At 63.1% G+C, this 56807-nt stretch carries 55 protein-coding genes (2 of these 55 running past the window's edge); 28 read left to right on the top strand and 27 right to left on the bottom strand.

All coding sequences use genetic code 11. The features are described 5' to 3' along the window. The 6 genes from GR138_RS08385 to GR138_RS08410 form a co-directional block, all read left to right on the top strand. On the top strand, positions 1-114 hold the final stretch of the coding sequence (locus GR138_RS08385; RefSeq protein ID WP_420853626.1) for an ABC transporter substrate-binding protein. The gene continues 966 nt to the left of window position 1, outside the view; only the last 114 of its 1080 coding nucleotides appear in the window; its start codon lies beyond the left edge, outside the window; its stop codon occupies positions 112-114. A 191-nt stretch (positions 115-305) separates the two neighbouring features. Continuing rightward, on the top strand, positions 306-1169 hold the full coding sequence (locus GR138_RS08390; RefSeq protein ID WP_160858311.1) for an ABC transporter permease: 864 nt from the start codon (positions 306-308) through the stop codon (positions 1167-1169). Positions 1170-1172: 3 nt separating this feature from the next. Continuing rightward, positions 1173-1961, top strand: a complete 789-nt coding sequence (locus tag GR138_RS08395) for an ABC transporter permease (protein WP_160858313.1) — start codon at positions 1173-1175, stop codon at positions 1959-1961. Next, the gene (locus GR138_RS30945; RefSeq protein ID WP_160858315.1) at positions 1958-3049 is read left to right on the top strand and encodes an ABC transporter ATP-binding protein; all 1092 of its coding nucleotides are present in this window, start codon (positions 1958-1960) and stop codon (positions 3047-3049) included. The genes GR138_RS08395 and GR138_RS30945 overlap by 4 nt, the downstream gene beginning before the upstream one ends. After that, positions 3050-3781 carry an MBL fold metallo-hydrolase gene (locus tag GR138_RS08405; RefSeq protein ID WP_160858316.1) on the top strand — a complete coding sequence of 244 codons (732 nt, stop codon included), beginning with the start codon at positions 3050-3052 and terminating at the stop codon, positions 3779-3781. Positions 3782-3793: 12 nt separating this feature from the next. Further along, the gene (locus GR138_RS08410; RefSeq protein WP_160858317.1) at positions 3794-5227 is read left to right on the top strand and encodes an aldehyde dehydrogenase family protein; all 1434 of its coding nucleotides are present in this window, start codon (positions 3794-3796) and stop codon (positions 5225-5227) included. Between the two features lie 87 nt (positions 5228-5314). On the opposite strand, the gene GR138_RS30215 is transcribed toward GR138_RS08410, so the two are convergent. Next, complete coding sequence (locus GR138_RS30215; RefSeq protein ID WP_202402571.1) at positions 5315-5818, bottom strand: hypothetical protein; 504 nt, start codon at positions 5816-5818, stop codon at positions 5315-5317. 508 nt (positions 5819-6326) lie between these two features. On the opposite strand from GR138_RS30215, the gene GR138_RS08415 reads away from it, so the two are divergent. Both GR138_RS08415 and GR138_RS30880 read left to right on the top strand, forming a co-directional pair. Then, positions 6327-6527, top strand: coding sequence for a cold-shock protein (locus GR138_RS08415; RefSeq protein WP_069063067.1), 201 nt, complete (start codon positions 6327-6329; stop codon positions 6525-6527). A 337-nt stretch (positions 6528-6864) separates the two neighbouring features. After that, positions 6865-7635, top strand: coding sequence for a LuxR C-terminal-related transcriptional regulator (locus GR138_RS30880; protein ID WP_160858318.1), 771 nt, complete (start codon positions 6865-6867; stop codon positions 7633-7635). A gap of 21 nt (positions 7636-7656) precedes the next feature. On the opposite strand, the gene GR138_RS08425 is transcribed toward GR138_RS30880, so the two are convergent. Then, positions 7657-8988: an APC family permease gene (locus GR138_RS08425; RefSeq protein WP_160858320.1), complete on the bottom strand. Its 1332-nt coding sequence runs from the start codon at positions 8986-8988 to the stop codon at positions 7657-7659. 218 nt (positions 8989-9206) lie between these two features. Here GR138_RS08425 and GR138_RS08430 point away from each other — a divergent pair, with 218 nt between their 5' ends. Genes GR138_RS08430 through GR138_RS08440 form a run of 3 tightly spaced genes read left to right on the top strand, consistent with a single transcriptional unit; the run spans position 9207 to position 12478 of the window. Then, a complete protein-coding gene (locus tag GR138_RS08430) occupies positions 9207-9665 on the top strand; it encodes a (2Fe-2S)-binding protein (protein WP_160859206.1) in 459 nt (152 codons plus the stop codon). Between the two features lie 3 nt (positions 9666-9668). Next, on the top strand, positions 9669-11822 hold the full coding sequence (locus tag GR138_RS08435; RefSeq protein WP_160858322.1) for a xanthine dehydrogenase family protein molybdopterin-binding subunit: 2154 nt from the start codon (positions 9669-9671) through the stop codon (positions 11820-11822). Positions 11823-11836: 14 nt separating this feature from the next. Beyond that, positions 11837-12478, top strand: a complete 642-nt coding sequence (locus GR138_RS08440) for an Isoquinoline 1-oxidoreductase subunit (RefSeq protein WP_160858324.1) — start codon at positions 11837-11839, stop codon at positions 12476-12478. A gap of 26 nt (positions 12479-12504) precedes the next feature. On the opposite strand, the gene GR138_RS08445 is transcribed toward GR138_RS08440, so the two are convergent. Together GR138_RS08445 and GR138_RS08450 are read right to left on the bottom strand one after the other, a co-directional pair. Further along, positions 12505-13452 carry an MYG1 family protein gene (locus GR138_RS08445; protein WP_160858326.1) on the bottom strand — a complete coding sequence of 316 codons (948 nt, stop codon included), beginning with the start codon at positions 13450-13452 and terminating at the stop codon, positions 12505-12507. A 122-nt stretch (positions 13453-13574) separates the two neighbouring features. Beyond that, complete coding sequence (locus tag GR138_RS08450; RefSeq protein WP_160858328.1) at positions 13575-15047, bottom strand: sensor domain-containing diguanylate cyclase; 1473 nt, start codon at positions 15045-15047, stop codon at positions 13575-13577. A gap of 271 nt (positions 15048-15318) precedes the next feature. Here GR138_RS08450 and GR138_RS08455 point away from each other — a divergent pair, with 271 nt between their 5' ends. The 8 genes from GR138_RS08455 to GR138_RS08485 all read left to right on the top strand — a co-directional run bounded on the left by GR138_RS08455 (position 15319) and on the right by GR138_RS08485 (position 20581). Beyond that, complete coding sequence (locus GR138_RS08455) at positions 15319-16587, top strand: SfnB family sulfur acquisition oxidoreductase (RefSeq protein ID WP_160858330.1); 1269 nt, start codon at positions 15319-15321, stop codon at positions 16585-16587. A 58-nt stretch (positions 16588-16645) separates the two neighbouring features. Then, positions 16646-17050, top strand: a complete 405-nt coding sequence (locus tag GR138_RS08460) for a RidA family protein (protein WP_160858332.1) — start codon at positions 16646-16648, stop codon at positions 17048-17050. A gap of 216 nt (positions 17051-17266) precedes the next feature. Continuing rightward, positions 17267-17599 carry a hypothetical protein gene (locus GR138_RS08465; protein WP_160858334.1) on the top strand — a complete coding sequence of 111 codons (333 nt, stop codon included), beginning with the start codon at positions 17267-17269 and terminating at the stop codon, positions 17597-17599. Next, positions 17589-17972: a hypothetical protein gene (locus tag GR138_RS08470; RefSeq protein WP_160858336.1), complete on the top strand. Its 384-nt coding sequence runs from the start codon at positions 17589-17591 to the stop codon at positions 17970-17972. Before GR138_RS08465 ends, GR138_RS08470 begins: the two co-directional genes overlap by 11 nt. An 8-nt stretch (positions 17973-17980) precedes the next feature. Then, positions 17981-18148, top strand: coding sequence for a hypothetical protein (locus GR138_RS30220; protein WP_202402572.1), 168 nt, complete (start codon positions 17981-17983; stop codon positions 18146-18148). Positions 18149-18161: 13 nt separating this feature from the next. Next, positions 18162-19559: an APC family permease gene (locus tag GR138_RS08475; RefSeq protein WP_160858338.1), complete on the top strand. Its 1398-nt coding sequence runs from the start codon at positions 18162-18164 to the stop codon at positions 19557-19559. 58 nt (positions 19560-19617) lie between these two features. Then, positions 19618-20316, top strand: coding sequence for a hypothetical protein (locus GR138_RS08480; protein ID WP_160858340.1), 699 nt, complete (start codon positions 19618-19620; stop codon positions 20314-20316). Positions 20317-20326: 10 nt separating this feature from the next. Beyond that, complete coding sequence (locus tag GR138_RS08485; protein ID WP_160858342.1) at positions 20327-20581, top strand: hypothetical protein; 255 nt, start codon at positions 20327-20329, stop codon at positions 20579-20581. Between the two features lie 141 nt (positions 20582-20722). Here GR138_RS08485 and GR138_RS08490 read toward each other — a convergent pair whose 3' ends face one another. The 7 genes from GR138_RS08490 to GR138_RS08520 all read right to left on the bottom strand — a co-directional run bounded on the left by GR138_RS08490 (position 20723) and on the right by GR138_RS08520 (position 30015). Beyond that, a complete protein-coding gene (locus GR138_RS08490) occupies positions 20723-22966 on the bottom strand; it encodes a methyl-accepting chemotaxis protein (protein WP_160858344.1) in 2244 nt (747 codons plus the stop codon). 189 nt (positions 22967-23155) lie between these two features. Continuing rightward, entirely contained in the window at positions 23156-24037 is an 882-nt protein-coding gene (locus tag GR138_RS08495) for a dihydrodipicolinate synthase family protein (RefSeq protein ID WP_160858346.1), read from the bottom strand. A 29-nt stretch (positions 24038-24066) separates the two neighbouring features. Beyond that, positions 24067-25686: an ABC transporter ATP-binding protein gene (locus GR138_RS08500; protein ID WP_160858348.1), complete on the bottom strand. Its 1620-nt coding sequence runs from the start codon at positions 25684-25686 to the stop codon at positions 24067-24069. Further along, positions 25679-26602, bottom strand: coding sequence for an ABC transporter permease (locus GR138_RS08505; RefSeq protein WP_160858350.1), 924 nt, complete (start codon positions 26600-26602; stop codon positions 25679-25681). The genes GR138_RS08500 and GR138_RS08505 overlap by 8 nt, the downstream gene beginning before the upstream one ends. 11 nt (positions 26603-26613) lie before the next feature. Beyond that, positions 26614-27528, bottom strand: a complete 915-nt coding sequence (locus GR138_RS08510; RefSeq protein WP_160858352.1) for an ABC transporter permease — start codon at positions 27526-27528, stop codon at positions 26614-26616. A gap of 87 nt (positions 27529-27615) precedes the next feature. Continuing rightward, positions 27616-29106 (bottom strand): ABC transporter substrate-binding protein, encoded by a 1491-nt coding sequence (locus GR138_RS08515; protein WP_202402595.1) that lies wholly within the window; start codon positions 29104-29106, stop codon positions 27616-27618. 36 nt (positions 29107-29142) lie between these two features. Beyond that, on the bottom strand, positions 29143-30015 hold the full coding sequence (locus GR138_RS08520) for a DMT family transporter (protein ID WP_160858356.1): 873 nt from the start codon (positions 30013-30015) through the stop codon (positions 29143-29145). Positions 30016-30248: 233 nt separating this feature from the next. Here GR138_RS08520 and GR138_RS08525 point away from each other — a divergent pair, with 233 nt between their 5' ends. Genes GR138_RS08525 through GR138_RS08535 form a run of 3 tightly spaced genes read left to right on the top strand, consistent with a single transcriptional unit; the run spans position 30249 to position 33521 of the window. Further along, positions 30249-31445 (top strand): sialidase family protein, encoded by a 1197-nt coding sequence (locus tag GR138_RS08525; protein ID WP_160858358.1) that lies wholly within the window; start codon positions 30249-30251, stop codon positions 31443-31445. Continuing rightward, a complete protein-coding gene (gene pdxA / locus GR138_RS08530) occupies positions 31442-32398 on the top strand; it encodes a 4-hydroxythreonine-4-phosphate dehydrogenase PdxA (protein WP_160858360.1) in 957 nt (318 codons plus the stop codon). The genes GR138_RS08525 and pdxA overlap by 4 nt, the downstream gene beginning before the upstream one ends. Before the next feature lie 4 nt (positions 32399-32402). Next, positions 32403-33521, top strand: a complete 1119-nt coding sequence (locus GR138_RS08535; protein ID WP_160858362.1) for an iron-containing alcohol dehydrogenase — start codon at positions 32403-32405, stop codon at positions 33519-33521. 50 nt (positions 33522-33571) lie between these two features. Here the strand turns inward: GR138_RS08535 and GR138_RS08540 are convergent, their stop codons facing one another. The 3 genes from GR138_RS08540 to GR138_RS08550 all read right to left on the bottom strand — a co-directional run bounded on the left by GR138_RS08540 (position 33572) and on the right by GR138_RS08550 (position 36202). After that, a complete protein-coding gene (locus GR138_RS08540) occupies positions 33572-34273 on the bottom strand; it encodes a FadR/GntR family transcriptional regulator (protein ID WP_160858364.1) in 702 nt (233 codons plus the stop codon). A 3-nt stretch (positions 34274-34276) separates the two neighbouring features. Next, complete coding sequence (locus GR138_RS08545) at positions 34277-35305, bottom strand: four-carbon acid sugar kinase family protein (RefSeq protein ID WP_160858366.1); 1029 nt, start codon at positions 35303-35305, stop codon at positions 34277-34279. Positions 35306-35524: 219 nt separating this feature from the next. After that, positions 35525-36202 (bottom strand): CerR family C-terminal domain-containing protein, encoded by a 678-nt coding sequence (locus tag GR138_RS08550; protein WP_160858368.1) that lies wholly within the window; start codon positions 36200-36202, stop codon positions 35525-35527. 112 nt (positions 36203-36314) lie between these two features. On the opposite strand from GR138_RS08550, the gene GR138_RS08555 reads away from it, so the two are divergent. The 4 genes from GR138_RS08555 to GR138_RS08570 are packed head-to-tail and all read left to right on the top strand — an operon-like array spanning position 36315 to position 41348. Further along, on the top strand, positions 36315-37316 hold the full coding sequence (locus tag GR138_RS08555) for an HlyD family secretion protein (protein WP_160858370.1): 1002 nt from the start codon (positions 36315-36317) through the stop codon (positions 37314-37316). Then, positions 37288-39084 carry an ATP-binding cassette domain-containing protein gene (locus tag GR138_RS08560; protein WP_246200336.1) on the top strand — a complete coding sequence of 599 codons (1797 nt, stop codon included), beginning with the start codon at positions 37288-37290 and terminating at the stop codon, positions 39082-39084. The genes GR138_RS08555 and GR138_RS08560 overlap by 29 nt, the downstream gene beginning before the upstream one ends. Next, positions 39081-40229, top strand: a complete 1149-nt coding sequence (locus tag GR138_RS08565) for an ABC transporter permease (protein WP_160858372.1) — start codon at positions 39081-39083, stop codon at positions 40227-40229. The genes GR138_RS08560 and GR138_RS08565 overlap by 4 nt, the downstream gene beginning before the upstream one ends. Further along, complete coding sequence (locus GR138_RS08570) at positions 40230-41348, top strand: ABC transporter permease (RefSeq protein ID WP_160858374.1); 1119 nt, start codon at positions 40230-40232, stop codon at positions 41346-41348. A 77-nt stretch (positions 41349-41425) separates the two neighbouring features. Here GR138_RS08570 and GR138_RS08575 read toward each other — a convergent pair whose 3' ends face one another. Continuing rightward, positions 41426-41872 (bottom strand): VOC family protein, encoded by a 447-nt coding sequence (locus tag GR138_RS08575; protein ID WP_160858376.1) that lies wholly within the window; start codon positions 41870-41872, stop codon positions 41426-41428. A gap of 255 nt (positions 41873-42127) precedes the next feature. Between GR138_RS08575 and GR138_RS08580 the strand changes: the two genes are divergently transcribed. Beyond that, the gene (locus tag GR138_RS08580) at positions 42128-44023 is read left to right on the top strand and encodes a potassium transporter Kup (protein WP_160858378.1); all 1896 of its coding nucleotides are present in this window, start codon (positions 42128-42130) and stop codon (positions 44021-44023) included. Positions 44024-44044: 21 nt separating this feature from the next. On the opposite strand, the gene GR138_RS30225 is transcribed toward GR138_RS08580, so the two are convergent. From GR138_RS30225 to GR138_RS08635, 12 genes are all read right to left on the bottom strand, one after another. After that, positions 44045-44290: a hypothetical protein gene (locus GR138_RS30225; protein WP_202402573.1), complete on the bottom strand. Its 246-nt coding sequence runs from the start codon at positions 44288-44290 to the stop codon at positions 44045-44047. Between the two features lie 36 nt (positions 44291-44326). Beyond that, positions 44327-44479 (bottom strand): hypothetical protein, encoded by a 153-nt coding sequence (locus tag GR138_RS08585; RefSeq protein ID WP_160858380.1) that lies wholly within the window; start codon positions 44477-44479, stop codon positions 44327-44329. 11 nt (positions 44480-44490) lie between these two features. Next, complete coding sequence (locus GR138_RS08590; protein WP_160858382.1) at positions 44491-45411, bottom strand: dihydrodipicolinate synthase family protein; 921 nt, start codon at positions 45409-45411, stop codon at positions 44491-44493. Between the two features lie 14 nt (positions 45412-45425). Next, positions 45426-45845, bottom strand: a complete 420-nt coding sequence (locus GR138_RS08595; protein ID WP_160858384.1) for a hypothetical protein — start codon at positions 45843-45845, stop codon at positions 45426-45428. A gap of 339 nt (positions 45846-46184) precedes the next feature. After that, positions 46185-46625 carry a PTS sugar transporter subunit IIA gene (locus tag GR138_RS08600; RefSeq protein ID WP_160858386.1) on the bottom strand — a complete coding sequence of 147 codons (441 nt, stop codon included), beginning with the start codon at positions 46623-46625 and terminating at the stop codon, positions 46185-46187. A gap of 23 nt (positions 46626-46648) precedes the next feature. Beyond that, positions 46649-47341: a response regulator transcription factor gene (locus GR138_RS08605; protein WP_160858388.1), complete on the bottom strand. Its 693-nt coding sequence runs from the start codon at positions 47339-47341 to the stop codon at positions 46649-46651. Next, complete coding sequence (locus GR138_RS08610; RefSeq protein WP_160859210.1) at positions 47338-50043, bottom strand: sensor histidine kinase; 2706 nt, start codon at positions 50041-50043, stop codon at positions 47338-47340. Before GR138_RS08610 ends, GR138_RS08605 begins: the two co-directional genes overlap by 4 nt. A 59-nt stretch (positions 50044-50102) precedes the next feature. Next, positions 50103-50669: a potassium-transporting ATPase subunit KdpC gene (kdpC, locus tag GR138_RS08615; protein WP_160858390.1), complete on the bottom strand. Its 567-nt coding sequence runs from the start codon at positions 50667-50669 to the stop codon at positions 50103-50105. An 11-nt stretch (positions 50670-50680) separates the two neighbouring features. After that, complete coding sequence (kdpB, locus tag GR138_RS08620) at positions 50681-52729, bottom strand: potassium-transporting ATPase subunit KdpB (protein ID WP_160858392.1); 2049 nt, start codon at positions 52727-52729, stop codon at positions 50681-50683. A 199-nt stretch (positions 52730-52928) separates the two neighbouring features. Further along, the gene (gene kdpA / locus GR138_RS08625) at positions 52929-54632 is read right to left on the bottom strand and encodes a potassium-transporting ATPase subunit KdpA (RefSeq protein ID WP_160858394.1); all 1704 of its coding nucleotides are present in this window, start codon (positions 54630-54632) and stop codon (positions 52929-52931) included. Positions 54633-54663: 31 nt separating this feature from the next. Further along, a complete protein-coding gene (gene kdpF, locus GR138_RS08630) occupies positions 54664-54753 on the bottom strand; it encodes a K(+)-transporting ATPase subunit F (RefSeq protein WP_069062776.1) in 90 nt (29 codons plus the stop codon). 321 nt (positions 54754-55074) lie between these two features. Continuing rightward, positions 55075-55974 carry a LysR family transcriptional regulator gene (locus tag GR138_RS08635; protein WP_160858396.1) on the bottom strand — a complete coding sequence of 300 codons (900 nt, stop codon included), beginning with the start codon at positions 55972-55974 and terminating at the stop codon, positions 55075-55077. Between the two features lie 164 nt (positions 55975-56138). Between GR138_RS08635 and GR138_RS08640 the strand changes: the two genes are divergently transcribed. Further along, a protein-coding gene (locus GR138_RS08640) for a hydrolase (RefSeq protein WP_160858398.1) crosses the window boundary here: on the top strand, positions 56139-56807 show its 5' portion. 24 nt of this gene lie beyond the right edge of the window; 669 of the gene's 693 nt are visible here — the first part of the coding sequence; its start codon is at positions 56139-56141; its stop codon lies off the right edge, out of view.

A 56807-nucleotide genomic window follows, 5' to 3' on the forward strand; every position in this document is an offset into this window, starting at 1 on the left:
TTGCGCTGGGATAAGCAGCCGGAATACCTGAAGAACTCGCAGCTCTATCCGGTGGCGGACTCCGACATGGACGCGGCGATGCAGGATGTCTGGACGGAGATGCTGCAGCAGTAGGAGGCTGAGGGGATGTGTGGATCCTCGGGTCAAGCCCGAGGATGACGAAAGAGGGGAAGATGCCGGGTTCCGGCTCTCCCCCGCATGCCGCACCGTCTTGTGGTCTCGCCACGCCTCCTCCCCTCCGTCATCCTCGGGCTTGACCCGAGGATCCACACTCCGAGCACTTACGAGCAGGGAACCTCACACCCATGACCGCCACAGCCCTGGAACGCGCGGAACGCCGCAAGGCCTGGGCCTTTGCCCTGCCAGCGTTGCTCTGGACGGGGTTCTTCTTCCTCGTGCCCTTCGCCTACATGGCGGCGATCAGCCTCTGGACGCGGCAGGGACGAGAGATCGTCGCGACCTGGACGCTCGACAACTACATCGCCTTCTTCGAGAAGGCACATCTCTTCAAGGGTCTCGTCGTCTCACTCGAGATCACCGCGATCGTCACCGTGATCTCCATCGTCCTTGCCTACCCGCTTGCCTGGATCATCGCGGAACGCGTGCCAAAGACCTGGCAGCGCTTCGCCCTCATCATGGCGATCCTGCCGTTCTGGACCTCCTATGTGGTGCGCTCCTATTCATGGCTGCTGGTGCTGTCCAAAGGCGGTGTCGTCAACCAGGCGCTGCTCTGGCTCGGGGTGATCGCCGAGCCGCTCGAGCTTTCGGCCAACCGTACCGGCACGGTCATCGGCTTCGTGCACTTCTTCGTCATGCTTTTGACGCTGACGATCTATGCCAATCTCATCCAGCTTTCGCCGAATTACCGCCGCGCCGCCGCCGACCTTGGCGCCAACGCCTTCCAGACCTTTTGGCATGTCGTGCTGCCGCTGACGCTGCCGGGCGTCATGGTCGGCGCGTTCCTCACCTTCGTTTTGTGCATCGGCGACTACATCACGCCGCAGATCCTTGGCGGCAACAATGAGCTGGTATTGCCGCAGGTCATCATGTTGCAACTCGGCCGACGGGCGGATTTCCCGATGGCGGCCGCGATGTCACTGGTGCTGATGGCCATCGTCACACTTGCCTACATCGCCTGCGCACGCTGGCTGAAGATGGAGAGGACCTGAACGATGCGGCACCTCACCACGGCGCTCGCCGCGACCTATGCGGGCCTGCTCTATCTCTTCATCTTCCTGCCCGTCATCGTGCTGGTGTTGTTCTCCTTCCAGGACGGCACGCTGCCGGTGCCGCCGCTGAACGGCCTGACGCTGCGCTGGTATGAGGCGATCTTTGCCGATGGCAAGCTGATGGCGGCCCTCGGTAACTCGCTGATCGTGGCGATCCTTTCATCGGCCGTCGCCTGCATCCTCGGTTTTCTCGCCGCCTATGCCTTTGCCCGCTACACGCTGCCGGCCTCCGGCCTGCTGCGCGGCCTCATCGTCGCACCGATGACAGTCAGCACGCTCATCATCGGCCTCGGCCTGCTTTCAGTGCTCAACCTCACCGGCATGCGGCTCTCGCTCCTCACGGTCGGCATCGGCCATGTGGTGATCAACCTGCCGCTCTGCTTTGCCATCATCTATGCCTCAATGGGCGGACATCAGGTGAATATCGAGCGGGCGGCGCGTGACCTTGGCGCGAAGGACTGGCAGGTCACGCTGCTCGTCACGGCACCCATGCTCGCTCCATCGATCCTCGCCGCCTTCTTCCTTTCCGTCACGTTCAGTTGGGACGAGTTCATCGTCGCCTTCCTGCTGTCGCGCTTCGACGTGACGCTGCCCGTTGAAATCTGGAGCATGCTGCGCTCCGGCCTCGACCCTCGGACCAACGCCATCGGCAGCGTCGTCTTCCTCGTCTCGGTCGCGTTCCTGATCATCATGGAACTCGCCGTCTTCCGCAAAACCGGGAAATCCTCATGACCGCAGACGTTTCCATTCGTAACGCCACCAAGGTCTTCGGCGCGTTCCGGGCGCTCGACGACGTCTCGCTCGACATCGCCGCCGGCGAGTTCATCGTGCTGCTCGGCCCCTCCGGCTGCGGCAAGACGACCTTGCTCTCCATCCTTGGCGGTTTCATCGAGCCAACCTCCGGCACGATCGCAATCGGCGGACGCGACATGACCCATGTCTCGCCCGCCAAGCGCCCGACGACCACCATGTTCCAGGACTATGCGCTGTTCCCGCATATGTGCCTGCGCGACAATGTCGGCTTCGGCCTGCGCATGCGCGGCATGGGCAAGGCGGAGCGGTATGAAAAGGCGTTCTCCTATCTCGATCTCGTCGGCCTGAAGGCCTCATCCGCCAAGAAACCGCACGAGCTTTCCGGCGGCCAGCGGCAGCGTGTGGCGCTGGCGCGCGCGCTTGCCGTCGATCCGGACGTGCTGCTGCTCGACGAGCCGCTCGGCGCGCTCGACCTGAAGCTTCGCCGGCAGATGCAGGATGAACTGAAGGCGATCCAGAAGCGCGTCGGCACGACGTTCGTGCATGTGACCCACGACCAGGAGGAGGCGATGGCGATCGCCGACCGCATCGTTGTGATGAACAAGGGCCGAATCGAGGATGTCGGCACGCCGGCTTCGATCTATATGCGTCCGCGCTCCCTGTTTTCCGCAGGCTTCATGGGCGAAGTGAACCTGCTGCCGGCAAAGGTACGTGGTACGGCAGCAAACGAAACAGAGGTAGAAACCGCACTCGGCCGCGTTGCCCTGCCCGCCTCCGCGTTCGTCTCTGGCATGCCGGCAACGGGCCACGACGTCACGCTCTGCATCCGCCCGGAACATTTTCGCAGCGCCAATACGGCCACCCCGACCATCTCGCTCGGCCGCGGCCGCATCACCGACAGCGCCTTCTTTGGCACGCATCATCGCTGCCATGTCGCGGCAGACGGTTTGGCGCTGACGGCGCACCTGCCGCAGACAGAGGCGCCGGAAGTCGGCGCGGAGCTTGACCTTCGGCTGAAGGCGGATAGCATCGTGGTGCTTCAGGCCGGAGCGGGAGTAGGACCGTAAATGCAGCGTATCCGCCCGGAAGATTGGTACAGCGTGCGTCGCCTCCACGACGACGTCACGGCTATTTCCGAGCCCTATATCCAGGAATTCTATCGCTGCAATGTCTGGCATATCCGCGGGCGCGACCGCGACATGCTGGTGGATAGCGGCATGGGCGTCGTGTCGCTGCGCGAATGGGTGCCGCTTGTCACGGAGCGCGAGCTGATCGCGGTGGCAAGCCATACCCATTTCGACCATATCGGCTGCCACCACGAATTCGAATGCCGCGCCGTGCATTCGGCCGAAGCCGATCTTCTCGCCAACCCGACACGGGAAAACACGCTCGCCGATCCCTACGTCACCGACGACATCTTCGACGCGCTGCCGCCGGAACCCTATTGTTCGAAATGTTATGCGGTGAAACGGGCGCCGGCGACGCGCATCCTTGAAGACGGCGACATCATCGACCTCGGCGACCGCCAGTTCGAGGTCATCCACACGCCGGGCCACTCCCCGGGGGGTATTGCGCTCTACGAAAGGGCGACGGAAATTCTCTTCTCGGGCGACATCGTCTACGATGGACCGCTGATCGAGGACACCTATCACTCCAACCTGGCGGATTACATCGCCTCGATGGAGCGGCTCATGACCCTGCCGGTACGGCTGGTCCATGGCGGCCATTTCCCAAGCTTCGGCGGGGAACGATACCGCCAGCTCATCCAGGGCTGGCTCGATGAAAAACAGAAGAACTGACGGGAGACCAGAATGCTCGACAAGCGCAAATTCTACATCGACGGCCAGTGGGTCGATCCGCTGAAGCCCAATGACCTTCCGGTGATCAACCCGGCGACGGAAAAGCCGATCGCGGTCATCTCCATGGGCACCGCCGCCGATATCGACCGCGCCGTCGCCGCGGCCAAGAAGGCGTTTGTGACCTATAGCCAGACCAGCGTCGAGGAGCGCCTCGCGCTGCTCGAAAAGCTGCTCGCCATCTACAAGCGCCGTTACGAGGAGATGGCGCGCACCATCACGCTGGAACTCGGCGCGCCGATCTCCATGAGCACCGAACAGCAGGCGGATGTCGGCGTCGGCCACCTCCAGGGCTTCATCGACGGCCTGAAGCGGCTGAAGGCCCGCGAAGTGCTGCCGAACGGCGACGTCGTGCGCCGCGAGCCGATCGGCGTGTGCGGTCTCATCACGCCGTGGAACTGGCCGATCAACCAGATCGCATTGAAGGTCGTGCCGGCGCTGGCGACGGGCAGCACCTGCGTGCTGAAGCCCTCGGAATTCACCCCGCTCAATGCGCTGCTCTATGCGGAAATGGTCCACGAGGCCGGTTTCCCGGCGGGCGCGTTCAACCTCGTCAACGGCGACGGCCTGGAATGCGGCGCGGCCCTTTCCAAGCACAAGGACGTCGACATGATGTCCTTTACCGGCTCCACCCGCGCCGGCATCGCCGTCAGCAAGGATGCGGCCGAGACGGTCAAGCGCGTGACACTGGAACTCGGCGGCAAGTCGCCGAACCTCGTCTTCGCCGATGCCGATCTCGAAGACCGCGTCGCCGGCAGCGTGCGTGAGTGCTTCAACAATTCCGGCCAGTCCTGCGATGCGCCGACCCGCATGCTCGTCGAGCGCTCGGTCTATGACAAGGTCGTCGAAATCGCCGAACGCACCGGCAAGGAAGCCAGGGTCGGCAATCCGGAGGAGGCCGGCGAACATATCGGCCCACTCGTCTCCCACGTCCAGTTCGGCCGTGTTCAGGCGCTGATCGAGGCGGGTGTGGCGGAAGGCGCACGCGTCCTGGTCGGCGGTCCCGGCAAGCCGGAAGGTTTCGAGACCGGCTACTTCGTCAAGCCGACGATCTTCGCCGACGTCAACAACGACATGCGCATCGCCCGTGAAGAGGTGTTCGGCCCGGTTCTCGCGATCATCCCCTTCGACACGGAAGAGGAAGCGATCGCGATCGCCAACGACACCGCCTACGGCCTTGCCGCCTATCTCCAGACCGGCAATCCGGACCGCGCCGAACGCGTCGCCGCAAAGCTGCGCGCCGGCATGGTGCATATCAACGGCGGGCCGCACCGCTATGGCAGCCCGTTCGGCGGCTACAAGCAGTCCGGCAACGGCCGTGAAGGCGGCCTCTTCGGGCTGGAAGACTTCCTTGAGGTGAAGACCGTTCACCGTCCCGACGCGGCTTGACGGTCGTCTCGTCAACAAATCCGGAGCGGCGCCCGAAGGGGCGCCGCTCCAAGAGTAGTCAGTCTGCCAGAGTGCGCCGGCGTTCCCTCACGTCCACTCGTAAGCCCGCTCCCCGCGGTGCGGCCGCTCGGCAACGAAGATAGATGCATCTTCGCTCGCCGCCACATAGGCCAGTGCATCCGCCTCATCGTTGAGCCCGATAAACACCATGAGCATGGACCTGGCTTTGGGCTGTCCCTTCTTGCGGTAGGAAAAGTTGACAGCACAATGCGGATATTGCCCATCCAGCGGGCGCGTCTGCGTCCCGGTCCCGGTCAGGGCGATGAATTGGCCAAGAGCGAAAAAACGGTCGATCGCTGCGAAGGACGCGGCCTGTGAAATCTGCTGGTTGGCGCCTGTCGCCGCGGAGCGGCCGTAATAGAGGCTGTCTGTCTGACCTTTGCGCCGTTTCGTCTCGTAGACGACAAGGCCGCCGGCGGCCGCCAGTTCGAGGCGCGCGTCAAAGCTCTGGAAGAGGTCCGGATGCCGATCCAGCTCCGAGAACAGGGCCCTCAAGTCCGTGACATAGTCAGCATACAATCCAACGCTCATGAAACCTCGCCCGCAGCCCTTCGATCAAAGCGCGACTGCCTAGCACGCGCGCGCCGCGCGGCAAACTGCTTTCCGGACCCAGGAGCGAAGACAGGTGGGAAGCCCATCGCAACCTCTCAGCGGATATTCATCTTGTCGACAGTAGTACATGAAAGGGAACGCGCCGGTGCTGCGGTCGAGACCACTGAGGCGTGGGGCGCGAAATGAGCCTTCGCCACAGGACTTGGGGCCGGTAGCGTTATACAATCCATTTTCTCGCAAAACTGCCGTAAGTACTGGTCACGCAGAGATAAAATACGAGAACATCGCTGTGCGGCCGCGGCAATCATGCCCAACAGTTGAGCATCCAAAATCCAGCAGGCTGCTGGGGAGATACGCGGCACAACTGGCCCGATTTGAAGGCCGCATGCACAAGAAATTTTATCATCTACGAACGTCTTGCGAATAATGTGCAACAGCTATAGGTTTTCTCCGCGGCAATCAGCTGTAGAATCGTCGAGGATAAGTTATGGCCACTGGCACAGTTAAGTTTTTCAATGGAGAAAAGGGTTTCGGGTTCATCACGCCTGAAAACGGAGGAACGGACGTGTTCGTACACGTATCCGCGCTTCAGGGTGGCTCGCTGAGCGAAGGCCAACGCGTAAGCTACGACGTTGGCCAGGATCGCAAGACCGGCAAGTCGAAAGCCGAAAACGTTCGCGTTCTCTGATTTACCGTCGGGTTTGGATCGACCGCACCGCGAAACTCGATCCACCTGAGCCAGCTGGCAAGCAAGTACTGTGTGGACGCGGGGCCGAGACCGCGCGTCCACACCACCAATATCCAACGAGACGACACGCCCGAAACGCACTGGCTTCAAGCCCCGGGATTCAACTGCTGAATCACTGCAAGCTGCGTTCGTAGCCCCCTCGATAGACCATAGCCAGAACCACCCTCACTCCGCACAAGACGTCCTTCAATGGCGACGTCCCTGCGCAGAACGGATCGGTCCTGTCGGGATCACCGACTCCGTGCTAGGTCTTCTGAAAAAGACAAGGGGAAGGAACGTGGCGGCACGATCCGGCGCGGCGGGCGCCTATATCGACCTGTGGCACGCCGGCCTCGCCGAGGCCGTGGCGGCGCTCGGGGAACCGGCATTTCCCGAGGCGCTGGAGCGTTCCCTTCGTCATCTCGTCTCCTTCGAAATGATGAACGGCTTTGCCTATGCCCCGGGCGGCAGGGCGTTTGACCTCGATAATGAACGCCTTGCCGGCGACCGCACCACCATCGTCGAGCACTATCTCGCCGGCGCCTATATTCTCGATCCCTTCTACGATGCGGTGCGCTTAGGGCGCGAGGGCATGCTGGTCATGCGGCGCCTGGCACCCGATCGTTTTACTGAAACGGAATATTACCGCCGCCACTACCGGGCGACGGGCATCATCGACGAGATCGGCTTCATCCTGAAACTGCGCCATGCCGATGCGGTGCTCTCGCTGTCACGCATGGGCGATGCGAAGCCTTTTTCCAACCGGGACATCACCCGGCTGGAAAGTGCAGCCCCGCTCCTCACGGCGTTGGCGGAACGGCATTGGCGCGAGCGCTTCACCCTGCCAGGAGAAGACGGACGAGCGGCGGCGGCGATCAGCCATCCCCTGCTTTCCAAGCGGGAACTGGAGATCGTGACCCTCATTCTGAAGGGGCATTCGACCTATTCCATCGCCGCCAGGCTCGGGCTTTCGCCGAACACCGTCAAGGTGCATCGCCGCCAGACCTATGCCAAGCTCACCATTTCCAGCCAGGCGGAGCTGTTTCATCTCTTCCTCAGCCGGCGCTAGGCAATTCCGGCAAGGCGGAGATCATTCCTGAAATTCCACTTCCGGCGGCGCCATCTGGAAGAAGCGCGTCAGGTAGGCAAGATAACCGACGCCGATCACCAGCCAGATCACGCCGAGAAGCTTGGCGTGGCCATCGAGGTTCCACAGCAGGAACAGGTCGCAGAGCGCGCCGGCGGCCGGAACCACGAGCCCGAGTATCGGGCCGAGCGGTCGGACGATGGCGTTGCCCTTGAGATAGAGCGTGATGACCGAGACGTTGACCGCGGTGAAGGCGAGAAACGCGCCGAAATTGATGAAGGACGTGGAGGTCGTCACGTCGAGCGTCAGGGCCAGCAAGCCGACGATGCCGACGAAAACGAGGTTGAGCACGGGCGTGCGCCATTTCTCATGCAATTGGCCGAAGATGCCGGCCGGGAGCACACCGTCGCGGCCCATGGCGAAAAGCAGACGGCCGACGCTTGCCTGCGCCGCGAGACCGGAGGTGAACTGGGCGACCACAAGCGTTGCCAGGAACACGGTGACAAAGAGATCGCCGCCGATCATCAGCGCGATTTCCGAGGCGGCCGAATCCACGGCGGCGAACTCGCCACCCGGATGGGCAAGCTGCGTCATGTAGGCAGAACCCGTAAAAATGAGCCCCCCGATGACCGCAATGATCATGATCGCCTTCGGCATGGTGCGCGTCGGCTCGCGGGTTTCTTCCGTCAGTGTGGAGACGGCATCGAAGCCGAGAAACGAATAGGCCGCGATCGCCGCACCCGCCACGGAGGCGCCGAACGGCACACCGGGTTCGAAGAACGGCCGCACGGAGGCAAGCCCGCCGACGCCGTTGAGAGCCACGACATAGCGCGCGGCGAGCGCAAGAAAGACGAGCAGCACGGAAAGCTGCACCAGCATCAGCACGACATTCACCCGATTGGCAAAGGCAATGCCGATGACGTTGACGGCCGTGGTCAGCACGATGAAGCCGACAATCCACAGCCAGGCGGGCAGCGCCGGAAAGGCGGCCATCAGATAGGCCGCGCCGATCAGCCATACGACCATGGGCAGGAAGAAGTAGTCGAGCAGCACCGCCCAGCCGACGAGGAAACCCGCAGCCGGGTTCAAGGATCGTCGCGCGTAGCTATAGGCGGATCCGGCGACCGGATAGACTTTCGCCATGATGCCATAGCTGGCCGCCGTCAGGAAAATCGCCAGTGCTGCGATGAAATAAGCCATCGCCGTGGTTCCCTGGCTCGCCGATGCCAGAGCGCCGAACGTGCCGAACACGATCATCGGCGTCATATAGGCAAGGCCGAACAGCACCACGGACCATAAGCCAAGGGCCCTGTCGAGTTTGATCGTCTGCGTCATGCTCCCCTCCTCCAAATAGCAATGCGAAAGGTCAAGGAAGATTGCGGTGAAGCCAATAACCCCAGGGTACTATAGGTGTCACAGGCATTTGACTTGCTCCGCCGGCAACGAGCCGCCTTAATTCTCTCTTTCACACATCCCTTTTCATACTCGATTGAAGCCATATATCTCTGCCCATAAGCCCGCCGCACTTGGCTCCTTTGGAAGGAAGCATGGACATGGTGACTTTCACGCTCAATGGAAAAGAACGCAGTTTCGACGGGGATCCCGACACGCCGCTTTTGTGGGTTATCCGGGATTTCGAGAAGCTGACAGGCACGAAATACGGCTGCGGCGTCGCGCAGTGCGGGGCTTGCACCGTGCATCTGGATGGCATGCCGCGGCGCTCGTGCATCACGCCGATTGCGACGATCGATGGCTCGGACGTGGTGACGATCGAAGGCATTTCGGGCAAGGAGGCGCAAGCCGTCCAGACCGCATGGACGGGGCTCGACGTGCCGCAATGCGGCTACTGTCAATCCGGCCAGATCATGTCGGCGGTGGCTCTGCTGCAGATGGTGCCCAAGCCGACCGACGACGAGATCGACGGTGCCATGACCGGAAATCTCTGTCGATGCGCCACCTATCATCGCATTCGCGCGGCAATCCACAATGCCGCCAATTCGATGGAGGGTTGAGCGATGACGATCCATGATATCACAACCAGCCGCCGCGGTTTCCTTGCCGGCGCCGGGCTTGTCATCGGCGTGGCGATCGCGCCGAAATTCCTTTCGGCTGCGCCAACGGGCGTTCCAGCCGGCGGCGCGGCTGAGCTCAAGCCGATGAATGCCTTCGTCAAGATCGGCACGGACGACACCGTCACCGTGCTGTCAAAGCACATCGAGTTCGGTCAGGGGCCTTTCACGGGGCTCGCGACGCTCGTCGCGGAAGAGCTTGATGCCGACTGGAGCCAGATGCGCGCGGTCCATTCGCCGACCGACAACAAGATCTACGCCAATCTCGCCTTCGGCCTGCAGGGCACCGGCGGGTCGAGCTCGATTGCCAACGCCTATGAGCAGATGCGCAAGGCCGGCGCGACCGCACGCGCCATGCTCATTGCCGCCGCCGCGGAGGAATGGAGTGTTCCGGCAGCAGAAATCACCGTCGAGAAGGGCCGCTTGAAACATGCGGGATCGTCCAGGGAAAGCGGCTTCGGCGCCTTCGCGGACAAGGCGGCGACGCAAACGGTGCCCCAGGACCCGAAACTGAAGGATCCCAAGGACTTCGTTCTGATCGGAACGGACCTGCCGAAACTCGACACCGTCGGCAAGACCAACGGCACGGCGATCTTCACGCTCGACATCACGCCCGAGGGGCTGCTCACGGCCATCGTTGCCCACCCCAAGCATTTCGGGGCGACGGTGAAATCCTTCGACGACAGCGAAGCCCGCAAGGTCCGCGGTGTGGTCGACGTCAAGCAAATCCCGCAGGGCATAGCGGTCTATGCGGACAATACCTTCTCGGCGTTGAAGGGGCGTGACGCGCTCAAGGTCGAGTGGGATCTCGCCAAGGCGGAGACACGGTCCTCGGCGGAACTGGCTGCCGAATATGTGCGTCACTTCAACGAGCCGGGCCTCGAGGCCGCGAACACCGGCAATGTCGACGAGGCGTTCCGGCAGGATGGGCTCCAGACGGTGGAGGCGGAGATCGTCTTTCCCTTCCTCGCCCATGCGCCGATGGAGCCGCTCGACGCGGTGTTCATCAAGGCGACGGACGGTTCCGTCGACATCTACAACGGCGCGCAGTTCCCCGGCTTCGACCAGCAGGTGGCGGCAGAAATCCTCAAGCTGGACGAAGCGAAGGTTCGCGTGAACACGCAACTCGCCGGCGGCAGTTTCGGGCGCAAGGCGCAGTTCGGCTCACCCTACATGCAGGAAGCCGCGATGGTGTACGCGGCGGTCGGTGGCGACCGTCCGCTCAAGCACATGTGGACGCGCGAGGATGACATCCAGGGCGGCTTCTACCGTCCAATGTATGCCCACAAGATGCGCGGCGCAATCGATGCCGAAGGGCGGATCACCGCCTGGGAGCAGGTCATCGTCGGCCAGTCGATCATGGCCAAGGCCGATCTCGATTCCACATCGGTGGAGGGCGCGTCGAACCTGCCCTACCGCATCCCCAACCTGAAGGTCACCTCGCACAATGTGACACTTCCGATCCCGCCGCTCTGGTGGCGCTCCGTCGGTCATACTCATACCGGCTTCGCCGTCGAGACCTTCGTCGACGAATTGCTGGCGCGCGTGGGCCGCGATCCGGTGGAAGGAAGGCTTGCGCTTCTCGATAAAGAGTCGCGCCATGCCGGGGTCCTGCGCAAAGCGGCCGAGATGGCGGACTGGGGGTCGACCCCGCCGGAAGGGCGTGCCCGCGGCGTGGCAGTCGTCGAAAGCTTCGGTTCGTTCGTCGCGCAGGTGGCGGAGGTTTCCGTCGGCGCCGATGGCGCGCCGCGCGTCCACAAGGTGTGGTGCGCGGTGGATTGCGGCGTCGCGGTCAACCCCAACATCATCAAGGCGCAGATGGAGGGCGGCATCGGCTACGGGCTGGGCGCCGTGCTCTTCGACGCCATCACCCTTGGCAAGGGCGGGCGGATCATGCAGTCGAATTTCCACGACTACCGCTCGATCCGCATCAACGAAATGCCTGATGTCGCGGTGGAGATCATCAAATCTGTCGAAAGTCCGACCGGTGTCGGCGAACCCGGCGTGCCTCCTGTGGGGCCGGCGGTCGCCAATGCCTGGCGAAAGCTGACAAACGCTCCGGTGCGTCAGCTTCCCATCGTCAGTCTCATTTCCGCGTGAGGGGATACCGTCAGATGAAAATCAAGCTTCTCTTTTCGGGCGTTGCCGCACACTGTCTTATCGTCGGCGCGGGCATCCTGCTCGCTCCGGCGGTCGTGGCGCAAAACACCAATTCGCTGCGTTCTGCAGAATCCTTCCAGTCGATTGCCGACGAACGGGCGCGCTCGCTCGCTCTCTTCGAGGAGGCCGGCAAGGTCATCCAGCACCCGCGCTGCGTCAATTGCCATCCGGCAACGGAACGCCCGCTGCAAGGCATGTCGATGCATCCGCACCAGCCGCCGGTCTTCCGGGGCGATGGCGGCATGGGTCTCGTGGGCATGCAGTGCAACACCTGCCACAGCGAACAGAACACGCCAGTGGTCGGCCAGGCGGATACCTTGAAGAGCATACCCGGCAATCCCGCGTGGCATCTCGCCCCCATCGAAATGGCCTGGGAGGGCAAGACGCTTGGCCAAATCTGCGTGCAGTTGAAGGACCCCAAGCGCAACGGCGACAAGACCATGGACGAAATCGTCGAACATATGGCGAAGGACGACCTGGTCGGCTGGGGATGGCAGCCCGGCGATGGCCGCGAGCCGGTTCCCGGCACGCAGGAAGAGTTCGGCAAGATCATCCGGGCTTGGGTCGATACCGGGGCCGTGTGTCCGTCTGGATGAAGCCGGATGGCGGCCTCACCGCGAGATCACGCGGTGAGTGTCGCTGGCGGCTGTGATGCCAAGGCCTGCGCGACCGCGATCCTTGCCATTTCGAGGGCCGCTTCGCGCGTTTTGGCAGCGGCGATGAAGCGGCCGTTGTGGCAGAATGTTGCGCCGGCCACACCGCAGGCCGCTTCCAGATCCTGACCGGTCAAGCCAGCCCATGCCGCCGGCAGATCGGCGCGCAGTTCGAACCCTTCGCTCGACCGGCGAACGCCGGTGAGGCACCAGTCGGTGTCCCGTGGATGGACGACGAAGAGGATATGGTCGGCGCCGGCCTTTACGATCGCCGGCCGGAAAGGCATTCCCATGGGAAGCTCCAGCACCTGACCATCACCGGTCGCCTCTATCGCCTGGCGCACGATCGATTGCGCCCGAAGCTTCGCCGCACTCTGCCTAATGCTCGCCTCGACGAAACTGCGCGCAATCGAAAGCGCATCGTGGAAGGCCCGGTTGTCAGCGTCCGGCTCCGTTTCGTCGAAAACGGGCTTCAGCGTTTCCAGAAGCACGGGCAGCGTCAGCTTGGCCATTGCCCCGGCGGATGATGGGCTCACCGCACCATTGTCCATGAGATCGACCGGCAAGACGAAGTCCGCATCGAAGCCTGCGTGAACAGTCTCGATATCCTCGGCCGGAACGCCGAACGCGATAAGATAGTCCCGCCCGAACTGGCGCCAGATCAGGCCGAACGAACTGAACGGCTGACCGTCGTCACGCAGCGGAGCCCCGCGCTGATGGTGATCGAAAATCCCGGCCGCCGGATCGTAGGCTCCGCCGACATCGTAGATGATGCGATCGGTGGCCGGCGTAATCCATTCAGGCGCACGGCTGCGGACCACGCGGGCCGTAGGAAACAGGCGCGTCAGGACGACACTCGACAGAAGCTCGTCCGCGTGGAAGCCCCCGGAATGGGTGACAAGAAATTCTGGGGCCATGCCGATCAAACTTTCGCGAATTTTGCGGATGCTTTCATATGCGTTCGATATCGGCTGGATGGCCGCAGATCAAGAAGCCTGTCATCGCGCGCGGTGTTGTTTATGCGATCGATGTCCGGGCATCAGGTGGCGCGTCGCGCTCGTCGCTTCTCGGCAACGCCGCCGGCACCATTGGCTTCGTAATATGCCCGCTTGTGCTCGTACATCAGAACATCCGCGCGCCGGATTACGCTTTCGATCGTCTCCCCGTCCTCGCTGGTGGCGCTGCCAAACGACATGCGCAACGGCGCGCTCGAATAGAACTGGTTGTTGATCTTGAGCAGTTCGCTGATGGTTTCGGCCATGGTCGCCGCCGCCTTCGCATCCGCGCCGGGCATGAGAACGGCAAACTCGTCGCCGCCGATCCGGCAGGCATGATTGGGTTGCGCGACCGCGCCGTTCAGAATTTCCCCGAAGCGGCGTAGCAAGGCGTCTCCGGCGTCGTGGCCAAGCTGGTCGTTGGCTTCCTTCAGGCCGTTGAGGTCGAAGATGATTGCCGAAACCGGACGCAGCGACTTTCGTTCCAGCCGGTTGATTTCGTCCGCGTAGAAGGCCCGGTTATACAGCTTGGTCAGCACATCGTGCTTGCCGAGATATTCAAGATAGGCCTCCGCCTTCTTGCGCGCGGTGATGTCGGTGAGGGCGACCTGCACACGAGACCAGTCGAGTTCGTGTCCCGGAAAGACGGAAAAATGCAGCAGGATGTGGCGGACCGTGCCATCGAGCGCGTAGTTCACGACCTCGCGGTGGTGAAAGAGGTTTCCGTTCCACAATTCCATGAGCTGTTCGCGGAACGGCTTTTCCATGTCGTCGCGGAAAATATCGCTCAGGCGATGCAGCAGCTGGTCGCGCTCGGCCGCGCAAAACAGGTCGAGTGTCGCGCGGTTGACGTCGATGACGCGAATTTCGCTCATGCATTGGCGGACGAATTCAGGGTGCACGTCCATGAATGTGCGGAAGTCGGTGATGCCACGCTCGCGGATGTCTTCGATCAAGAGCTTGATCCGGCTGAAATCCTCGATCCATAACGAGACGGGCGAATACTCGAAAATGCCTTCCGCATGACGCCGCTGCACCGCCTCCGCCCGTCGTGCATCCTCACGGGCCGTAATGTCTTCCGTCGTCAGCAGCAACTTGCCGAGCGACGCCTCATAGCCGGGCATGACCGTTCCGCGAAGCTGGATGTCGAGGCGACGGCCGGAAATCGTGTAGTTCGACGTCGTACTCTCGAAGCCGAGCTCGCCATCAAACAGCTTAGCCAGCTCGATCACATGCGTCTCGAGCATGTCGCCGCGAAAGATGGTCGAGAGGTTTGCGCGCAGATGATCGATGTCATCGGCCTCGAACAGTTCCAGCGTCTTCCTGTTGACCGCGAGCACTTCGATACGCCGGGAACATTGCGCGACGCGGTCCTTGTCTTCCTTCAGAAACGCCCGGATATCCGTCACGCCCTGCGCACGCCACGCATCGAACAGCGCTTTGACGGCGCTGAAATCCTCGATCCACATCGCTGTGGGGGCAAGGTTGAAGATATCGGAATCGAAGGTGTCGGACATGAGTCACCGGGCGTTGGGACGTGCACCGCCATGCGAGGCGAAGGTCCCTTTTACCGGCAATAGGTAAACCGAGGTTGAAGTGTCGGAGACTATTGCCGGCCAGCCCAGGCCACTTTTCCCAGGTGCACGAGCAACGGCGGCACAGAACTCCGTGCTCGGGCGATGATCCTTCGAAGGATTTTCCACAAGCACGCCTTCCTATAACATATAATATCTATGGATTTAATATTTAAATTGCCAATCTCGCCCGACCACACAGGAGAGCATTGCCATGGGGATTATCGAAAAGCAGCCTATCGACTATACGCAGCATCCGCGCGTGAATTCGGATGATCCGATTCCGCCGCGGCCGCGGCCACAGGTGCCTGCCCATGTCATCAGGAGCGATGAGGAGGCGATCGTGGTCGCTCGACGCCTTGCCGCCGACTTCGCGCCGGGTGCCGCCCTTCGCGATAGGGAAGGCCTGCTTCCGATCGCCGAGATCGATGCCTATTCGCAGAGCGGCCTGTGGGGCATCAACATTCCGAAAGCCTATGGCGGCCCGGGCGTATCCTACAGGACGCTCGCGCGTGTGATTGCAATCCTCGCCGCCGCCGATCCGTCGATCGCCCAGATCACGCAGAACCACCTTGCCATCAACGGCCATATCGACCTCGACGGCACGGAGGAACAGAAGAAAGAGTTCTTCGGCTGGGTTCTCTCCGGCCTGCGTTTCGGCAATGCCTTTTCCGAACTGAACAGTAAAAACGTCGCCGCCTTCGAGACACGCATCAGCTTTGATGGCGACGAGGCGGTGGTGAACGGCGAAAAATTCTATACGACGGGCGCCCTTCTCTCGCACGTCATTCCGATCGTCGCGGTCGATGCACAGGAACAGGGCTATCTCGTCTTCGCCGAACGGGACACGCCCGGCATCACGGTGACGAACAACTGGTCGAGCTTCGGCCAGCGCACCACCGCCTCGGGCTCGGTGAGGATCGACAATGTGCGCGTGCCGAAGAGCCGCCTGCTGCCGGTCGCGGCGTTCGACCGGCCGACCATCGCCGGCCCCGTCTCTCAGATCATCCAGGCCGCGATAGACGCGGGCATTGCCCGCGGGGCAATCGAGGATGCGATCGCCTTCATCAAGACGCAGAGCCGACCGTGGATCGACAGCGGCAAGGAGACCGCCGGCGAGGACCCCTTCACCATTGCGGCCATCGGCGACCTGAAGATCAAGCTGCATGCGGCCGAGGCCCTGCTTGGCATCGCGGGCGAGGCCATCGATGTCGGCCTCGAAAACCCGACGGAAGAAACGATTGCCGACGCGACCGTCAAAACCGCCGAGGCCAAGGTTCTGACGACGGAAATTGCCATTCTCGCCACCAACAAACTGTTCGAGCTGGCCGGCACGCGCTCCACGCTCGCCAAGCACAATCTCGACCGCCACTGGCGCAATGCGCGGGCGCATACGCTGCACGATCCCGTGCGCTGGAAATTCTTCCACGTCGGCAACTTCTATCTCAACGGCATCAACCCGCCGCGCCATCCCTGGAGCTGACAGAGGATCGGGTGCCGGCCGCCGTGCCGGCACTCGCTCTTCGAACCGGATATCGCCCATGCCGACCCTGCGTCGCCACTTCGTCACCGCTGCCGCACCGCCGCCAAAAACCGCCCGCTATGCCCACGCCGTAGAAGCCGGCGGCTTGCTGCATGTGACAGGCCAGTTGCCGATCGATCCCGAAGATCCGCAGGCGCCCCTCCCCGCGACGATCGAAGCCCAAACCGAGCGCGTCTTCCAAAATCTCCAACGGATCCTCGATGCCGCCGGATACCGTCTGGGCGACACCGTCTTCGCCCGCATCTATCTTGCCAATTTCGCCCGCGACTATGCCGGCCTCAACGCCGTCTATCACCAGCATTTCCGCGAGGATCGCCACCTGCCCGCCCGCACGACCGTCGGCGTCGCTGCCCTCGGGCGCGACGCGCTGGTGGAGATCGACCTCGTCGTGGCGAAAGCCTGAGGACGGCAGACGGACGGCAGTTCCATCCAGAAGGCTATAGGGCGTCCGGAGGGACGCATTATCCGAACCAAAACCGCGCGCAGCAGCGTCACGGTAATCACCACAACATGCGACAAAATCGCGCAGCTCTCGCTTGACTTCTGAGGTCACGGGTTCATATTCCTCCGGCGAAATTAAATTGCCTGAAAGGCAAAATTCGCCTCGGGAGGAGAATGGATGGTATCGCATAGCGGAGGTGCTGACGTGCACTTCGCGCGGCGCATCGACCAGATGCACGCGCGCGACCGGGCAAGCCTCATAATATTCGTCGTCGTGCTGTGGTGCACGATGCTCTTTGCGCTTTTCGTCGTATGGCCGTTTATTTCCGTGCCGGCCATTCGCATCATTCTTGCGGTCTTCTGCGCGCTGGTCCTGCTCTTCAACACGGCAGCGATCGTTGCCATGCTGCGGCACTACGTCGAAGACAAAGAGTTCATTTACGGCCTTGATCTCAAGCATCTCGACGAGATGCAAGCCCGCCGGCGCGGAGGGGACCATCATGGCGTATAAGCCCCCGAAACAAAGCCTTGGCGGACAGATCTTCGACGTGCTGACACTTCTGGTGCTGACCGTGGGGGCGCTTTACATTCCGCTCTATCTCGGCCTCGCCGGCGCGGCCAAGACGCCGGCGCCGATCGAGAACCCGACCTGGGAAGCGCTCGGCCAGAACGCCAACGAGCAGGCCCAGTGGGCTGCACTCGGCTATACCGATCCTGCCGCCGTCAACGACATGATCACGGCCCGCTTCGATTACTCCTTCAGCTGGTCCGCTCTCATCATCATGGCCGTCCTCGTCATCGGCTACTTCATCCTCGTGGTGAGGCTCTCCGACAAGGAGTACCGCGACGTGATCGAAGAGCGCTTCGGCCCCAAAGAGGAATAGGCGACGACATGGATACCTGGAACATCCTGGAATACGCCGCGTGGGCGCTCTCGGCACTCTTCGCCATCCTGATGCTCTCCGACATGGCGCGCATCGACACCACCTATGACAACGACCTGCTGACCTCATCGCGTGAAGGCGAGATCGAGGCCGAGGCCGAGCGACACGTGATCTGAGGGGGCCGCGGCAATGTCGAACACCAATGCGAATGCCGGGCAGCCGGCAAGATTACAGCTTTTGCGCGTCCTCGGCCCTGCCCACATCTGGGCGCTTGGCGTGGGCATCGTCCTCGTCGGCGAATATATGGGCTGGAATTTCTCGGTGGGCAAAGGCGGCATGATCGCCGGCCTCGTCGCGTGCTGGGTTGCCGGTCTGCTCTACACCTGCGTCGCCATGATCGACTCGGAGGTAACGTCGACGGTTGCGGCCGCCGGCGGGCAATATGCCCAGGCCAAACACATCGTCGGCCCGCTTATGGCCTTCAATGTCGGCCTCTTTCTGGTCATGGCCTATACGATGCTCGAGGCCGGCAACGCGATCACGATCGGCTTCCTCCTGGACACCGTCGCGGGTTTGCAGGGGCACAGCGGCCTCAACCAGCAACCCTTCATCGTGCTGGCGATCATGTTCCTTGCCTGGCTGAACTATCGCGGCGTCCTTGCGACGCTGACGTTCAACCTTGTCATCACGGCCATCGCATTTCTCGCCATCATCACGCTGTTTCTGGTCGTGCAGATGGGCGGCTCCGCCGTGCCGCTCGACTTCTCCGCCGTGACGACCGATCCGATGCCCTACGGCTGGGTCGGGATCATCGCGGCGCTGCATTTCGGTCTCTGGTTCTATCTGGGGATCGAAGGCACCTGCCAGGCGGCCGAGGAAGTGCGCTCACCGGCCCGTTCGCTGCCTTACGGCACGATGGCGGGCATCATGACGCTGCTGATTGCCGCAACGATGACCTGGTATGTATGCTCTGGCCTCATTCCCTGGGAATATCTCGGCCAGGCCGGGACGCCGCTGTTCGACGCTGCCCGGGTGACGGGCAACAGCAGCCTCATGGTGCTGCTCTTCGTCGGCACGATGTTCTCGACCCTCGCCTCGGCAAACGGCTGCATCAACGATGCGTCCCGCGCGTGGTTCTCCATGGGTCGCGACCGCTACCTGCCGATCTGGTTCGGCGCGGTTCATCCGGTCTACCGCACGCCCTATCGCTCCATCGTCTTTCTCGTGCCGATCGCGCTGATCTTCGCACTCGGGGCGCCGCTCGACCAGGTTGTGACCTTCTCGATCCTGTCGGGTTTGCTCGGCTATACGTTCATGACCTTCAACATGGTGATGTTCCGCAACAAATGGCCGCTGGGGAGCATCAAGCGCGGATATGTCCACCCCTTCCATCCGCTGCCGACCATCGTACTGCTGCTGCTTTGCGGCACGGCCTATTTCGCGGTGTTCCTGGGCTACGGCACGCAGCTCATCGCCATGACGGGCTTCTACATCGTCGCGTCGCTGTGGTTCCACTTCCGTCGCTACCGCTATGTGCGGCGCGGCGACCAGTTCACCATGCCGTGGCCGCGGCCTGAAGGCTACTGACAAGACCGTTGGCGGCTTTGTGGTCGCCAACGCCTGCCACTTCCTGCTGTAGGGCGACATGATCCTTTCCCAGGGCCTCATCCTGATCCTCTCGCTAGCCCCATGCGCACTCATCGCTGTGCTCGCGACCAGAGAGCATCGCAAGACGATGACGCGGCGGCATCGGCTGCTGGACGAAGCGGGCGCGGTCCTGAAGACGCCCCGTTTCGGGCTTTCCGCCGATCACCATCCGGTGGTGAGTGGGGTCCTGGAGGACGGCACCCAGGTCACGCTCGATGTCGTCACCGATACGATGGTGACGCGCCGGCTGCCGCAGCTTTGGCTGCGGGTCACGCTGCAAGACGGCGTTCCCCAAGTTTGGCCGGCAATCGGCGTTCTCGCGCGGCCAACAGGGTCTGAATACTATTCGACCGTGCATGGCCTGAACGAATGGCTGACGCCGCCGACGACGCAGGTTCCCATGCTCATGCGCGGCAGCGCTGACGCCAGGAATGATCAATGGCAGCCTTTGCGGCAGGGCCTTGCTGGCCTGGTCGCTGACCCACGGTTGAAGGAGGCTGTCGTGACACCGCGCATGATCCGCGTGGTGATGCAGGCCGCGGAAGGCGAACGATCGGCCCATCTCCTGCTGCGGCAAGCGCGCTTCGCCGTCGACACCGTGCCGCAGCCCACGATACGGCAGGCACTTGCTCTCGCCATGGAACTCCGGTCGCTCGCGGGGAGCGCTGCACGGCGCGCAGTGGTCGGCGTCAGTTAAGGACTGTGCAATGGGAAAAGAACCCAATCCCTATCTCGTTCTCGCCCTTGCCGTCGCCTTGCCGGGTGCGGGTCACGTAGCGATTGGAGAGCCACGACGCGGGCTCACCTTCGCCCTCTTCGTCATGCTCTTCGCGATCCTCACCTTCATGACGACGACACCGGATCAATCGTTCATCGGCCGGCACGCCGGTGGCCTTTTCATCTGGGCCCTGTCCATTCCGGATGCCTATCGACGGGCAAGGCTGGCGCGCCTTAGGCCCTAGGCCTCAATACTGAGAGACATCGGGCAAGCCGCATAGCATGACGCGCGCCGAACCTATCCGGAGTTCGGCGCGTGTCGTATGAGTGGCCATGCGGCCTATCCACGCCTGGCCTTCTCGTCTCGGAAGGCGCCATTGATGGATTTAGAACTCTTCCCAGGAATCCTTTTCGATCGCGACCGCGGCCGAACCCCTGGCGGTGAAGGCGCTGGCGATGCGGTTGACCATGCTACGGGCGGGAGAGTTCGAAGGGGCAGCATGCCCGGCGGCCGCAGCAGGTACGGCCCGGCGTGCAGTGGCCCCCGTGGATGTGCCACTTCCCAGCTGGAACCGCGCGACCACATCGCGCAGCCGCGCAGCCTCGTTCGCCAGGGTCGCGCCGGCGGCATTGGCTTCTTCCACCATGGCCGCGTTTTGCTGGGTAACCTGGTCCATCTGGTTGACGGCCGTGTTTACCTCCGTCAGCCCGATCGACTGCTCGCGGGATGAGGTCGTGATCGCGTCCATATGCTGGTTGATGGCGACGATGTAGCTTTCGATCGTCTTGAGAGCCGCGCCCGTCTGGCTGACGAGATGAACGCCGCTTTCGACCTCGACAGAGGAATTGTTGATCAGGCCCTTGATTTCCTTCGCAGCCATCGCCGAACGCTGCGCAAGTTCGCGGACTTCCTGTGCGACGACGGCAAAACCCTTGCCGGCTTCGCCCGCACGCGCCGCTTCCACGCCTGCATTGAGCGCCAGAAGGTTGGTCTGGAAGGCGATATCGTCGATGACGCCGATGATGCTGGAGATCTGGTTGGAAGACTGCTCTATCTTGCCCATCGCATCGACGGCTTTCGCAACCACCTCGCCCGACTGGCTGGCACTCTGGTTCGCCTGAATGGCGACCGTGCGGGCCTCCTCGACGCGCTTGGAAGAGTTCGCGACATTGGTCGTGATCTGGTCGAGGGCGGCGGCGGTTTCTTCCAGTGATGCGGCCTGTTGCTCGGTACGCTTGGAAAGGTCGTCGGCGCTCTGGCTGATTTCGCGAGAGCCGCTGTCGATGGACCCCGTTGCGTCCGCGACGGCGGCCATCGTGTCGCGCAGTTGCTGCACGGCGCGATTGAAGTCGTCGCGCAGGCTTTCGAATTCCTCGGAGAACGGTTGGTTCAATTGAATGGCGAGATTGCCGGACGCGAGTTGCTGCAGCCCGCCAGCAAGCCCGCTGGTCGCATGCCCCATCGCTTCCGCGCGCACACGCTCCTGTTCGACGGTGATGCGTCGCTGCTGCTCGGACTGATCGCGCAGGGCTTCGGCCTGCTGTTCGAGTTCGCGCGCCTTGAGGCCATTGTCCTTGAAAACCTTGACCGCGCGTGCCATCGCGCCGACCTCGTCGGGGCGCGCATCACCTTCGACGGTTGCCGTGAGGTCTCCCCCGGCCAGCCGCGTCATCGTGCCGGTGAGGCGGGCGAGGGTGCCGGCCAGCGCGCGGGCGAAGAGGAAGAAGCCGAGCAGGGACAACAGCGAGACCACGACGGTGCCGGCGACCGTCATCCACAGGGCGGTCTTTCCGTCGTTGACGACCGCGCTGACGTCTGACGCGATCTCCATGATGCCGATCTTGGTACCGGAATAGTTGTTGAACGGCACGGCCTTGACGACGAACGTAGCGTCACCTGCACTTACGCGCCTCTGAATGGTCTCCCCGGCAAAGGCGGCCGCAAGGTCGTCTTCCGAAAGCAGTGCGGCATCCGTCGTCGAGGCCTGTTTCACCAGCTTGCCGTCGGCAACAATATGGACCGCGACATCGCCACCGATGCGCGCTGCAAGGGGTTCGAAATAGGCGTTTGTCAAGCTGGTCCCGACGTCAACGACGCCAACCGTCTCACCGCCGCTGACAACGGGTGCGGAAGCGAACATGCTGACCGCCGTGCGGCCCGGCTCGATGCCCGCCACGAGCTTTCCGGTCGACAAAGCCTCAACGACGGTCTTGCGGCGGCCTTTCATATCGTCGCCGAATTTGTCCGGCGTGTGGATGCGGGCGACGGCCTCGCCCTTGGCATTGATGAAGGTGATCAACTGCAGACCGCCGTCGCTGACGACAGCCGGCAGGGCAGCAGCGTGTCGGGCAACGATCGCCTCTCGCGCATTGCTGGTGATCAGGCCGGCAACCTCGGGCTCGGCGGCAAGCGTCAGCGCCAGAGCGGAAGCTGCCTTGCGCTGCGCCGCCATGTCGGTCTCGATCAGCGCAAGATCACTTGCGACCTCGCGCTGCAAGGCGTCGCTGGTCGCAATGGACTGCCGGTACCAGGCGGTACCGCCGATCGCAATGCTGGAGAACAGGACGGCCGCAAATCCGCAGGCGGTTATCGTTATCCACAAAGGACGCCGAATATCGATTTCAGACATATCATCACCTTGATGCAACTTGAGTTGCATCAGAGATGGTTGATTAAACTCAATTTTACGTAAATCTGCCGCCTCGAAAAATACATCGTCATTTCTTGTAGTCACGGTCGCTTCAGGCGGCCGTCCACAATTCACAGAGGCCTGCGCAGTCTCTTCGAAAACTGGCACCCACGGGGTGAAGAACAATCGTCAAAGCAGCCCGTATTGGCGCAGAATATTGGCAATGCGGGCGTCCTGTTCTTCGTTCGGCAGCAAAGCCGGTTGGCGGCTGGCGCCGACGGAGGCGTCCTGCAGATAGAGCGCGCGCTTGACCATGGCAGGGGCAAAACCGAGCGCGTAGAGATCCGTGCGGAAGGCGGCGAAGATTGCCTGCTGCCTTTCCGCCTCGGCAACATCTCCGGCGTTGACGCCCTTGAGGATGCCGGCAAGCACATGCGGCATGGCGTTGCCCAGACCGGAAATGCACCCGGCAGCGCCGTTCTGCAAGGCCCAGAGCACCAGATGGTCGGGACCGGAATAGACCTCGAAGCCATCGACCTCCTTCGCCACCTGAAGATAGGCCTCCAGTGTCTCCTTCGCGCCTCCCGAATCCTTGATGCCGGCGATGTTGCCATGGCCGGAAAGTGTGCGCGCGGTTTCCGCTTCGATGTGGTTCTGCGTGCGGGCCGGGATGTCGTAGAGGTAAACCGGCGTTATCACCGCATCCGCCACGGTCGAGAAATGACGGATGAGGCCATCCTGTGTGCAGGCAATGAAGAAGGGCGTGATGACCGCGATGCCATCGACGCCGATGCGATCGAATTCGCGGGCCAGTTTTATCGTTTCGAAGGTCGCCGGCATGCCGGCATTGACGATCACCCTGACGCGGCCGCCGACCTCATCGACCACCTCTTCCGTCAGGCGCACCTTCTCCTCAAAGGTCAGCGCCGTGAAGTCACCGTTGGTGCCGGCACACATGATGTTGTTGCCGACCTCGACCTGCCGGCGAACCTGGGCGCGCGTCGCCTCATAGTTGATCGTTTCGTCCTCGTTGAAGCAGGTCACGAGGGCCACGAAGGCTTGTTTGGTCATGGGTGTCTTCCTTTTCGTGGGGCAGCGCCTTACGAGGCGCTCTGAAGGCGGGCGGCGCGGTGGGCGGCCTGGATGTCGGGATCGGGGTTGAGCCCCGCGGTGAGAAGGGCACGGGTGTAGTTTTCCCGCGGTGCGTCGAACACCTCGCGCACCGTGCCGAGTTCGACGATATTGCCCTTCTGCATGACCATGACGTGGTCGGCAAAATCGCGTACGACGGGCAGGTCGTGGGCAATGAAGATGAAGGCGATGCCCATCTCGCGGCGAAGCTTGTCGAGCAGCGCGATGACCTGCGCCTGCACGGAGACGTCGAGGGCCGAGACCGCTTCGTCGCAAATGATGAGTTGCGGTTCAAGCGCGAGCGCCCGGGCAATCGCGATGCGCTGCCGCTGGCCGCCGGAGAACTGGTGCGGATAACGCCCCATATGCTCCGGTCCGAGGCCGACCTGCACGAGGAGTTCAGCCACGCGTTCGCGCCATTTTGCCCGGGGAAGAATGTCGGGATGGATGACCCAAGCCTCGGAGATGAGCTGGTAGACGGTCATGCGCGGATTGAGCGACTGGGTCGGGTCCTGAAACACCATCTGCAAGTCACGGCGCAGCTTGTAGAGTTCGGCCGGGGACATGGTGAAAAGATCGCGGCCCTTCCACAAGGCGCTGCCGGCGTCCGGCTCGTCGAGACGCAGCAAAATGCGGGCAAGAGTCGACTTGCCGGAGCCGCTCTCCCCGACGACTGCCATCGTCTCGCCTGCCATGAGATCGAAGGACACGCCCTTCAGCGCTTCGAACGAACCGTAACGCTTGCGCACGTCGCGCACTGAAAGCACTGGCTCGGCGCGGGCGGCGGGGGCGTGCATCTCGCCCTTTCCAGGCGCTGCCGCAATCAGCTTCCTGGTATAGGGATGCTGCGGGTGCCTGTAGACCTCGCGCACCGTGCCAGTCTCGACCAGCACGCCCTTCTCCATCACGACGACGCGGTCGGCGATCTCGGCGACGACGCCAAGGTCATGCGTGATGATGAGCACGGCCATGCCGGTCTCCTGCTGCAATTCCTCCAGCAGGGCGAGCACCTCGGCCTGCACGGTCACGTCGAGCGCCGTCGTCGGTTCATCGGCAATGAGAAGGTCGGGGCGCAGCGCAAGCGCCATGGCGATCATCACGCGCTGACGCTGGCCACCCGAAAACTCGTGAGGATACTTGTCAAGCGACTGCTCGGGGTTTGGAATGCCGACGCGCGTCAGGAGGTGCAGCGCCTCGGCCCTCGCCTGCACCGATGCCGTGCCATGCGTCGTCAGTGCCTCGCGGATCTGCCAGCCGACGGTGTAGACCGGGTTGAGATGGCTCAGCGGATCCTGAAAAATCATGGCGATGCGGCGGCCGTTCACCTCGCGCCGCTGCTGCGCCGGCATTTTCAGGAGGTCTACGCCGTCGAGCAGGATTTCGCCCGAACTGATGCGGCCCGGAGGCATGTCGATCAGGTTCATGATCGCCGAGGAGGAGACCGACTTGCCCGAACCGCTCTCGCCGAGGATGGCCAGCGTCTCGCCGCGATCGAGATGGTAGGAGATGTTGCGCACCGCCTTTACCACGCCGACCGCCGTGTGGAACTCGACCGACAGGTTGCGGACTTCGAGAAGATGCTCAGCCATTCGTGCGGCCCTTCATTTCAAGGCGCCAGCGCTGCACGGGGTCGAGCGCGATGCGCAGCCAGTTCGACAGCAGGTTCAGCGACATGGTGGTGAGGATGATGGCAAGGCCGGGCCAGAAGGATAGCCACCAGGCATTGGTGAGATATTGCCGGCCCTGCGAGATCATCAGGCCCCAGGTGATTTCCGGCGGCTGGATGCCGATGCCGAGGAAGGAGAGTGCACTTTCGGCCAGCATCACATAGGCGAAGTCGAGTGTCGCAAGCGTCGTCAGCGTCGGCAGGACAACGGGCAGGATATGGCGAAAGAGAATGCGCTTGCCGGACGCGCCCATGACGCGGGCGGCCTGCACGAACATGCGCTCGCGGATTTCCAGCACTTCCGCCCGCGTGGTGCGCAGATAGACCGGAATGCGGGTGATCGCCAGCACCAGCATCAGATTGAGGATCGACGACCCGAGAATGTAGAGCACGATCACCGCGATCAGCAGCGACGGGAAGGACATGATGACGTCGGCAAGCCGCATGATCACCTGGTTGACACGCGCCGACGAGAAGCCGGCGATGAGCCCGAGAACCGTGCCGATGACCGCCGAGAGTGCGACCGCGCCGGCGGCGACCATCAGCGTGTTCTGCGTGGCGACGACGATGCGGGCAAGCAGCGGGCGGCCGAGCGCATCCGCACCCATCCACCACACCCAGCCGCGCTGCCAGTCGAAGGGTGCTGCATTGCGGCCGCGCAGGTTCTGCTTGGTCGCGAGATCACCCAGCCAGCTCGGCCCGATAATCGCGAGGATCAGGATGACGATAAGGAAAATCGCCGCGCAGAGCGCGAACTTGTCGGCCAGCAGCATGCGGAACATACGCCGAGCAAACGGCAGTTCCTCGGTGATGGTGGTGTCGGTGGTCTGGAGGGTCATGGCCCTGCTCCTCAGTGGCGGATCCGCGGATCGAGCAATGCATAGGCAAGGTCGATCAGCAGGTTCATGAGGAAGATTGCCAGCGCCGTGACGAGGATCGCGGCGAGAACCACGTTGAAGTCGCGCTGCAGGATGGAATCGATCATCAGCTTGCCGACACCGGGAAAGCCGAAAATGGTCTCGACGATAACCGCACCGTTGAGCAGACTTGCCGCCTGGTCGCCAATGACGGTGATGACCGGCAGCATGGCGTTGCGCAGCGCGTGCACAAAGATGATCGGCCCGGATTTGACGCCCTTGGCGCGCGCTGTCTTGACATAGGCGGAGGACAGCGCACCGATCATCGAGCCGCGCACCACCTGCACGATGATGCCGAACGGGCGGATGAAGAGTACACAGATCGGCAGGATCCAGTGCAGCAGCGAGCCGGTGCCGGACGTCGGCAGCCAGGCGAGATTGACCGAAAAGACGACGATCGCGACGATGGCGATCCAGAAATCGGGCACCGAGGCGCCGACAAGGGAGATGACCGAGGAAAGGCGATCGAAGAATCCGCCGGCGCGGAAAGCGGCGAGCGAGCCGACGACGATGGCAGCACCGGTGACGAGCGTCATGGTGATGAGTGCAAGCCAGAGGGTCCACACGAAGGCTTCGAGCACGACATCAAGCGCCGGGCGCGCCTTGCGCAGGGATTCGCCGAAATCACCGGTAATGACATCGCCGACATAACGACCGAACTGCACCAGCAGAGGATCGTTCAAGCCATGCAGTTCGCGGAACTGCTGCTTCATCTCCGCGGACGCCTCGACCGGCAGGAACAAGGCGGCCGGGTCCCCCGTCAAGCGCGAGAGAAAGAAGACCATGACGATCAGTCCGACGAGCGAGATCAGACTGGCCACGGCGCGTTTTCGAACGAATTTCAGCATGGCGCCCTCGGGGGAATCGGGCGGCGGGATCATCCCGCCGCCTTGATTGCTGTTGTGACCGGCAAACAGAGCGTTCGCCAGGACAGATTACTTGATCTTGATTTCCGAAAGCTGGAGCGTTCCGTTGGTCGCCATCGTCGGCTTGAAGTCCAGACGTTCGGAGACGCGCGAGAAGCCGACCATGTGGAACAGCAGCACGTCGGCGACGACCTCGTCATGCACGTAGGCAATCACTTCCGACCAGAGCTTGGCGCGTTCCTCACCGACGGCGGCCGAGGCGCGCTTGATCAGGTCGTCGACCTTCGGGTCGGAGAAGCCGGACTGCGTGCCCTCGGTCGCATATTTGAAGAACATCGAGAACGACGGATCGCCTTTCGAGTTGTCATGCATGGCGGCGACGATCTGCGGACCGCGGCCTTCCTTGAATGGCTTCGAATAGTACTGTTCGTGCTCGGCGACCTCGACGAACTTCAGCTCGACCGTGAAACCGACCTCCTGGAGCTGTGCCTGGATGGCCTCCATGATCTCGGTGACGTTCGGGAAGTTTGCCGAGCGCGCAATGATGGTGATCGGCGTGTCGACCTTGACGCCGTCGGCCTTGGCTTCCTCGAGCAGCTTCTTCGCACCGTCTGGATCATACGGGAAGACCTTTACGTCGGGGTTCCAGCCTAGCGTCGGTGGCGGTACGATGGCGGTTGCGAGCAATGCGCTATCCGGCACGAGTGTACCGAGGAAGGCCTGGCGGTCGATCGCGATGTTGAGCGCGCGGCGGACGCGCACGTCATTCAGCGGCTCGATATTATGGTCGATGCGCAGATAGACGGTTTCGCTGTCGAGATAGGAGAAGTCCGTTGCCGGGTTGGTGGCGTCGAGCTGCGAGATCGAGGGCGACAGGTCCGCTTCGCCGGCCTGCACCATGGCGGCACGAACCGAAGGATCGGCGCGGAACAGGTAGGTCGCTTCCGTTACTTCTGGCTTGGCACCCCAGTAGTCGTCTCGGCCGGTCAGCACGATCTGCTGGCCCGGTGTCCAGTTGGTCAGCTTGTAGGGGCCGGTGCCGACGGGTTCGCGCACGAATTCCAGCGGCGTCTCTTCCGGCACGATGGTGACGAGCGACAGCAACAGCGGCAGGATCGGCTGGACCGGATCGGCCTTAAAGTCGATCGTGTAGTCGTCAACGACGCTCGGCGTCACCGTCATACCGCCGAAGTAACGGCGTGACTCGCAGGCGTTCTTGTCGCTCATGATGCGCTCGAAGCTGTGTTTGACGTCCTTCGCGTCAAACGCCGTGCCGTCGGAGAATTTCACGCCCTGACGCAGGTGGAACCGCCAGCTGCCATCGGCATTCTGCTCCCACTTTTCAGCAAGGCGTGGCATCACGCCCTTGTCGCCGCGAACGTCGAGTTCGGTCAGCGTCTCACTGACATTCTGCAGGATGACGCGGCCGATATTGGAGCGGGTCGCCATGCACGGCTCGAGCAGGTCGGCCTCCTCGGCGAGCACGATCTTGATCGGTCCCGAGCCGGCAAAGGCAGGGGACAAGGCGGAGCCCAGCATGAGAGCCCCCAGAACAAGCATTTTCTTCACGGCGTTTCCTCCCTAGTGAAATCGTGTTCAGGCTGATGTTGTTTTTCCGGATCGCGCGGCGACCAGCGCCGCACAGCAGATGAGCCCGCCACCGAAAAGCGTGGTGAGGGCAATATGTTCGCCAAACAGCGCAAAGCCTCCCAAGGCCACGAGCGGCAGACGCAGGAAATCGACGGGCGCGACGATGGTGGCGGGCGCCAGCGAAAAGGCATGGGTCATCATGGCCATGCAAGCGGCGCCGACCACACCCTGCAACGCAAGCAGTCCCATCTCCCGCGGTCCCGGCGTGGTCCAGAACGGCAGGGCGAAAAGAAACGCAATCGGTACGGTCAGCAGAAGGTTCCAGACGACAAGTGTCGCTGTCCGGTCCCCCTTCGACATGGATTTCAGGATCAACTGGATGGCTGACTGGAGCACGGCGCCGGTAAGCGCCAGCGCAATGGCAAGACTGATACCCTTCCCCGACGGACCGATAACCACCAGCGCGCCGACGAAGCCGATCGTGACCGCAGCGATCATCGCCGCCCCCGGCCGCTCACCAAGCGTCAGCGCGGCGCCAAGCACCAAGAAGATCGGCGATGTGAAGGCGATCGCCGTCACATCGGCGAGCGGCCCCCAGCTGAAGGCAGCGAAGAAGGCGACCATGGCCAGCAGCTTGAAACCGGCGCGAACGGCATGCTGGCGGAGCGGATACGTCGAGCGCAGCACGGTCGGACGAACAAGAATGAAGGGCAGGAGAACGGCAGCGCCGAAAAAAGCACGGAAGAAGCCTATCACGAAGGGATGCACGGCACCCTGCAGGGCGCGCACGATCACGGCGTCGGCTGCCGCGAGCATCGCTGCACCGGCTGCAAAGAGCACGGCCACCGTCGCCTTCTGTGAATTGCCGGCTTCCGGCATGAAAATCCTCCTCCCGGCATCCTCTCGCCAGGTTGCCCAGACCATCCACTTTTCGCTGAAGTTTGTCAAATTATTTTGCAATGTAAATTTATATCGAAGCTCAACTGTAATATTTTCTATTTAAATTCAATTATTTAATTTAGATTTATTGCGGCCGTGCCAAATTTGATAACATTCTCAAACTTGACAACTATGTAATTTCGGTGATTTTCAGATCCACACAGGAGGAGCCAATGGACCCCGCGGAAATCGCCCGCCACATGAATGGCCGACTTCAAGGCACATCGCCCGGACGTGATGAAGCGCTGTTGCCGTCGCCCATGATCCAGAACCATGCCGCGTTCCTGCATCTGCTTGCCGATGGCGCGCTCGCCTGCGCCTGGTTTGGCGGCACGCTGGAAGGCAAATCAGACATCTCGATCTTCGCCTCCGTGCTGCCGAAGGGGGCATCAAGCTGGGGGCCGCCGCAGCGCCTGAGCTTCGACCCAGCGCATTCCGAGCAGAATCCGGTATTCTTCACCGCACCTGATGGCAGGCTCTGGCTGTTCCACACCTCGCAACCCTCCGGCAACCAGGACGAATGCCGCATCCGCATAGCCGAAATCCGGCGCGACGCTTCGGTTCCGCTGGCGCTGACGGCGGAGGCCGGGCGTTATCTCGACCTGCCTCGCGGCTGTTTCGTCCGCGCACCGCTCACGGTGCGCTCTGATGGCGCGTGGCTGTTGCCGATCTTCCGCTGCATCCAGCGTCCCGGCCAGAAATGGAATGGCAGTCATGATACCGCCGCCGTTGGCGTCTCGCACGACGGCGGAAAGACCTGGCAACTCAAAGACCTCACCCAGTCCATCGGCTGCGTGCACATGTCGCCGGCTTCACTGCAAGGCGACCATCTCGCCGCCTTCTTCCGGCGGCGCCAGGCAGACTTCGTCTACAGGACGGAAAGCCGTGACGGCGGGCACTCCTGGTCCACGCCGCAGGCGACCGACGTGCCGAACAACAATTCCTCCATCGCCGCAATCCGCCTTGACGACGGCCGCGTCGCGATGATCTGCAATCCGGTGAACGCAACCCAGTCCACCGACCGCCGCGCTTCGCTCTATGACGAACTCGGCGAAAATGACGACCGCCCCGATGCCGATCCTGCCGGCGGTTGCTCTCCGGTCTGGGGCGTGCCGCGCGCTCCGGTCGCGCTCTGCCTGTCTGAAGACGGCGGCAACACCTTTCCGGTCCGGCTTCTGATCGAGGACGGTCCCGGCACCTGCCTTTCCAACGATTCGACCGACGGTCGAAACAAGGAAATGTCCTATCCCTGGCTACTGTCGGAAGCCGACGGCACCCTGCACCTCGCCTACACCTATCACCGGCGCGCGATCAAATATGTCCGCCTGGCACCCGGCTGGGAGAGCGCCGATACACGGAGACTTTCATGAGCAACATCATCGGCATCACCATGGGCGACCCATGCGGCGTCGGCCCCGAGATTTCGGTGCGGGCGCTGGCCGGCATGACGCCGCAAGAGCGCGCGACGATCCGCATCTACGGCAATCTCAAGACACTGGAGGCTGCGCGCGAAGCCCTCGACATCACGGTCGACCTGGCGCCGCATGTGGTGGACCTTCCCATCGAGGGCGCACCGCTCGCCTGGGGGCAGCTCAGTCCGGTCGCCGGCGATGCAGCCTTCCGCTTCATCGAAAAGGCGGTGCGGGATGCAGAGGCCGGAACTATCGGCTGCATCGTCACCGCGCCGATCAACAAGGAAGCGCTGAACCTCGCCGGCCACCACTATGACGGCCATACCGGCATGCTGCGCAGCCTGACGGGCTCCAAGGCCGCTTACATGTTGCTCGCCTCCGAGCGCCTGAAGGTCATCCACGTCTCGACCCATGTCTCCCTGCAGGAAGCTATCCGCCGCTCGACGACGGAGCGGGTACTCGCGACCATCCGCGCCGGCGATGCCCATCTGAAACGCACCGGCTATGCCGCACCGAGGATCGCGGTTGCCGGCATTAACCCCCATTGCGGCGAGAATGGGCTCTTCGGCACGGAAGACGACGAGCAGATCGCACCGGCCGTCCAGGCCGCGCGTGCGGAAGGCATCGACGCCTACGGCCCGATCTCCGCCGACACACTGTTCTACCGCGCCTATGCCGGCGCCTTCGATCTCGTCGTCGCTCAGTATCACGACCAGGGGCACATCCCGGTCAAGCTCGTCGCCTTCGACACCGCCGTGAACGTCTCCGTGGACCTGCCGATCGATCGCACCTCGGTCGATCACGGCACGGCCTTCGACATTGCCGGCAAGGGTATCGCCGACCACGGCAACATGAATTCCGCCATTGCCTACGCCCGCAAGCTGGTGTCGGGCGCCGCCAAGCGAGGATGACACCATGAGCATCGCCCCCATCACGCTCCACCAACCCCGCCGGCTCGCCGTCGGCGCCGGCACGATCGGCGAGGTCGGCGCCTGGGCCTCCGACGCCGGCTCAATACTGGTGATCGCAACGCCGATCACCGCCGGCTTCATCGACCGCCTGAAGCTTGCCGGCCGTGTCACCGTGTTCGACGCGATCCCGGGCGAGCCGGATATCATGACACTGGATGCGGCCATCGAGGCCGCACGCCGGAGCCGGCCGGATCTCATCGTCGGCCTCGGCGGCGGCTCGGTTCTCGACGTCGCGAAGCTGGTTGCAGCCCTGTGGGATGGCGAGCAGACGCTCGCCGACGTCGCCGGCCCGAACCGGGTCAACGCGCGCCGCACGCGCCTCGTCCAGGTCGCTACTACCGCCGGCACTGGCTCCGAGGCCGGCATCCGTTCGCTCATCACCGATCCCGTCAAGGGCAGCAAGATCGCGGTCGAAAGCCCGCATTTGATCGCCGACTTCGCCGTACTCGATCCGGAACTGACCTATTCCGTGCCATCGGCAGTGACGGCTGCGACCGGCGTCGACGCCATGGCGCATTGCGTCGAGGCCTTCACCAATCGCCGCGCCCACCCGATGATCGACGGTTTTGCCCGCATGGGCTTCCGTCTCGTCGGCAAATACCTTGCCCGCGCGGTGCGCGACGGCACGGACACCGAAGCCCGCGAGGGCTTGATGCTGGCGTCGTACTACGGCGGCATCTGCCTCGGCCCGGTCAACACCGCCGCCGGCCACGCCATTGCCTATCCGCTCGGCACGCGGCTGCGCCTGCCGCATGGCCTGGCGAACGCCATCATTTTCCCGCACGTCCTGGCCTTCAACCAGAAGGTCGCAGCAGGAAAGACGTCGGAAGTCGCCGAAGCCCTCGGCCTCGGCGAAAATCTTGCCGCGGAAGATCTGCTCACCGCCGCCCACGGCTTCTGCCGCGATCTCGGCATAGAAATGTCGCTGTCCGCCCATGGTGCCTCGGCGGACGACCTGCCCCTCTATGCGGGTGAAGCGCACGCCAACCGCCGCCTGATGGACAACAATCCGATCGACATGAGCGTCGATGACGTGCTCGGCATCTACCGGGCAGCGTTCTAGGAAGCTCAGCTTCCAACATCAAAACCCCCGCTTTGCCGGGGTTTTGCGCTCTACTTGGATGCCTGGAAAAGCCGCTCGCGCGAGCCGGTGAGGTGCTGGTGCATAAGTTCCCGCGCCCGTGCGCCATCACGGGCCGAAATTGCTTCCGCAATCGCCTCGTGTTCGCCAAAGACCCTGGTGAGGCCAGTGGTCTCTCGCTTTACCGAAGCGCCGTGGAACCGCATCCCGACAGCGATGTGGTCCTTCAGCGCTTCCATGGCGGTGAAGAAATAGCTGTTCTGCGCGGCGCGGGCGATGGCGAGGTGGAACTGGAAGTCCGCATCCTCCCGGTGGGACTGCCGGTTGGTAGCATCCCGCATCAATTCCAGGGCCTGGCGGATGGCGGCAAGCGTCGCCGCATCGTGGCGCTCGGCGGCGGCGGCCGCAGCCGCCGGCTCGACGGTCAGGCGGAACTCGTAGCAATTGAGAAGGTCGGCGACGTTTTCTAGCTGCCCGAAACCCAACGGCTCACGCATGCCGACGGCCCGCACGAAGCTGCCGGCGCCGCGCCGCGAATAGATGAAGCCCTGCTCGCGCAGCCGCCGCAGCGCCTCCCGGATGATCGGCCGCGAAACCTCGAATTCGATCGCCAGGTCATGCTCGGTCGGCAGGCGCTCGTCCGGCTTGTAAGCGCCGGATTTGATGGCGCGATGCATGCGCTCGAAGACGAGATCGCCAAGGCTTCTGCGTGCTGTTCCGTTCTCCAGTCCCATCGTTCATCCCGTCTTGCGGCACAGCCGGTCCGCGATTTTCCGCAATGTATCCGGCCCGCCAAATCCTCCCGATTTGGCGATAATGCAATGTCCTCGGGCATGCGCCAAGCCCAACCCGGGCAGACATTCGCCACGCAGCCGGAACCTCCCGATCCCCATTTTCCTGAGCACGGCCTCCGCCGTAGCGCCGCCGGAAAGCAGCAGCGTCGATGCCCCGCCCACAAGATCGGGGCAGACGCTTTCCGCCAGGGCGTGCGAAACCGCCTCCGAAGCCACGACATCCCCGCCCGGCACCGCCTGCACAAGCGTCAGAGGGCTGTCATCGGCCCGCGCGCCGTCAAGGCGACCATTCGGTGCCGGCAAGTAGCGCAGTTCACCACGAGCAAGCAGCGCCTCGATCTGCACAAGTGTAATTGGGTCGCGTGAGCCGATGACGAAAAGGCCAGGGCCCGCTGGTATTTCAGCGGCACGTGCAGGGGCTTGCCCGCCCATCTTATCGGCAAGCGCTTCCGCAAGGCCACGTGCGCCGACGAGAAGGTCGATGCCCGCCTCGTCCGCCCGTTCCAGCCAAAGGCGCATCTCGTCTTGGCTGGCAATGTCAGGGATCGTCGCACGGACCGCGTGCGACCCGAGCTTGTCCGCAATGGAAATAGGCGTATCCACCCCGAAACCCATCACGCAACCGTCCTTGACGATACGACCGAAGGCAGGGATCGCCGGCGCCACCAGCGCCGCGTGGTAGACAATGGCATCGAGTTCGACCGCGACATGCCCCTTGAGACGCGAATCGACCTTCTTGAAGAGACGCACCTCCGCCGGCAGGGTTGCGAGCGCCCGCTTTGCCTCCTCCCGCGCAGCATCCGCACCGATTTCACGCGACGCGAGATTGATCGACAGAACCTGCGGCACCTCTTGCAAGGCCTCCCCGACGGCGCCAGACGAAAGAGCCACTTCGACATGCATATCCCGCGCTGCGAACGGTGCGGCAGTATCCAGCGCACCCGTTAGATCATCGGCGAGAATGACCAGCATCGAAACCTCGGATTGTTGTTATCTTTAAATTGCCTCTTCATATTGAAAAGTCAACGATATTTCTTAGGTAGTTACAAACTTTCTGGAGACAGGGGCGTAACGAGCGGCTCCGCTCGAGCAGGTCAGAGACATCGACAAAGAAACCCCATTCTCCTGCCGTCCGAATCCACGCTGGCGGAGAGCAGTCGCGCCCGTCAGCGGCCTTCCGGTACACCGCGCCTACGTGCCCAGCTCCATCGCCATCAACTGGGCGATGCCCCCCAGGGTGAAGTTCGCCAGCCTGTCTGCCAGCGCCTCGTTACTGAGGCGTGCGCGGTCGAGCGGGGTCAGCACCTCGGTAACGCGTTTCTCGGCGATCAGCAGCATGAAACAGGGCGCCATGATAGAAAGGGCGACCTGGGCGACGAGTGGATGATCCGGCGCTACGCCCATGATCTGGGAAATGACGCTGAAAACCAGCGCCCTCTTCGGCTCCAGTTCCTCACGGCGAAGCTTTTCGAAATGGGGCGTTGGCGCGATCAGTTCGCGCACGACGACCTTGGCCGGCCATGACGTGCTGCTTTCTGAACGCACCACGCCGACCAGAAGGCCGATCAGCCGTCGCAGCCGGTCCTTCGGATCCTGGTCGGCGGAGACCGCCCGGGCGAGAACCTGATAGTTGACGAGCCGACGGTGCGCTTCGGCCAGCACGTCCGCGTAGAGCGGTTCGATGCCGCCGAAATGGTAGTTGATGGCCGCGGCATTCGCGCCGGCGCGATGAGCGATCTCTTTCGCCGTCGCCCGATCAAAGCCGGATTCCGCAAAAACCGCGCCCGCCGCTTCGAGCAGGCCTGTCCGCGTCGCGGCCCCATCGGGCCGTCCACCAGCGGTCGGCGACCGCCTTGAACCTCTCGCCATGTCCGCTTCCTCATTGACTGAATTCAAATCTAGATTTAAAATTGGAATTTGACAACCCTCTCGACTGGCCCGAAGCCGGATTTACGGGCGCAATTTTGGGGATCGGAATCGAATGAAACGCATCATCGTCATCGCTCTCCTTCTGGCGATCGCCGCAGCAAGCGCCTGGTGGTATCGGCAACATGCGCAAGCGCCGGCCGAGCTTGCGCTCTATGGAAACATAGACTTCCGGCAGGTTACCCTCGCCTTCAACGGCAATGGGCCGGTGGCCGAGGTGCTTGTCGAAGAGGGTGAACAGATCAAACAGGGCCAGGTTATCGCCCGGCTGGACACCAGCCGCATCCTGCCGCAGATCGACCAGGCGATGGCCCAGGTGGATGCCCAGCAGGCGAGCCTGGCGCGTCTGAAAAACGGCAGCCGACCGGAGGAAATCGCCCAGGCGCGCGCCAATCTCGTGGCCGCTGAGGCAGAAGCCGCCAATGCGCGCCTGCAATTCGAGCGACAGAGCGCGCTCGTTCCCCGCGCCGCCGCCAGCCAGCAGACGCTCGACAATGCCCGGTCGGCCGCGGCCGTGGCGGATGCCAAGGTCGTTGCCACCCGCAAGGCGCTGGACCTTCTCGTTGCCGGGACACGGATCGAGGAAATCCGGGAGGCCGATGCTCAATTGCGTGCAGCCGAGGCACAGGCTGCCCTTCTGCGCGCACAGCTTGCCGATGCCGACCTCCGGGCGCCGGTCGATGCCGTCGTCCGTTCCCGGCTGATCGAGCCCGGCGAGATGGCGTCGCCGACACGCGCTGCCTTTTCTCTTGTGACCATCAGCCCGAAGTGGGTGCGCGCCTATATTTCCGAAGCACAGCTCGGACACATCCGTCCGGGGATGAAGGCGGAGGTTCGCGTCGACTCCCTACCCGGCCGGGCGATCCCGGGCTGGATCGGCTTCATCTCGTCGGTCGCCGAATTCACCCCGAAGACGGTGCAGACCGAGGAATTGCGCACCAGCCTCGTGTTCGAAGTCCGCGTCTTTGTTGACGATCCTGACAATGTGCTGCGCCTCGGCATGCCGGCGACCGTGCGGCCGCATCTCGATGACGCGCCGCAGAAAGCGGGTGGGTGAGACCATGGAGGACCGCCCGCTCACCCTCGTCGCGCGGGACCTGCGCAAGACCTTCCGCCGCGATACCGGAGAGGCCGTCGAGGCGCTGGCCGGCATTTCGCTGGAAGTGCGCAAAGGTGCGCTGACGGCCCTTGTCGGCCCGGACGGCGCCGGCAAAACCACCCTTCTCCGTCTGGCGAGCGGACTGGTCGCCCCGGATTCCGGCAGCCTGGAGGTCGTCGGGCTCGATGTCAGCGCCGAGCCGCAGGCCGTTCAGGACCGGATCGGCTACATGCCGCAGCGCTTCGGCCTCTATGAGGACCTGAGCGTGCAGGAAAATCTCGATCTCTATGCCGATCTGCACGGCGTCACCGGGGCGCGGCGCGCGGAAATCTACCCGCGCCTGTTTGAGATGACACAGCTTGGGCGCTTCAAGCAGCGGCCCGCCGGGAAACTCTCGGGTGGCATGAAGCAAAAACTCGGCCTCGCCTGTACGCTGGTGCGCGCGCCCGAATTGCTGCTGCTCGATGAGCCGACGGTCGGCGTCGACCCGCTGTCACGGCGCGAATTGTGGGAGATCGTCTTCAAGCTGATCCGCGAGGATGGGCTGTCGGTGCTCGTCGCCACCTCCTATCTCGATGAGGCGGAACGCTGCGCTCATGCGGTGCTGATGCATGCGGGCAAGATTCTCGCCGAAGGGCCGCCGGCAGAAATCACCGCAAAGGCGGAGGGTTGCTGCTTCCTCGTCAAGGGCCCGCAAGGCCTGCCCGCCCGCTCCCTACAGGCCCGCCTGTTCGCTTTGCCCGGCATCGTCGATGCCGTGCCGGAGGCCGGACGGGTGCGGGTGGTGCGCCAGCCCGGTCAACTGGACACCGCCCTGGAGATAGCGGGGCTTTCGCTCGACACGGAACCGGTGGAGCCTCGCTTCGAGGACGCGTTCATGATGCTGTTCGACAGCGTCGCGGAGGAGAGAGCGCGCGTCAGTCACGGGACGATTGTGGCGGGTGGAAGCGGTCCGCATGGCGAGACCGTCGTCGAGGTGCATGATCTTGTGCGCATGTTCGGCGATTTCACCGCCGTCGACCATGTCAGCTTCAGTGTCCGCCGCGGCGAGGTCTACGGACTTCTCGGACCCAATGGCGCCGGCAAAAGCACGACCTTCCGCATGCTCTGCGGCCTGCTGCCGGCGACTGGCGGTACGCTGAAAGTCGCGGGTGCCGACCTTCTGCGGGCGGGCGCGAAGGCCCGCGCACGCCTCGGCTATGTCGCGCAGAAATTCTCGCTCTACGGCCAACTGACGGTCGACGAGAACCTGGAATTCTTCGCCAGCGCCTATGGCCTGCGCGGCAGCGGCAAGAAAGACAGGATCCGCGCGCTGAAGAACGACTTCGCGCTGGAAAACCTCTCCGATCTGCCGAGCGGCCAGCTCCCGGGCGGCTTCAAGCAGCGGCTCGCCCTTGCCGCAGCCCTTCTGCATGAACCGGATATCCTTTTCCTCGACGAGGCGACGAGCGGCGCCGACCCGATCGCCCGGCGACAGTTCTGGGGCCGGATCACCGCACTTTCGGAACAGGGCGTCACTGTCATCGTGACCACCCATTTCATGGACGAGGCGGAATATTGCGACCGGATCATCATCCTCGATGCCGGCAAAAACCTTGCGGAGGGAACGCCTCTCGAAATCCGCCAGCAGGCTGCGATGTCGGACGAAACCGCCCCGTCCATGGAGGAGGCCTTCATCGCAATCGTCGAGCGGGAGCGGCTAAAGCGAACGGAGAAGGCCGCGTGACCGAAAGGGCCGACCAGACCGGCGGCCTTGCCGCATCGCTGCGCCGGGTCCGTGCCCTGATCCGCAAGGAAACGCGGCAACTCCTGCGCGACATCAGCAGCATCACGATCGGCATCGTCATGCCTGTCACGCTGCTCATCCTGTTCGGCTACGGCATCAATCTGGACGTCAAGAATGTGCCCGTCGCGGTCCTGATGGAGGACAATTCCGCCGAGGCGCGCGGCGTCGCCGCCGCCTTCGACCTCTCGCCTTATTTTTCCACGCGTGCCGTCCACACGATGAACGAGGCCGAAAGGATGCTGATGGCCGCGGACGTGCGTGCCATCGTGCGCATCCCCACCGATTTCGCCCGCAGCATCGATCTCGGCGCGGCGGAGGTGCAGTTGATCATCAACGGCGCCGATGCCAACACCGCACGCATCTCCCTCGGCTATGCGCAGGGGGCTGTCGGCACCTGGGCGGCAAAGGAGGCGGCGCGCACCGGCAACGCGGCGAACTGCGGCATCGTCATCGAGCCCCGGCTCTGGTTCAACGAAGCCAATGACAGCAGCTACTTTCTCGTGCCGGGGCTGATCGTTCTGGTAATGACCCTGATCGGTGCCCTCCTGACGGCCCTGGTTATGGCGCGGGAATGGGAGCGCGGCACGTTCGAGGCGCTGTTCGTGACGCCGGTCCGCTCGAGCGAAATCCTTCTCGGCAAAACCGTACCCTATTTCCTGCTCGGCCTTGTCGGCCTTGCGCTCTGCGTTGTCGGCAGCAAGCTTTTGTTCGGTGTGCCGCTGCGCGGGTCGCTCGTCATCCTGACCGTCGTGTCGATGCTCTACCTGCTCGTCGCCCTCGGCCTTGGCCTGGTGATCTCGTCGGCGACCAAGAGCCAGTTCGTCGCGAGCCAGATGACGGTTCTGCTCACCTTCCTGCCGGCGATGATGCTCTCCGGTTTCATGTACGATCCGCGCAGCATGCCCTTTGCCGTCCAGGTGATCACCTATGTGTTTCCGGCGCGCTACTTCGTGACGCTGCTGCAGACGCTCTTTCTTTCGGGCAACAACTGGAGCGTCATCCTGCCCAATGCCGCCGTTCTCGCCGGCATGGCGATCGCGCTCCTGACGCTTGCCGCACGCCTCACCCGCAAGAGGATCGCCTAGATGCTGGCCTCCCTTCTTCGTATCCTCACGCTCATCCGCAAGGAGCTTCTCGTCATCCTGAAGGATCCGAAAAGCCGGGCCAGCCTCGTCGTGCCGCCGATCCTGCAATGCCTGATCTTCGGCTATGCGGCCACTTACGACCTCAACAGTGTGCCCTATGTGCTGGTGGATCAGGACCGCAGCACCGCGTCGATCGCCCTCGTCGCCAAGCTCGAAGGCTCCGGCCTTTTCCAGCGGCAGGGCACATTCACGCAGACGGAACAGGCCGCACCGCTTCTCGATGCCGGCCGCGTCATGGTGATCGTGGTGATTGGACCGCGCTTCGAACGTGACCTTCAAGCCGGGGCGCCTGCCCCTGTTCAGGTGATTGCCGATGGCCGGAACTCCAACACCAGTGGCATTGCCCAGGGTTATGCCAGCTCGATCATCAGCGATTTCGCTGCCGCACGACAAGCGGAAACCGGCGCCAAGGGCGCGGCCGTCAAGGTTTCGACACGCGCCTGGTTCAACCCGCAACTCGAAACCCGCTGGAGCATGGTCCCGTCGCTCATCGGCACCATCACCATGATGATGACGATGATGCTGACCGCGATGTCCGTGGCGCGCGAACGGGAGGAAGGCACGTTCGACCAGCTTCTGGTCGCCCCCTTCACGCCGACGGAAATCATGATCGGCAAGGCCGTGCCCTCGATGATCGTCGGCATCACCCAGGCCTCGGCGATCCTGCTGGTGGCGCTCTTCTGGTTCCGGATTCCCTTCGCCGGATCCGTTTTGACACTCTATGCCGGCCTGGCCCTCTTCCTCGCCGCCGCCATCGGTTTCGGTCTGTTCCTCTCTTCGCTTGCGGGAAACATGCAGCAGGCAATGATCCTGTGTTTCGTCTTCCTCATGCCGTTCATGCTGCTTTCGGGCCTTGTGTCGCCAACCGACAACATGCCCACCGCCCTGCAATACCTGACGATGATCAATCCGCTCACCTATGCCATCCGCATCACCCGCACGGTCTATCTCGAAGGGGGCCAGTTCGCCGAACTCCTGCCCGACATGCTGGCGCTCGTCGTCATCGCGGCGGTGACGATGCCGATCGCCGCCTGGATGTTCAAGCACCGGCTGAACTAGCCAGCCCCGCTCAAATACAATCGGGGACTGCCGCCGGCAGTCCCCGTTCGAAAGGCAAAATCGCAAATTTCCGTGAATCAGCCCTGCGACGGCTTCCAGTCGGCCGAGGGGATGCTGTTGATCATCCATGGCACGCCGAATTTGTCGACGAGCGAGCCGAAACCCGGGGACCAGAATGTTTCCGCGAATGGCATGATCTGCTTGCCGCCTTCGGAGAGCTGGTCGAACCAGCGTTTGCCTTCGTCCTTGTCGGTCGTATGCAGGGTCACGTCGAAACCGTTCTTGGGCTTGTCGACATTCGGCGCCCAGGCGACATCCATGTCGGCGCCCATCAGCGCCTGATCGCCGACGTCCAGCCAGCAATGCATCAGCCAGTCCTTGTATTTCGCATCGCTGATCGGCATGTCCGGCGGCGCATCGCCATAGGGCATCGCGGCGGTGATCTTGCCGCCAAGCACCTTGGCGTAGAATTCGAATGCCTCACGGCACTGGCCTTGGAAACTCAGACTCGTCACGATCTTCATGGTCGGCTCCTCGTTGTTGTTCTCCCTCGCTGGCCGATGACCGCGAATGAATTGATATCAACGTAAATAGCTCTCCGAGTCAACCTGTGGACGGCCGAACCTTCGCCAACGCTGCCGTTCGCTTCAGGCGCGATCGCAGTGGAAACGCTTGCGGCATCAGCCCCTTCTGCATTAGGGATTCCCTCTCATTGCCAGCAGTCGTGCTTCCGCACCCCATTGCCGCTCCAAGTGCAGATGCGAGGACAACGCACCCGAATGACAACGTTGCACGCCGACGGCGAATTCCATTCGCGCAAATTCCTCGTCCTGCTTCTCGGCTCTATCGGCGTTGTCTATGGCGACATCGGCACGAGCCCGCTCTATGCCTTTCGCGAAGCCTTGCGGCCGTTCGTCGCCGATGGCGTGGTTCGCGAGGATGTCGTCATCGGCCTCATCTCCCTGATGGTCTGGACGCTGACCATCATCGTGACCTTCAAATACGTGCTCTTCCTGCTGCGGGCCGACAATGACGGCGAAGGCGGAACGTTGTCGCTGCTGGCGCTGCTGATGAAAAAATCCGGCAGCTACCTGCCGGTGCTCTTTTTTGCCGGCGTCATCGGCGCCGCACTCTTCATCGGCGATGCGATGATCACGCCCGCGCTCTCGGTCATGTCGGCGCTGGAGGGGCTGAAGCTCGTGACACCGGCCTTTGCCGATTATGTGTTGCCCATGTCGGCGGCGATCATGGTTGGGCTCTTCCTCGTGCAATCCAAGGGCACGGCCGCGGTTTCCAATTTCTTCGGGCCGGTCACCGTCGTCTGGTTCCTCGCCATGGCCTGGGGCGGTCTCATCCATATCGGCGACAACCTGACGATCCTTCAGGCGCTCAATCCGCTGAATGCGCTGTGGTTCATCACCCATGCCGGCGCCGTCGGCCTGATCGTGCTCGGCGCCGTCTTCCTCACCGTGACCGGCGCCGAGGCGCTTTATGCCGACCTCGGCCATTTCGGCCGGCGGCCGATCCAGTGGGCCTGGTTCATCCTGGTCTTCCCGGCGCTCACGCTCAACTATCTCGGACAGGGCGCGCTCGTCCTCACCCATCCCGAGGCCGTCGAAAACCCGTTCTACCTGCTCTATCCCGACTGGGCGCTGCTGCCCATCGTCATCCTCGCCACGATGGCGACCATCATCGCCAGCCAGGCCGTCATTACCGGCGCCTTCTCGCTGGCACGCCAGGCCGTGCATCTGGGCTTCCTGCCGCGCCTGATGATCAAGTTCACATCGGAAACCAATACCGGCCAGATATACGTGCCGGCGGTCAACGGCGTGCTGTTCATCGGGGTGATCGTGCTCATCTTCTCCTTCGGCGACTCGGAATCGCTGGCGACCGCCTACGGCATTTCGGTGACCGGCGCGATGGTGGTGACGACCCTGATGGCGCACCAGTTCCTGCGCCAGGTCTGGGGCTATTCCACCCTCACCGCCACGCTCCTCCTCCTGCCGCTTCTCCTCGTCGAAGCCGTCTTCCTCGCGGCAAACCTGCTGAAGATCCATGACGGCGGCTGGGTGCCGGTGGCCTTGGCAATCGCCATCATGCTGGTCATGTGGACGTGGACGCGCGGCACGAAGTATCTCAAGAGCAAGATAGCGCAGAGCGACATTCCCCTGACGGATTTCATCGCGGCGCTGGAAAAGAAATCCAAACACGCGCCGGCCATCGTGCCGGGCACCGCCGTGTTTCTGACCAGCGTGCCGGACCGCACGCCGGCGGTCCTGCTGCACAACATCAAGCACAATCACGTGCTACACGAGCGGAACGTCATCCTCACCGTATGGACGCAGGACAAGCCTTATGTTCCGGAAGCAGAGCGCATCGAGATGCAGAAACTCAGCGACCGTTTCCTGCGTATCGACCTGACCTTCGGCTTCATGGAGGAGCCGAACGTCACCAAGGCCCTCAGCATCTGCCGCAAGAAGGGTTTCAAATTCGAGATCATGCAGACCTCGTTCTATCTCGGCCGGCGCGTGCTTGTGCGCTCACCGAACGTCGGCCTGCCGGCGTGGCAGGAGCGGCTCTATATCGCGCTCGCCAATTTCGGCATCGACCCGTCCGATTATTTCAAGCTGCCCGCCAACCGGGTGGTGGAACTCGGCGAGCAGGTCGCGATCTGATTTTTCCGGGTGTCCTCAGCCTCATTGCGTGAGGCGGAACTCGACGGCCGCGCCACGCCGCTTGCAGCGGACTGCTTTGCGGTCCCGGTTGCTCTCCTCGAGGGCATAATGCATGGCGGCGTCCTCATTGGCGAAGATGCCGCCGACGCGGCCGAGACGGTCCTCGACCACCCACCAGCCGTGGTGGTCGCGCCCGACCGTGAAACGCGGCGGTTCGATTTGCGCCACGAGGCGGCGCGGGCGACGGTGTCGGGCAGGAATACGCATGGATGTTTCTTTCGGGAGGAATGGCGCGGTCGGCGCTCAAAGTTGCGGGAGGAAATGCTGGACGGCGGCAGCGGCGGCCAGGATCAGGCCGACGCGCAGCAGGAGCGCCGGTATCGGCAACGGCGGCTGTGGCTGTGGCATTGCGGCGACAACCGCCACCGTCTTCTGGGCCTTCTTCTTGCGTGCCATGTCGTTTGTCCTCAGCTTGCCTTGGCAAATTGCGCGGCGCTTTCCGGCAGACCGGCAAGCGCACGACGCACGGTCGCACTGACGCCGGGCGTGGTCGGCACAAGCGGCAGCCGTACCGTCTCGCACAGGCCGAGCACGGGCGTGAGACCATGTTTGACGGCAGCGGGGTCCGGCGTATCACCGAGCGCCATGAAGAGCGGCGCCAGACGATCCTTCAGGTCGAGGGCGAGATCGACATTGCGCGTGCGCAGCGCCTGGTGCATCGCGCTCGTCAGGCGCGGCGCGAGATTTGCCGCTGCCGAAAACGTTCCGCTTCCGCCCAGCACGTTGAAGGCGAAGGCCGTCGTGTCATGTGCGGAATAGAGTACCAGCCGCTCGCGTAGCCGGCGGTCGATCACGGCAAGGCGTGCCATGTCACCCGATGCGTCGATGAAGCCATGGATGCCCGGAGCATCGCTGAGCGCCCAGAGGGTTTCGGCCGTGACATCCGAGCGGGTCGTTGCCGGGTCGACCAGGACGTGGATCGGCAGCGTGGTCGCCTCCGCCACGGCGCGCATATGGGCGATGATGCCCTTCTGCGTCGGCTTGCTGTAATAGGGCGTCGTGACGACCAGCGCGTCCGCCCCCTCCTCTTCCGCATCGAGAGCAAGCGCGATCGTCGCTTCGGTCGAATAGGTGCCGACGCAAGCAAGAACCGGCACGGTGAGACGGGCGGCCATAACCACGGTGGCGAGCACGGCACGGCGCTCTTCGCGGCTCAGCGAAGACGCTTCACCAAGCCTGCCGCAGGCGGCAAGGCCGGACACGCCGCTGGCGGCCTGCCAATTGACGAGGGATGCAAGCCCCTCATGGTCCACCTCATCGCCGCGGAAGGGCGTGACGAGGTCTGTGATGAGGCCCTGTACGGGATTACGGCGTCGAAAGTCTGGCATGATATCTGTTCCTTTCAATGTTTGACCGGACAGGCGCGATCGAGCGCCACCAGTGCAGCCATGACGGCAGCCACCCGGTCGATGTGAACCGCAACGGCGCGGGGAACGGCGCCGTCCGAGCAGATGCGCGCGATCCAGGTGCCCTCGAGGCACACCAATTGCTCGAGGTGGCAGGTCGGGCGCGCGGCGTCGACCAACAGCCGGCTTGCGGCCACGAGGTCGTCGCGCTCCATCAGCGTGCGGAAGCGATGCCGGAAACCGGCGTCGTCGCGCGCCTCGGCCAGGGAAGGCAGGGCGCGGAGGATTTCCCACAGGTGATGCTCGCGCAGGCGGCGGGCGGCGGCGATACGCTCGGCAAGCACTTCGGCAGCCGGCAGATCCGCCTCCACATCATGGTGGCGCGTCACCGTTTCGGACGATGCGACCCTAGGCATGGAGAACCCCCAGCAGAACCGCGGTAACAAGAAGCATCGTTGCAAGAACGGCCCCCGCGGCGAGCGGCATGGGTTCGTCCCGCCCTTTCGCATGGATCGCCTGATCGTGCAGGCGTACACGATGATGAAGGAAGATCATCCGCGTCGAAAGCGGTGGAAGATGACCGTCCGAAAAATCTCTCCGCATGATGGCACCTCTGCTGATGGATCGCCGTGACATCACCCGGAGGGGCATCGGTCACGGCGATCTGAAGCTAGGCGTCGGCAGATATTTTCTCGATTGGAGGGCGGGGACGGAAAAATAGGAATTGCATAAACGGCGCCCTGTCGCCGTCATGGCTATGTGAGAAGCACGAAGATTTCATCAGCAGTGTGCGCGGCGCGAATGGCGGCGACGGTGTGATCATGCCGCAATTGCCGCGCGATGCAGGAGAGAATGTTGAGGTTCTGCCCATGCCCCGCGGCAGGAGAGAGAAGCAGCACGACAATGTCGACTGGAATATCGTCGACCGCCTCGAAATCGATCGGCCGGGCAAGCCGGGCGACGATGGCAAGGCTCTTCGGCAACCCTTCGATGAGCGCATGCGGGATGGCGATCCCTCGCCCGATCCCGGTCGAGCCGAGATTTTCGCGGGCGAGCAACGCCTTGGCGATGACGCCAGCCTCGATGCCGGTCTGCTGCGCGGACATGTCGGCGAGCTGCCGCAGAAGCTTGTGCTTCGAAACGGGCGGCAGGTCGACGGCAATGTTTTCCAGCGCCAGGTGGTCGCTGAGCTGCATGATGAACTCCATGAATGCGGTGATCAGCTCGCGTCGACGAGTCTGTAGCCCACACCGGTCTCGGTGAGAATGTATTGTGGCTGGTCCGGCGTGCGCTCGATCTTCTGCCGGAGCTGGCGGACATAGACGCGCAGATATTGCACGTCGGTCAGACCGTCCCAGACATGTTCAAGCAGGAAACGATGGGTCAGCACCTTGCCGGCATGCTGCACGAGGATGCGCAGGATATCATATTCCTTCGGCGAGAGTTTCACCTCCTCGCCTGCCACCCGGACGATGCGCTTGACGAGATCCACCGAAAGCTCCCCCGTCTGGAAGATGGGTTTCTCTCCCTGCGTTTGCAGCCGGTGGCGCAGCGCCACGCGGATGCGCGCGACCAGTTCGTTCATGCCGAAGGGTTTTGTGATATAGTCATCGGCGCCGAGTTCCAGCGCTTTGACGATGCCGGCTTCGTCGGTGCGGCTCGACAGAATGACAACAGGAAGGTCGAGCCCCTCGGCCCGCCATCGGGCGAGCAGGTCATGCCCCGGCATGTCCGGCAGGCCGAGGTCGAGCACGATCAGATCCGGCTTTTCTGATTTGACAAGCTCCATGGCCACCTTGGCATTCATCGCCTCGATGATGGCATAATCCTGCGTGGAGAGCCCGACGCGCAACAGCTTGCGGATCGGCGGCTCGTCATCGACGATCAGGATGCGGACGGCGGTGTTGGTCATTCATTTCCTCCCAGAACGGGCATTTCAGCCGGCACCGGCATGCGGATGGTAAAGACGGCGCCGGAGCGACCCGTGCGGTTGGCGGCCATGATCGTACCGCCCATGGCTTCGACGAAACCACGGCAGATCGAGAGCCCGAGCCCCGTGCCGGCGCGCACATGGTCGCCTTTGCGCACCCGGTAGAAGCTGTCGAAAATGCGCTCGATATCATCCGGCGGAATGCCCGGCCCCTCATCGACAACGGAAAGCACAAGGGCATCGCCGTCCTGCCGGCCGCGGATTTCGATCAGCGTGTCTTCCGGCGCGTATTTGGCGGCATTGTCGACGAGGTTGAAGAGCGCCTGCTCGAACAGCACGGGATCGACCCGCAGCATCGGCAGGGTTTCCGGAATGTGCACCTCCACCTTGTGATGGGACACGATCTTGCCGGCGCGCGAAAGCGCCGTGCCGACGATGTCGCCGGCAAAATGCCAGGCATAATTCGGTTCCAGGGCGCCGGCGCCGAGGCGGGTCATGTCGAGCAGGTTGGCAATGAAGCGGTTGAGCCGTTCGGATTCGTCGATCACCGTCGAGAGCAGCTCGCGCCGCGCTTCCTCGTCCAGTTGCGCGCCAAGCCCCTTCAGCGTGTCCGCCGACCCCATGATGGCGGCGAGCGGCGTCTTGAGGTCGTGCGAGATGGAGGTCAACAAGGCGGAACGCAGCCGGTCCGTCTCAACGGCGAGCTTGGCCTTGTCCACATCGGAGACGAGCTGCACGCGCTCGATCGCCAATGCGGCCTGATCCGACAGGGCATCGAACAGGCGCTGCTGCTCGGGTGTCAGGATCGGCCCCTGCCTGTCATTGTCGAGGCCGATGACGCCGACCGCCTCGCGGCCGGTGCGCAACGGAAGATAAAGCCGTCTGGCGCCCGGCAGCGTATCGGCGCCCCGGCCGGCTGGGCGATTGTGTTGCCAGGCCCATTTCGCCGCGGCGATATCGGCATCGACCAATGTGTCGTCTGGCGGATAGCCGGCCTTGACCGCCACCAAATTGCCTTCCGGCAACAGGATGACGACCCTCACCTTAAGCATCGAGGCGATCTGGAAGGCGGTCGCCCAGAGCACGTCGTCGAGCGTGCCGGTACCCGCGAGTTTCTTGGAGAAGAGATAGAGGTCTTCCGTCGTGCGCGCCCTCTGCCGCGCGGCGGCGGCCTGGCGCTGCACCGCGGCCGTCAGGTTCGAGGCGACAACCGCGACGCCGAGATAGAAGAACAGCGCGACGATGCTTTCCGGGTCGCGGACCGTAAAATTGTATCGCGGCTCAAGGAAGAAGAAGTTGAAGGAGAGCGCACCCAGCAGCGAGGCGAAGAGACCGGCCCCAAGCCCACCCTGCACGGAGGCCGCGAGCACCGCCATGAGGAAGACGAGCGCGAGGTTCTGCACGTCGAGCGTCTGATCAAGCGCGATGCCGGCAAGGATGGCGAACAGGATGAAAACGACGCTCAGCAGATAGGGTTTGATGCGAAAGGGTTTTGGCGCCGGAGCGGTCTTCACGCCGCGCGTCGGCTGCCCTTCCTTGTCATCGCCGGAAATGACGTGCACGCTGATATGGCCGGCATGGCGGATCAGATCCTGGGTGACCGAGCCCTGCCAGAGCTGCCGCCAATGCGAACCGCTGGGGCGGCCAACGACGATATGCGTGAAGTTGTTGGCATTGGCATAGGCGATGATGTCGCGCGAAGGCGAGAGCGCCGGCAACGTCACCGTTTCGGCGCCGAGCTGCTCGGCAAGCCGCATATTGGCGGCAAGCCGGTCCTTGTCCTCCTCAGGCAGGCTGGCCGCCTGTGGCGTATCGAGATGCAGCACCGCCCAGGGCGCGCGCAGCCGGTCGGCCTGGCGGCGGGCATACCGCACAAGGCTTGCGCCGTTGCGGCCGTGGCCGAGGCAGACCAGCAGGCGTTCGCCGGCAGCCCACGGTCCCGAAATGGCGTGCGCCTGCATGTGGTTGAGCAGCTGCTCGTCGACGCGCTGGGCGGTGCGGCGCAACGCCAGTTCGCGCAGCGCCGTGAGGTTGCCGGGCGAAAAATAGTTCTCGACCGCCCGCTTGGCCGTCTTCGGCACATAGACCTTGCCATCGGCCAGCCGCTTGATCAGGTCGTCCGGCGTAATATCGATGATCTCGATGTCATCGGCCCGGTCGACGATGGAATCGGGAACGGTTTCGCGCACGCGTATGCGGGTGATCTGCGCCACCACGTCGTTGAGGCTCTCGACATGCTGGATGTTGAGCGTCGAATAGACGTCGATGCCGTGCGACAGGAGCTCCTGCACATCGAGATAGCGCTTGGGATGCCGACTGCCGACGGCATTGGTATGGGCGAGTTCGTCGACGAGGACGAGCGCCGGCCGACGGTCGAGGATCGCATCAAGATCCATTTCCTCAAGCGTCTGGCCACGATAGTCGATCGTCCGGCGGGCGATGACCTCGAAGCCCTCGACCAGCGCCTGCGTCTCCTTGCGGCCGTGCGTCTCGACAACGCCGATGACGACATCCGCGCCATCGGCCTGCCGGGCCCGGCCGGACATCAGCATCTCATAGGTCTTGCCGACGCCCGGTGCGGCGCCGAGGAAGATTTTCAGGCGCCCGCGCGTTTCGCGCTGCGCATGCTCCAGCAGAGCATCCGGCGACGGCCTGTTCTCAATCTCGCGACGGTCGTCCGGCATGAACATCCACCCAGTTCCTCCGACCGGCCGGAAGGCCGGTCGGAGACGCCCATTTCAGTTTACGAACGGGCCTCGTCAAGCGCCATGTTGAGGCGCAGCACATTCACCACAGGTTCGCCGAGAAAACCGATCTGGCGACTTTCGATCTGCCGGTCGACAAGGGCACGCACCGCAGCCTCGTCCATTGCCCGCGCCTTAGCCACGCGCGGCACCTGGAAATAGGCGGCATCCGGCGAGATATGCGGGTCGAGACCACTGCCCGAGGCCGTCACGAGGTCGATCGGCACCTTGGCGCCCGGATTCGCCGCCTTCGCCGCCTCGTAGTCCGTCTTCACCCGGTCGATCAGCTTCTGTCTGGTCGGGCCGAGGTTGGAACCGGACGAGCCGGCGGCGTTGTAGCCGTCGCCCGCCGCCGAGGGGCGGCCATGGAAAAGTTGCTCACCGGCGAAGGCCTGGCCGATGAGGGCCGAACCGACGACCTGGCCATCCTTCTCGATCAGGCTGCCATTCGCCTGGGCGGGGAAGACGGCCTGCGCGATGCCGGTCATCGCGGCGGGATAGAGAAGGCCGGTGATGGCCGTGGTGGCCACGATCATGACGATGGCCGGACGGAGTTGCTTGAACATGGTTTTGCTCCTTAGACGAGACCGAGGGCCGTGATGGCCACATCGATCGCCTTGATGCCGATGAAGGGCACGACGATGCCGCCGAGGCCGTAGATCAGGAGGTTGCGGGAGAGCAGCGCACCGGCGCCGACGGCGCGGTACTTGACGCCCTTCAGCGACAGCGGGATCAGCGCAATGATGATCAGCGCGTTGAAGATGATCGCCGACAGGATGGCGGACTGCGGGTTCGTGAGGCCCATGATGTTCAGCACGCCGAGCTGCGGATAGAAGGCGAGGAACATGGCCGGGATGATCGCGAAATATTTCGCGATGTCGTTGGCAATCGAGAAGGTCGTCAGCGCGCCACGGGTCATCAGAAGCTGCTTGCCGATCTCGACGATCTCGATGAGCTTGGTCGGATCGCTGTCGAGATCGACCATGTTGCCGGCCTCGCGGGCGGCGACCGTGCCGGTGTTCATGGCGACGCCGACATCTGCCTGGGCAAGGGCCGGTGCATCATTGGTGCCGTCGCCGCACATGGCGACCAGCTTGCCCTTGGCCTGTTCCTCGCGAATGAGCTGGAGCTTGTTTTCTGGTGTCGCCTGGGCGAGGAAATCGTCGACGCCCGCCTCCGCGGCGATTGCCGCCGCCGTCATCGGGTTGTCGCCGGTGATCATCACGGTGCGGATACCCATGCGGCGCAGTTCCGCGAAGCGTTCGCGAATGCCACCCTTGACGATATCCTTCAGCTGGATGACGCCGAGCAGCTTGCCGTCGCGCGCAACCGCGAGCGGCGTACCGCCAGCCTTGGCGATCTCGTCGGCAGAAGCCTGGAGTTCGCGCACCACATCCGACTGTGCAACGCCGGCAGCGGAGGCGAGCACCGCATCGACCGCGCCCTTGCGGATCTGCGAGCCTTCGAGATCGACGCCGCTCATGCGGGTCTGTGCGGTGAAAGGCACGAAGGACGTCTTGAGGCTCGCCATGTCACGGCCACGGATGTCGTACTTCTCCTTGGCGAGCACGACGATCGAGCGGCCTTCCGGCGTCTCGTCGGCAAGCGAGGCGAGCTGGGCGGCATCGGCAAGTTCCTGCTCGGTCACACCGCGCACCGGCTTGAAGGCCGTCGCCTGACGGTTGCCGAGCGTGATGGTGCCGGTTTTGTCGAGCAGCAGCGTATCGACGTCGCCGGCGGCTTCCACCGCACGGCCGGACATGGCGAGCACGTTGAAGCGCACGAGGCGATCCATGCCGGCGATGCCGATCGCCGAAAGCAGCGCGCCGATGGTCGTCGGGATCAGCGTTACGAAGAGCGCGACGAGAACGATGACCGGGATCGAGCCGCCGGCATAGGCAGCAAAGCTCGGAATGGTGGCGGTCGCGAGCACGAAGATCAGCGTCATGCCGGCAAGCAGGATGTTGAGCGCGATCTCGTTCGGCGTCTTCTGGCGTTCCGCGCCTTCGACAAGCGAGATCATGCGGTCAAGGAAGGTGGAACCGGCAGCAGCCGTGATGCGCACCCGGACCCAGTCGGACAGGACCTGCGTGCCGCCGGTGACGGCCGAGCGGTCACCGCCGGATTCACGAATGACGGGGGCGGATTCACCGGTGATCGCCGCCTCGTTGACCGAGGCTACGCCTTCGATGACCTCGCCGTCGGACGGGATGATGTCGCCCGCCTCGACGAGCACGACGTCGCCGACCTTGAGGCTGGTGCCCGGCACCATCCTGTAATCGGTGGTGCTGCCATTGGTGAGCAGCTTGGCCTGGGTTTCGCTGCGCGCCTTGCGCAGTGAATCGGCCTGTGCCTTGCCACGGCCTTCGGCAACGCCTTCGGCGAAGTTGGCGAAGAGCACGGTGAACCAGAGCCAGAGGTTGATCTGGAAGGAGAAACCGAGATTACCGCCACCGGTAACAACATCGCGCAGGAAGAGGACGGTGGTGAGGACCGAGACGGTCGCCACGACGAACATGACCGGATTGCGGGCAAGCGTGCGCGGATTGAGCTTGGTGAACGCAGCGCCGATCGCCGGGATGAGAATGCGAGAATCCAGGACGCTCGCGGATTTTGCCTGGCTCATAAGAGACTCCAGCTTTGAAACAAAAGGCGGAACCGGAAACCGGTCAACCGCGAAGGAATTCGATGATGCAGACGATGGCGAAGAGGACGCCCAACATCACCAGGATAGCGTTGGACGCACACCATCGGCTGCTTTCTCCACCCCGGCGAACCGGGGTGGAGGCGGAAGGTCTTGTCACGCGAGACATCGTGGCCGCTCCTCAGAAGGTCTGCCCGGCCAGCATGGCCAGGTGTTCGACGACCGGGCCGAGCGCGAGCGCCGGGAAGAAGGTGAGACCGCCTACGATAAGGATCGTGCCGACGAGCAGGCCGACGAAGAGCGGACCGTCCGTCGGGAAGGTGCCGGCCGAGGCGGGAACCGTCTTCTTGGCGATCAGCGAACCGGCAATCGCCAACGCCGGCAGGATCACCAGGAAACGCCCCATCAGCATGCCGAGGCCGAGGGTGACATTGTACCAGGGCGTGTTGCCGGTCAGGCCGCCGAAGGCCGAGCCATTGTTGGCGGCAGCCGACGTATAGGCGTAGAGGATCTCGGAGAAGCCGTGCGGGCCAGCCGTACCGATCGAGGCGACCGCCGAGGGCATGACGCTCGAGATGGCCGTGAAGACCAGCATGGCGAGCGGCAGGCACAGGATGGCAAGCACGGCCATCTTCATCTCCTTCGCCTCGATCTTCTTGCCGAGATATTCCGGCGTGCGGCCGACCATCAGGCCTGCCACGAAGACGGCGACGATGATGAAGAGCACGATGCCGTAGAAGCCCGCGCCGACGCCGCCGACGATGACCTCGCCGAGCTGCATATTGATCAGCGGGATGAGGCCACCGAGCGCCGTGAAGCTACCATGCATGGCATTGACCGCACCGCACGAGGCGGCCGTCGTGATCACCGCGAAGAGCGACGACAGGACGATGCCGAAGCGGACTTCCTTGCCCTCCATATTGCCGCCTTCGAGGCCGAAGGCATGCATCAGCGGGTTTCCGGAGGCTTCCGCCCAGTAGGTGACGGCGACACCCGCGACGAACAGCACGCCCATGGCGGCGAGGATCGCCCAGCCCTGGCGCTGATTGCCGACCATGCGGCCGAAGACATTGGTGAAGGCCGCACCGATCGCGAAGATCGAGACCATCTGGAGCATGTTCGAGATAGCACCGGGGTTTTCGAACGGATGCGCCGAGTTGGCATTGAAGAAGCCGCCGCCGTTGGTGCCGAGCATCTTGATGGCGAGCTGCGAGGCGACCGGACCGAGCGCGATGGTCTGCTGCGCCCCTTCCAGTGTCGTTGCCGTCACATAGGGGCCAAAGGTCTGCGGCACGCCGAGCGCGACATAGGCGAGGGTCAGAACGATGCAGATCGGCAGCAATATGTAGAGCGTGGCGCGGGTCATATCGACCCAGAAATTGCCGAGCGCCTTGCCAGACGCGCGCGAGAAGGCGCGGATCAGGGCAACGGCGATCGCCATGCCGGTGGCGGCGGACACGAAGTTCTGCACGCTCAGCCCCGCCATCTGGGTGAGATACGACATGGTGCTTTCACCACCGTAGTTCTGCCAGTTGGTATTGGTGACGAAGCTGACGGCGGTGTTGAAGGACAGTTCCGGCGCGACCGCGGCCATGCCGGCAGGGTTGAGTGGCAGCATGCCCTGCATGCGCTGCAATCCATAAAGCAGCAGCAGGCCGGCAAGGTTGAACGCGAGCATGGCGAAGGCGTAGCTCGTCCAGCGCTGCTCTTCGCGCTCACTGGTGCCGGCCAGAGCATAAAGCCCGCGTTCGATCGGAACGAGGACGGGAGAAAGAAATGTACGTTCCCCGGCAAAGACGCGCGTCATATAGGCGCCAAGCGGTTTGACGAGGGCAAGGACGATCCCGCAGAAGAGCAGGATCTGTAGCCATCCGTTGAGGGTCATGGGAGGAAACTTTCAATATCCGGCAGCGTCGTCAGAAGCGTTCTGGCCGAATGAGAGCGTAGGTCAGGTAAATGGTGAGAAAGACGGTGACGGCACCGCTAAAGACATAGTCGAACAACATCGTCTGCTCTCCTCACAGCCCGTCGCAGGCTTGCGTGTAGGCAAAGCAGAGGGCGAAGAAGACGACCGCTGTGCCGATAAGAATGACGTCGATCATCATTCGGACTCCTTTGGTTTGGGCGGAGCAAGACAAGCCAAAGGGCGCCACCCGGGAGAGCGGCACCGAAAGACTTTCTGGCGTGGAGAGCATCCTTCGATCTCTCACGCTCCGATATGGAGCCAAACCGGATAGGCATTCGAGAGCAGCCGGGCGGCGAAAAAATAGGAATCCTATAGGAATTTCGGCGAACGCCGGTCAGATGCAAGCCGGCCGGCTGGCGGCCTATTGCAGCGTCGACATCAGCGCGGGGACATGCTGCTCGAAATATTTCGAGAAGGCGGCGATGCGCGGCGGAAGGGCCTGATAGGGTGGATAATAAAGCGTGAGCCACAGATCTGGCGGCGACCAGCGTGGCAGGACATGCGCCAGCCGGCCGGCACGCAGGTGCCCCGCGACATGAAAACGCGGCAGCAGCGCGACACCGGCACCTTCGGCCGCCATATCGGCAAGCACGTCGCCATTGTTGGCGCTGAAGGCACGGCCGGCGGAAATCTCCACGCTCGCGCTGCCGTCCGAGAGCATCCACGTTTCGCGCCGGCTCTCGCCGTTATAGGCAAGGCATTCTTCCGGCGTCAGTTCGCCGGGATGCTCCATCGCCGGAAACCGGCTGTCGGGCGCGGCGACAAGCACACGCGGGATCACGCAGACCTTCCGCCAGATCGTGAACTTGTCGGACGGTGCGGTGGAGATGCGGATGGCGAGGTCGAAATCCTGATCGAGGATGTTGACGAAACCGTCCGCCAGCGAGATTTCAAAATTGATCTTCGGATAGAGGTTTCGGAAGCCGGACAGGATCGGCGGCAGCACGGCCTTGCCGAACCAGGTCGGCGCGCTGATGCGAAGCCGCCCCTGATCGGCCTTATGCGCATCCATCATATCCTTGCGCGCCGTATCCAGTGCCTGGATCGCCGGCTGAATCTGCGCGGCAAAGATCGCGCCGTCGGTTGTCAACGACACCTGCCGCGTCGTGCGCACGAAGAGCTGCACGCCAAGCTCGCCTTCCAGCGCGGCAATGGCCCGGGTAATGGCGGCGGGCGCCATGTTGAGCTCGCGCGCCACCTGGGCAAAGTTTCGTTTCTCCGCAGCAAGCAGGAAAATGCGCAGGGCCTTGTAGTCGTTCATCTCGATTATTTCTCTAATCGCAATTCAATCGGAATTATTATTACAATTCTTCGACGCAATCAACACCGCTACACCTATCTCCATCGACACGAGCTTACCGCAGAAACCGGCGAAGACGAGGGCAACCCCCTCCTTCCCACCAGCCCAGAGAGAGGAGACAAGCCATGTCCAACAAGAAACTCGAAGTCCTGACCCCGGAAAACAGCCAGATCATCTTCATCGACCAGCAGCCGCAGATGGCCTTCGGCGTACAGTCGATCGACCGCCAGACGCTGAAGAACAACGTCGTGGGCCTCGCCAAAGCCGCCAAGATCTTCAACATTCCCGCGACGATCACCACCGTCGAAACCAGCTCCTTCTCCGGCCACACCTATCCCGAACTGCTCGCCGTCTTCCCGGAAAACGATATTCTCGAGCGCACCTCGATGAACTCCTGGGACGACCAAAATGTCCGCGACGCACTGGCCAAGAATGCCGCGAACGGTCGCAAGAAGATTGTCGTTTCCGGCCTCTGGACGGAGGTCTGCAACACGACCTTCGCGCTCTCGGCTATGCATGACACCGACTACGAAATCTACATGGTCGCCGATGCCTCCGGCGGCACCTCCGTCGACGCACACAAATATGCCATGGATCGCATGGTGCAGGCCGGCGTCGTGCCGGTGACCTGGCAGCAGGTACTGCTCGAATGGCAGCGCGACTGGGCCCGCAAGGAAACCTATGATGCCGTGACTGCCCTTGTGAAGGAACATTCCGGCGCCTACGGCATGGGCATCGACTACGCCGTCACCATGGTCCACAACGGCGAGGAACGCGTCCACCACGGCAAGCGG

The sequence above is a fragment of the Shinella kummerowiae genome (assembly GCF_009827055.1).
Taxonomy (GTDB): Bacteria; Pseudomonadota; Alphaproteobacteria; order Rhizobiales; family Rhizobiaceae; genus Shinella; species Shinella kummerowiae.

Coding starts and splice junctions, on each gene's coding strand:
- GR138_RS08390 (WP_160858311.1), top strand. CDS start 306: ATGACCGCCACAGCCCTGGAACGCGCGGAACGCCGCAAGGCCTGGGCC.
- GR138_RS08395 (WP_160858313.1), top strand. CDS start 1,173: ATGCGGCACCTCACCACGGCGCTCGCCGCGACCTATGCGGGCCTGCTC.
- GR138_RS30945 (WP_160858315.1), top strand. CDS start 1,958: ATGACCGCAGACGTTTCCATTCGTAACGCCACCAAGGTCTTCGGCGCG.
- GR138_RS08405 (WP_160858316.1), top strand. CDS start 3,050: ATGCAGCGTATCCGCCCGGAAGATTGGTACAGCGTGCGTCGCCTCCAC.
- GR138_RS08410 (WP_160858317.1), top strand. CDS start 3,794: ATGCTCGACAAGCGCAAATTCTACATCGACGGCCAGTGGGTCGATCCG.
- GR138_RS30215 (WP_202402571.1), bottom strand. CDS start 5,818: ATGAGCGTTGGATTGTATGCTGACTATGTCACGGACTTGAGGGCCCTG.
- GR138_RS08415 (WP_069063067.1), top strand. CDS start 6,327: ATGGCCACTGGCACAGTTAAGTTTTTCAATGGAGAAAAGGGTTTCGGG.
- GR138_RS08425 (WP_160858320.1), bottom strand. CDS start 8,988: ATGACGCAGACGATCAAACTCGACAGGGCCCTTGGCTTATGGTCCGTG.
- GR138_RS08430 (WP_160859206.1), top strand. CDS start 9,207: ATGGTGACTTTCACGCTCAATGGAAAAGAACGCAGTTTCGACGGGGAT.
- GR138_RS08435 (WP_160858322.1), top strand. CDS start 9,669: ATGACGATCCATGATATCACAACCAGCCGCCGCGGTTTCCTTGCCGGC.
- GR138_RS08440 (WP_160858324.1), top strand. CDS start 11,837: ATGAAAATCAAGCTTCTCTTTTCGGGCGTTGCCGCACACTGTCTTATC.
- GR138_RS08445 (WP_160858326.1), bottom strand. CDS start 13,452: ATGGCCCCAGAATTTCTTGTCACCCATTCCGGGGGCTTCCACGCGGAC.
- GR138_RS08450 (WP_160858328.1), bottom strand. CDS start 15,047: ATGTCCGACACCTTCGATTCCGATATCTTCAACCTTGCCCCCACAGCG.
- GR138_RS08455 (WP_160858330.1), top strand. CDS start 15,319: ATGGGGATTATCGAAAAGCAGCCTATCGACTATACGCAGCATCCGCGC.
- GR138_RS08460 (WP_160858332.1), top strand. CDS start 16,646: ATGCCGACCCTGCGTCGCCACTTCGTCACCGCTGCCGCACCGCCGCCA.
- GR138_RS08465 (WP_160858334.1), top strand. CDS start 17,267: ATGGTATCGCATAGCGGAGGTGCTGACGTGCACTTCGCGCGGCGCATC.
- GR138_RS08470 (WP_160858336.1), top strand. CDS start 17,589: ATGGCGTATAAGCCCCCGAAACAAAGCCTTGGCGGACAGATCTTCGAC.
- GR138_RS30220 (WP_202402572.1), top strand. CDS start 17,981: ATGGATACCTGGAACATCCTGGAATACGCCGCGTGGGCGCTCTCGGCA.
- GR138_RS08475 (WP_160858338.1), top strand. CDS start 18,162: ATGTCGAACACCAATGCGAATGCCGGGCAGCCGGCAAGATTACAGCTT.
- GR138_RS08480 (WP_160858340.1), top strand. CDS start 19,618: ATGATCCTTTCCCAGGGCCTCATCCTGATCCTCTCGCTAGCCCCATGC.
- GR138_RS08485 (WP_160858342.1), top strand. CDS start 20,327: ATGGGAAAAGAACCCAATCCCTATCTCGTTCTCGCCCTTGCCGTCGCC.
- GR138_RS08490 (WP_160858344.1), bottom strand. CDS start 22,966: ATGTCTGAAATCGATATTCGGCGTCCTTTGTGGATAACGATAACCGCC.
- GR138_RS08495 (WP_160858346.1), bottom strand. CDS start 24,037: ATGACCAAACAAGCCTTCGTGGCCCTCGTGACCTGCTTCAACGAGGAC.
- GR138_RS08500 (WP_160858348.1), bottom strand. CDS start 25,686: ATGGCTGAGCATCTTCTCGAAGTCCGCAACCTGTCGGTCGAGTTCCAC.
- GR138_RS08505 (WP_160858350.1), bottom strand. CDS start 26,602: ATGACCCTCCAGACCACCGACACCACCATCACCGAGGAACTGCCGTTT.
- GR138_RS08510 (WP_160858352.1), bottom strand. CDS start 27,528: ATGCTGAAATTCGTTCGAAAACGCGCCGTGGCCAGTCTGATCTCGCTC.
- GR138_RS08515 (WP_202402595.1), bottom strand. CDS start 29,106: ATGCTTGTTCTGGGGGCTCTCATGCTGGGCTCCGCCTTGTCCCCTGCC.
- GR138_RS08520 (WP_160858356.1), bottom strand. CDS start 30,015: ATGCCGGAAGCCGGCAATTCACAGAAGGCGACGGTGGCCGTGCTCTTT.
- GR138_RS08525 (WP_160858358.1), top strand. CDS start 30,249: ATGGACCCCGCGGAAATCGCCCGCCACATGAATGGCCGACTTCAAGGC.
- pdxA (WP_160858360.1), top strand. CDS start 31,442: ATGAGCAACATCATCGGCATCACCATGGGCGACCCATGCGGCGTCGGC.
- GR138_RS08535 (WP_160858362.1), top strand. CDS start 32,403: ATGAGCATCGCCCCCATCACGCTCCACCAACCCCGCCGGCTCGCCGTC.
- GR138_RS08540 (WP_160858364.1), bottom strand. CDS start 34,273: ATGGGACTGGAGAACGGAACAGCACGCAGAAGCCTTGGCGATCTCGTC.
- GR138_RS08545 (WP_160858366.1), bottom strand. CDS start 35,305: ATGCTGGTCATTCTCGCCGATGATCTAACGGGTGCGCTGGATACTGCC.
- GR138_RS08550 (WP_160858368.1), bottom strand. CDS start 36,202: ATGGCGAGAGGTTCAAGGCGGTCGCCGACCGCTGGTGGACGGCCCGAT.
- GR138_RS08555 (WP_160858370.1), top strand. CDS start 36,315: ATGAAACGCATCATCGTCATCGCTCTCCTTCTGGCGATCGCCGCAGCA.
- GR138_RS08560 (WP_246200336.1), top strand. CDS start 37,288: ATGACGCGCCGCAGAAAGCGGGTGGGTGAGACCATGGAGGACCGCCCG.
- GR138_RS08570 (WP_160858374.1), top strand. CDS start 40,230: ATGCTGGCCTCCCTTCTTCGTATCCTCACGCTCATCCGCAAGGAGCTT.
- GR138_RS08575 (WP_160858376.1), bottom strand. CDS start 41,872: ATGAAGATCGTGACGAGTCTGAGTTTCCAAGGCCAGTGCCGTGAGGCA.
- GR138_RS08580 (WP_160858378.1), top strand. CDS start 42,128: ATGACAACGTTGCACGCCGACGGCGAATTCCATTCGCGCAAATTCCTC.
- GR138_RS30225 (WP_202402573.1), bottom strand. CDS start 44,290: ATGCGTATTCCTGCCCGACACCGTCGCCCGCGCCGCCTCGTGGCGCAA.
- GR138_RS08585 (WP_160858380.1), bottom strand. CDS start 44,479: ATGGCACGCAAGAAGAAGGCCCAGAAGACGGTGGCGGTTGTCGCCGCA.
- GR138_RS08590 (WP_160858382.1), bottom strand. CDS start 45,411: ATGCCAGACTTTCGACGCCGTAATCCCGTACAGGGCCTCATCACAGAC.
- GR138_RS08595 (WP_160858384.1), bottom strand. CDS start 45,845: ATGCCTAGGGTCGCATCGTCCGAAACGGTGACGCGCCACCATGATGTG.
- GR138_RS08600 (WP_160858386.1), bottom strand. CDS start 46,625: ATGCAGCTCAGCGACCACCTGGCGCTGGAAAACATTGCCGTCGACCTG.
- GR138_RS08605 (WP_160858388.1), bottom strand. CDS start 47,341: ATGACCAACACCGCCGTCCGCATCCTGATCGTCGATGACGAGCCGCCG.
- GR138_RS08610 (WP_160859210.1), bottom strand. CDS start 50,043: ATGCCGGACGACCGTCGCGAGATTGAGAACAGGCCGTCGCCGGATGCT.
- kdpC (WP_160858390.1), bottom strand. CDS start 50,669: ATGTTCAAGCAACTCCGTCCGGCCATCGTCATGATCGTGGCCACCACG.
- kdpB (WP_160858392.1), bottom strand. CDS start 52,729: ATGAGCCAGGCAAAATCCGCGAGCGTCCTGGATTCTCGCATTCTCATC.
- kdpA (WP_160858394.1), bottom strand. CDS start 54,632: ATGACCCTCAACGGATGGCTACAGATCCTGCTCTTCTGCGGGATCGTC.
- kdpF (WP_069062776.1), bottom strand. CDS start 54,753: ATGTTGTTCGACTATGTCTTTAGCGGTGCCGTCACCGTCTTTCTCACC.
- GR138_RS08635 (WP_160858396.1), bottom strand. CDS start 55,974: ATGAACGACTACAAGGCCCTGCGCATTTTCCTGCTTGCTGCGGAGAAA.